Below are 57,671 nucleotides of genomic sequence, written 5' to 3' on the forward strand. Positions count from 1 at the left end.
TTTATTACGGGGTTTTTTTTTAAATCTTTGTAAAAGGAAGATTTATGGTACCTTAGCTCAGATGGTAGAGCAATGGACTGAAAATCCATGTGTCCCTGGTTCGATCCCTGGAGGTACCACATCATTGCTCGGATGGTGAAATTGGTAGACACGCTGGACTTAAAATCCAGTGAACAGCAATGTTCGTGCGGGTTCAAGTCCCGCTCTGAGTACTGAAACTCCAATTAGTTTAATACTAATTGGAGTTTTTTTGTTTTTAGATGTTTTCTGAATTTTAGTGCAATCCCAAAATTTTAAACTAAAACGTTTGTGTTTTTGTGCAGAATAAGTAATTGTTCTTATAAATCTGTTTTGTTTGGGTATTGACATGTCGAAAAAATGAGACATTGAGAGCATTTAGGGACTGGTCTGCAAATTTCTCTGCCTAAAAAAGAAAGAGCCATTCCAATATCATTCCAGATTTCTTTTGGTAAAATGGTCATCAGTTGTTTTTCTGCTTTTAAACCATCTTTTGTAGGCTTTATTAATCCTATTCTTGATGCTGTACGAAGTACATGTAAGTCTACTATTATTCCTTCAGGAGCAATATTTGCTTCTCTCATAATGACATTTGCAGATTTTCGTCCTATTCCTTTTAAAGAAGTTAATTCTTTCATTGTAAGGGGAATATTGTTGTCTTTTTTGAGTTTAGTTGCTATATTAATTATCCAATTTGCTTTGTTTTCGTAGAATTTAACTGTGTTGATTAAATGAATTATTTCATCGACGTTGGATTTTGTTAAACTTTCTAAATTGGGGAATTTACTAAAAAAATGAGGGGATATTTTATTTATATTTTCATCTGAATCTTGAGCAGATAAAATTACCATAATAAGAAGTTGATAGATGTTTTGAAATTGCAGAGGATGTTTTTTTGTTTTGTATTCCTCTAAAATTGGTAATAAATTTTCATTCCAATCAATAGTATTGCTAAATAAATCCATAGTTAAATTTAATAATTAATTGTTTTTAGGTAATTATTTTATGAGGCTTTGTTGTTAAATCATTATTATTTAAAAGTAATTGCTGCTTTTCGAATTGTAATTGTATAATTTTAAGCTATAAAATGTGAGAAAATAATGATTTGTAGATGTGATTTTTTTGAAATTATCAATTTAGAATCTTTTTGAATTATGAGTTGTTTTTATTGTTTTTATACCTGAAAAAAAAGTACTGAAAGGTCTAATATTTTTTGATTTTTACTTTAATTGTTTTCATTTTTTATTATATTTAGAAAAAGTTAAATAATAATATTTTTAGATAATTTAACTTTTTTATTGTGCTTTTTTTAACCGAAAATAAACTTAGATCAATAAATGGAAATATTTCACATTAGTGCGGAGTGCTATCCGGTAGCTAAAGTTGGTGGTTTGGCGGACGTAGTTGGAGCTTTGCCGAAATATCAAAGTAAAGCAGGGCATGAATTAAGAGTTGTAATGCCTTGCTATGAGACCAAATTTAGAAATGAGAATGACTTTGAATGTGTTCATTGGGGAACAGTCAAATTAGGAAGTTTTAATTTTCCATTTAGTGTGCTCAAAGAAACTACCGATAAACTTGGTTTTGAATTGTACTTGATTGAAATCCCGGAACTTTTTGACAGAAAAGATGTCTATGGGTATGAGGATGATATTGAGCGTTTTGTAGCTTTTCAAATAGCAACTTTGGATTGGATTATTGGAAGAGCATCAATGCCTGATGTAATCAATTGTCATGATCATCATACAGGTTTGATTCCTTTTATGATGCAGTATTGTCATAAATATCACAAATTGTTGAGTACGCCTTCAATGATTACTATTCATAATGGCTTGTATCAAGGACAATTTAATTTTGATAAATTACATTATTTACCAGAGTTTGATTTGACTCATGTTAAAATTTTAGAATGGAGTCATTGTATCAATTCATTGGCCGTTGGGGTAAAATGTGCTTCTGCAGTTACGACTGTTTCGCCAAGTTATTTGGATGAAATTAATCAATCAGCTAATGGTTTAGAATCATTGTTTAATTTGGTTAGATATAAATCTAAAGGAATTTTAAATGGAATTGATACTCAGGTTTGGGATCCAGCAAAGGATAAAATGCTTGAGAAAAATTATTCTATTCAAAATTTTGAAAAAGGTAAACAAGAAAATAAAGAAATCCTTTGTGGACTTTTTAATTTAGATCCTACAAAACCATTATTTAGTTTTATTGGCAGGTTATGGGATGAAAAAGGTGGGGATTTATTGCCGCAGGCATCGGCTTTAGCGCTTTCTGAGAATTATAAAAATATAAATATATTGATTTTAGGTTCCGGAAATGTAAATATTGAAAATCAATTAAATAGTCTTCTCGTTGATTACAAAGGGAATTACAATACTTTTATTGGTTATAATGAGGAATTGGCACATTTGATTTATGCAGGAGCTGATTTCTTATTAATGCCTTCCAGAGTAGAGCCATGTGGATTAAATCAAATGTATTCTTTGCGTTATGGAACAATACCTATTGTTAGACGTACAGGAGGATTACAAGATACAGTGGTTGATTTTGGTGATGATGGAAATGGAATTTGCCACAATCAGGCTTCGGTAGGAGATATATGTTATTCAATTCAAAGAGCTGTTAATTTGTACAAAGACAAAGAACATTTAAACAAGATAATAAAATTAGGAATGAGCATTGATCATTCCTGGGAGAAAGCCAGTCAGGAATATATAGATATGTACAACTTAATACTTAACAAAATATGAAGGCAAAAAGAAAAAATGTCATTGCTATTATCTTAGGAGGAGGGCAAGGATCAAGATTATATCCATTAACAGAAACCCGATCTAAGCCGGCTGTACCGGTAGGAGGAAAATACAGATTGGTTGATATTCCTATTTCAAATTGTATGAATTCAGATATTTACAGGATGTTTGTTTTGACACAATTTAATTCGGCTTCATTAAATGCCCATATAAAGAACACCTATGTTTTTAGTGCTTTTAGTCAGGCTTTTGTGGATATTTTAGCAGCCGAACAAACACCGGATAATCCAACCTGGTTTCAGGGAACGGCTGATGCAGTAAGACAATGTATGCCTCATTTTTTAAATCATGATTTTGACTATGCTTTAATCCTTTCGGGAGACCAGTTGTATCAAATGGACTTTAATGATATGATTGAAGAGCACATAAGAAAAGAAGCGGATATTACCATTGCAACTTTGCCTGTTAATGCTAAAGATGCTCCTGAATTTGGAATTCTAAAAACGAACAATGATAGTTGTATTGAGTCTTTTATCGAAAAACCTGCAAAAGAATTATTACCTGATTGGGAATCAAATGTAAGTGACCAAATGAAAGCTGAAGGTAAAAATTATTTAGCTTCAATGGGAATCTATATTTTTAATAAAAAGCTATTGGTAGATTTAATGGCTAACCCTGAAACGAAAGATTTTGGTAAAGAAATTATTCCGCATGCTGTTGGGAAACAAAAAATTCTAAGTTATCAATATGAAGGATACTGGACAGATATTGGAAATATTGATTCTTTCTTTGAAGCCAATATTGGTTTGACAGAAGATGTTCCTAAATTTAATTTGTTTGATAATGACAATAAAATTTTCACAAGACCTCGCTTGTTACCACCTTCAAAGTTTAAAAATACATTGGTCGATAAGTCATTAATTTCGGAAGGATGTATTATTAATGCTAAAGAGATTGTACATTCTGTAATTGGAATTCGTTCTAGAGTAGGTAAAGATTCTGTGATAAAAAATACTTATGTGATGGGTAATGATTTTTATCAAAGTATTGAGGACATGGAGGAAGATGTGAAGAATAATAAAATATTAGTTGGTATAGGTGAGGGCTGTTATATCAATAATGCTTTGGTGGATAAAAACTGCAGAATAGGAAATAATGTTCACATTAACGGGGGCAGTCATTTAGAAAACACAACTAATGCATTGTATGCTGTAAAAGAAGGAATTGTAGTAATTAAGAAAGGTGTGACTTTGCCTGATAATTTTAAAATTGGATAAATACCAAACTGTTTTTATATACTAATATTCTATTTTGTGAGATTTAGAATTATACAATAATACTATGAGTAAAGTTATTTCGCATTCCCTTTTTACTGATTTTGATATTAACTTATTCAAAGCTGGAAAACATTTTAGATTGTATGAAAAGTTAGGTGCACATTTAATAGAATTAAATGGTGTTCAAGGTGTTTATTTTGCTGTTTGGGCGCCTACAGCACATTCTGTTTCTGTTGTGGGGGATTTTAATTTCTGGACACAAGGAGAACATGAACTTTATGTACGTTGGGATTCTTCGGGAATCTGGGAAGGTTTTATTCCTGATATCAAAAAAGGGACAAATTATAAATATAAAATACTCTCTAACAACGGAGACATAGTTACTGAAAAAGCGGATCCATTTGCTTTTTATTGCGAAAAACCACCTCATACAGCATCTGTTGTTTGGGATCTTAATCATGATTGGAAAGATTCCAAATGGATGAAAACACGAAAAGAACATAATGATTTAGATAAACCTTATTCAGTTTACGAAGTCCATTTAGGTTCCTGGAAACGTGCTGAAGACAATCGGTTTCTAAGCTATTTGGAATTAGCCGAAGATTTAGTTGCTTATGTAAAGGAAATGGGATTTACTCATGTTGAGTTTATGCCGGTAATGGAATATCCTTATGATCCTTCCTGGGGATATCAGTTGGTGGGCTATTTCGCTCCAACTTCCCGTTTTGGAAATCCACAGGATTTCATGGTTTTGGTAGACAAATTACATCAGGCAGGAATAGGTGTAATTCTGGATTGGGTTCCTTCACATTTTCCTGACGATGCTCATGGCTTAGGTTTTTTTGATGGTTCAAATTTGTATGAACATCCTGATCGCAGAAAAGGTTATCATCCTGATTGGAAAAGTTTGGTTTTTAATTATGGAAGAAATGAAGTTCGTTCTTTTTTAATTAGTAATGCTTTGTTCTGGTTGCATCATTATCATGTAGATGGTTTAAGGGTTGATGCTGTTGCATCGATGCTTTATTTGGATTATTCCAGAAATGATGGCGAATGGGAACCAAATATTTTTGGTGGAAATGAAAATCTGGATACTATTAGTTTTTTGAAAGAATTCAATGAAGTAGTTTATTCTAACTATGAAGGTGTTCAGACTATTGCCGAAGAAAGCACTTCATTCCCGATGGTTTCTAGACCTACATCAGTAGGGGGACTCGGATTTGGGATGAAATGGATGATGGGCTGGATGCATGACACCTTAAAATATTTCCAAAAAGCAACAGTATATAGAAAATACCATCAAAATGATTTGACTTTTTCGATGACTTATGCTTTTACCGAAAACTTTATGTTGCCTTTGTCTCATGACGAAGTGGTGTATGGTAAAAAATCCATTGCCGACAGAATGCCGGGTGATGAATGGCAAAAATTTGCCAATTTACGTTTGCTTTACGGTTATATGTTTACACATCCGGGAGGTAATTTGCTTTTTATGGGAGGCGAATTTGGACAAATGAGCGAATGGAATTTTCAGGAAAGTTTAGATTGGCATTTGTTACAATATCCTGTTCATAGCGGAGCGCAGCAATTTGTTAAGGATTTAAATAAATTATACAAATCAGAACCTGCTTTATATCAAAAACAGTTTAGTCAGGAAGGTTTTGAATGGATTAATTATTCCGATCATCAAAATGCAGTTATTTCATATGTCAGAAAAGGAAATAATTCTAAAGATGATTTAATAGTGGTGTGTAATTTTACACAAATTGTTCGTAAAAATTATAGAATTGGCGTTCCAAGAAAAGGAAAACTTAAGGAGATTTTTAATAGTGATTTAGAAAAATACCAAGGAAGTAACGTATTGAATGCCTCTGATTTAAAAATAGAATCCTCACCATATGATGGAAGAGATTATTCAGTTGAATTGTTAATTCCGCCATTAAGTGTTACTGTTTATAAATTTTCATAAATTATTTTTTTAACCTTTAATAATAGGTTCATTAAATAGCTAAAATTTTTAATAAAGAAGTATTGATTTTTATATTAATACTTCTTTTTTTTGATAAATACTCAGCGATATCGTTTTCGTGAATAAAAATACTATTATTTATTTATAAAAAACTTTTTTTGTAAGTTTGAGAGTATGAGTATATTATTAATCAAAATCCTAAAATATGATTACAAATACCGAATTAGAATACAAAGGGGATTTATACCCTTCAAAAATAGTCTCTTATACTCATGATGTAGATTCGATCTATTTTTATACTGATAATAGTGTTATTTTAAAGCTTACTGTTTTAAGAGATAGTTTAATTCGTTTTCGTTTTACTACTAAAGGGTATTTTAGTAACGATTTCTCTTATGCAATTGACAGGAGTCATTCTCACGGATACAATCATTTAGAAGTTACTGAAGAGAAAACTTACTTCCAAATTACAACCAATAAAATTATTTGTAAAATTCAAAAGGTTGATTTAAGAGCTTCTATTTTTGACCTGAAAGGGAATATAATTTTAGAAGATGAATTAGGTTTTCATTGGGAAGAATGTTACGAATTTGGAGGAAATATTGTCAAGATGAGTAAAGCTTCCAGAGATGGAGAATGTTTTTATGGATTAGGAGACAAGGCTACACAATTGAACCTTAAAGGGAAGAGAGTGGAAAACTTCGCTACTGATCAATATGCATTTCAGAAAGAACAGGATCCATTATACAAGGTCGTTCCATTTTATATTGGATTGCATCATAAACAAGCTTACGGTATTTTCTTTGATAATACTTTTAGAACCTATTTCGATTTTTGTCATGAAAGAAGAAATGTAACCAGTTTTTGGGCTCATGGTGGAGAAATGAATTATTATTTCTTCTACGGTCCTAATATGCAGGATGTAGTAACTTCCTATACTGATTTAACCGGTAAACCCGAATTACCGCCATTATGGGCATTAGGTTATCATCAGTGTAAGTGGAGTTATTATCCGGAAAGTAATGTTAAAGAGGTTGCGGCCAAATTCAGAGAGCTGCAAATTCCTTGTGACGCTATTTATCTGGACATTGATTATATGGAAGGTTTTAGGTGTTTTACCTGGAACAAAGACTATTTTCCGGATCCTAAACGAATGGTTTCCGAATTAGCTCAGGATGGTTTTAAAACGATTGTTATCATTGATCCCGGAATTAAAATTGATAAAGAATATTGGGTTTATAAAGAAGCTTTGGCAAAAGATTATTTTTGTAAAAGAGCTGACGGACCGTATATGAAAGGGAAAGTTTGGCCGGGAGAATGTAATTTTCCGGATTTTACCAATCCCGAAGTAAGAGAATGGTGGGCTGGATTATTTAAAGAGTTAATTTCAGACGTAGGTGTAAAAGGAGTTTGGAACGATATGAATGAGCCTGCAGTTATGGAAGTGCCTAATAAAACATTCCCAAATGACGTTCGCCATGATTATGATGGAAATCCATGTAGTCATAGAAAAGCCCATAATATTTATGGTACTCAAATGGCAAGAGCCACTTATCACGGAGTAAAACGTTTTTCTTATCCAAAAAGGCCATTTATTATAACCAGATCAGCATATTCCGGAGCACAACGATATACTTCTTCCTGGACAGGAGATAATATTGCAACATGGGAACATCTTTGGATTGCTAATATTCAGGTGCAAAGAATGTCAATTTCAGGAATGGGATTCACCGGATCGGATATTGGTGGTTTTGCTGAACAACCTACAGGCGAATTATATGCCAGATGGATTCAGCTTGGAGTTTTTCACCCATTTTGCAGAACACATTCATCCGGAGATCATGGAGATCAGGAACCTTGGGCTTTTGATGAAGAAGTTATTGATATAACCAGAAAGTTTGTTAATCTGCGCTATCAGTTATTACCTTATTTATATACTATGTTCTGGCAATATATTGAAGAAGGTACCCCAATGTTAAAACCTTTGGTTTATTTTGATCAGGACGATATTCAAACCCATTACAGGAATGATGAATTTGTTTTTGGTAATCAAATATTAGTTTGCCCTATTTTAGAACCTAATGCTCAAGGACGAAGAATGTATATTCCTCGTGGAGAATGGTATAATTTCTGGACAAATTGTTTGGTCAAAGGAGGAAAGGAAATGTGGGTGGATACAAAATTTGATGAGATTCCTGTTTTTATCAAAGCGGGAGCAATTATTCCTAAGTATCCTGTACAACAATACGTTGGTGAAAAAGAGTTTGACGAATTGACTTTAGATATTTATTACAAAGAAGGAAAAGAAAAATCGGTGGTGTATGAAGATGGGCAGGATGGCTATGATTATAAAAAAGGAAGATTTAGCTTTTTATCATTTCAAATGACAGGAAAAGAGAAAGAAGTAAATATACAATTGCATAAAGAAGGGAAGTTTGATACTAATTACACTAAATTTAAAATAAATTTTATAGGATTACCGTTTGATATTAAAATGATAGAAATAGACAATGAAGAAATTGTTTTCGATGCAAAGAGTTATAAAGAAAACCAATATCTGATTGTGCCTAAGGATTTTAATGTTTTGCATATTATTGGATAATAATTGTATTTTTGTTAGTAAAATAAAATTATAATGAAAAAGAATTTAGTACTTACAGGAATTGCCTCTTTAGGGTTGATTTATTCTTGTGCAACGAATCCATTGACAGGAAAAAAAACCTTGAATTTTGTTTCTAATAGCGAATTATTTCCGTCTTCGTTTCAACAATACGGAACTTTTTTGAAAGAAAACAAAGTCATTTCAGGAACTGCTGATGCTAAGAAAGTAGAGTCAGTTGGAGTTAAAATTAAAGTTGCTGCTGAACGTTATTTGGCTTCTCTTGGACAAAATGATTATTTGAAAGATTACCAATGGGAATACAAGTTAGTAGATAGTAAGGAAGTAAATGCCTGGTGTATGCCGGGCGGTAAAATTGTAGTGTATTCAGGAATTTTACCAATAACAAAAAACGATGCTGGATTAGCAACTGTAATGGGGCACGAAGTTTCTCATGCATTAGCTAATCATGGAGCACAACGTATGAGCGCTTCTCAATTGCAAGCTTTAGGAGCTGCGGGTGTTGCTGCTGCAACGGGAAGTCAAAGTGCTGAAAAACAAAAAATGTGGCAACAATATTATGGAATTGGTTCTCAGGTAGGAGTGATGCTTCCTTTTAGCAGAAGCCATGAAACTGAAGCAGATAAAATTGGTTTAATATTAATGGCAATTGCGGGATATAATCCTGATGAAGCTATTAATTTTTGGACAAGAATGTCAGCGAATTCAGGAGGACAGGCTCCAGCTGAGTTTTTGAGTACTCACCCGTCTGATGCTACCAGAATTGCCAATTTAAAAGCAATGATTCCTGAAGCTAAAGCTGTTGCAGCTAAGTTTGGAGTTGTTTTTAAATAAAGAATATAAAATTAATCAGAAGCCAATTCAAATGAATTGGCTTTTTTTATGGTTTTAAAAAAATACTATTTTAGTAAATTAAAGGAAAAACTCCTTTAAAAATAATACATTCGTCCAAAATTTAAATAAACATGATTCATTTACAAAAAGGAGAAAAAAAATTATTGAATGCCTGGGCATTTTACGATTGGGCAAATTCAGTTTATCCATTAGTAATTACATCAGCTATTTTCCCTATATTTTATGAAGCCTTGTTTTCAAAAACAGGTCATTATATTGATATATTTGGTTTTAGTGTAAAAAATTCAGCACTTATTAGTTTTGTTACTGCTTTAGCTTTTTTAAAAGTAGCATTTTTGTCTCCATTATTGTCCGGGATTGCTGATTATGTTGGGAATAAGAAGTTTTTCATGAAATTTTTTTGTTACATGGGAGCTTTATCTTGTATGGGATTGTATTGGTTTGATTTAGATGCTATTTATTCCAGCTTATTGTTTTATTTATTGGGCTTAATAGGTTTTTGGGGAAGTTTGGTTTTTTATAATTCTTATTTGCCAGATATTGCTTTTGAAGAACAGCAGGATGCTGTTAGTGCTAAAGGATACTCTTTAGGATATTTTGGAAGCGTAATTCTGTTGATTATTAATCTTGCTATGGTGATGAAACCTGAATTGTTTAATATAACAGAAACAGCAGCTGAACCAGCAGCCATAAAAGCTATGCGTTATTCTTTTGTAATGGTGGGTGTCTGGTGGATTGTATTTAGTCAGTATACCTATTATTATTTGCCAAAAGGAAGTAAAGATACTCAGCAAAAAATCACTAAAGCAGTTGTTTTTAACGGATTTAATGAACTTAAAAAAGTTTGGTATTTACTTGATCACAACAAGCGTTTGAAAAGTTATCTAGCGAGTTTTTTTGTGTATAGTATGGCTGTTCAGACTGTTATGTTGATTGCTACTTATTTTGGAGCGCAGGAAATTGCATGGGAATCAAAAGAACAAAGTACAATAGGATTGATTATCTGTATTTTATTAATTCAGTTAGTGGCCATTATTGGTGCATATACTACATCAAAAGCTTCGGAAAAATTTGGAAACATACCTACATTGATATTTATAAATAGTATTTGGCTTGTTTTATGTATTGCTGCTTATTTTATAAAATTACCAATACATTTTTATATCATGGCCGCTTTGGTTGGCTTAGTCATGGGAGGAATTCAGTCTTTGTCCCGATCTACATATTCTAAATTATTGCCGGAAACTGAGGATACTGCTTCATTTTTTAGTTTTTACGATGTGGCTGAGAAAATTGGAATTGTTATCGGAATGTTGGTTTATGGAATTATAGATCAAATAACAGGCAGCCCTCGATTTGCAATTGTATTTTTGGCTGTTTTCTTTATTGTAGGGGTTATTTTGTTAAGAAAAGTTCCTAAAAAATAGTAAGAAAAATAAAATAAAAAATTATATTTGGAGATATAAAAAATCTCCAGATTATGAAAATATTAAAATATAAGCTACAATTTTTAGTTTTATTTTTATTAACACTTTTAACAGCCTGTGTCTATGAACCAATAGACGGAACGGTTGAACCTGATCCAGGCGGAACTACAAATTCAGGTAATTTTAAAGCCGATTTTAGTGGTAAAACTTGGACTGCAAAAGAAACTCAGGCAATAATTTCAGGGAATTTTATTGAAATTTCGGCAATTAATGCAAAAGGAGAAAGTTTTGGAATTATGATAGAGGGAGCTGCGGTTGGAACTTACGCTGCTAATATTAACATTCTGGCTTATACGCCTACTGGTTCAGAATATGGTTATTGGAGCATAAATGATGATAATCCATCCGAAGATACAGGTTCTGTTACCATTACAAGTATTAATACCGAAGCCAAAACAATATCTGGAACTTTTCATTTTAAAGGTTATTGGTCAGATGCAGATAATCCAAAAACACCTGTAACGTTTACCAATGGTGTTTTTAAAGATATCCCATATATTACTGAAGCAGAGACAGCTGATACTTTTTCAGCAAAAGTAGGAGGTGCAAATTTTATTGATACTGATATTTTAACTTCTTTAATAGGAAGCGGAACAACAGAATTTATAGCTATTGGTGCTGAAGATGCAAATTCAAATTCCATATCCGTTAATGTAAAAAGCAATTTAACAGCAGGAACTTATCAAATTACCGGGAATATTGCAACTGATGTTGTTCAGGCTTCCTATACAACATTAAGTGATATTAATTTCAAAGCTGTTTCTGGAACTGTTACTATAACTTCAATTACCGCCGAAAGAGTGAAAGGAACTTTTAATTTTACGACTAATGGAGCGACTCCATTTGTTATTACAGAAGGAGCTTTTGATGTAGAATATTAGATTAAAAAATATTTGCTCAATCAATTGCCCTCAGACAGATATGATTCTTTTGAGGGCAATTCTTTTATTGCTTTTATGGCATAAAGATTGACTTATATGTATTGCATAAAGTTTGTTTTTTTATTACTGTTTGATTTACAGTATTATAAAGCACATAAATACTAACTTTGTTATTAGATAGAAAAATATTTAATGACAAAAAGACTTAATTTACACTATGTCAAAACATAAAATACTTACTATTGACAATCTGTCACAACAAGAATTTGATTCTGAGGCTGAATTAATTCCCTTATTGACACCAGAAGATGAAGAAGAAATGAATAAAGAGCAGTTGCCTGATTCTTTGCCAATTCTTCCATTAAGAAACATGGTTTTGTTTCCTGGGGTTGTAATTCCTATTACGGCAGGCAGAGATAAATCGATAAAACTAATTGATGATGCTAATGCCGATGGGAAAATTATTGGGGTTGTAGCTCAAAAAAATGAAGATATCGAGGATCCGTCAAAAGATGATATCAACTCCATAGGTACCGTTGCAAGAATTTTACGTGTACTTAAAATGCCTGATGGCACTACAACAGTAATTTTACAGGGAAAAAAGCGTTTCGAAATAGAATCAATTACTGCTGAAGAACCTTATATTTCTGCTGTAATCAAAGATTTTTCTGAAGAAAGACCTGAGAGTGATGATTCAGAATTTTTAGCCATTTTAGATTCAATTAAAGAATTGGCTATTCAGATTATTAAAGTAAGTCCGAACATTCCTAGTGAAGCTACTTTTGCAATTAAAAATATTGAGAGTCAGTCATTTCTAATCAATTTTGTTACTTCTAACATGAATTTGTCTGTTAAAGAAAAACAAGATTTGTTAGCGATTAATAATTTAAAAGACAGAGCTTTAGAGACTTTGAAATATATGAATATCGAGTTGCAAAAACTTGAACTTAAAAATGATATTCAATCTAAAGTGCGTTTTGATTTAGATCAGCAGCAAAGGGAATATTTTCTTCATCAACAAATGAAAACCATTCAGGAAGAATTGGGTGGTGCTACTCAGGAAGAGGAAATGGATGAAATGTTGCTAAAATCTAAGGATAAAAAGTGGGATGAAAAGACGCAAAAGATTTTTGAAAAAGAATTAGCTAAAATGCGTCGTATGAATCCACAGGCTCCTGATTTTGGTATTCAGAGAAATTATCTTGAATTGTTATTGGATTTGCCTTGGAATATCTACTCAAAAGATAATTTTGATTTAAAAAATGCTCAAAAAATCCTTGACAGAGACCATTTTGGATTGGAAGAAGTAAAGAAAAGGATGATAGAGCATTTGGCTGTTTTAAAGCTAAGAAACGATATGAAATCGCCAATAATTTGTTTAACCGGACCTCCGGGAGTGGGAAAAACATCTATTGGTAAATCAGTTGCAGAGGCTTTGGGCAGAGAATATGTTCGTATTTCTTTAGGAGGATTGCGTGATGAAGCAGAAATTCGCGGACACAGAAAAACCTATATTGGCGCTATGCCGGGTAGAATCATTCAAAGTTTGAAAAAAGCAGGAACATCAAATCCTGTTTTTGTTCTGGATGAGATTGATAAATTGTCTAATAGTAATCACGGTGATCCGTCTTCGGCATTATTAGAAGTTTTAGATCCGGCTCAAAACAATGCTTTCTATGATAATTTTGTCGAATTAGGTTACGATTTGTCTAAGGTAATGTTTATTGCTACATCTAATAATATGGCTGCAATTCAACCGGCATTGAGAGATCGTATGGAGGTTATCAAAATGTCAGGTTATACCATTGAAGAAAAGGTAGAAATAGCAAAACAACATTTATTTCCACGTCAATTAAAAGAGCATGGATTAACTTCTAAAGATTTGACAATTGGAAAAAAACAATTGGAAAAAATTATAGAAGGTTATACCCGTGAATCTGGTGTTCGCGGACTGGAAGCTAAGATTGCTCAGGTAATTCGAAATGCAGCTAAATCGGTTGCAATGGAAGAAGAGTACAATAAAAAAGTAACAGATGAAGACATTGTAACTGTACTTGGAGTTCCCCGATTGGAACGTGATAAGTACGAAAGTAATGATGTAGCGGGAGTAGTTACAGGATTAGCGTGGACTAGTGTGGGTGGAGATATCTTATTTATTGAATCTTTACTTTCTCCCGGAAAAGGAAGTATGACTATTACAGGGAATTTAGGTACTGTGATGAAAGAATCGGCTACAATTGCTTTGGAATACATCAAAGCCAATGCGGAGCAATTAGGTTTGACTTCAGAGTTATTGTCAAAATACAACATCCATTTACACGTACCTGAAGGAGCAACGCCTAAAGATGGTCCAAGTGCCGGAATTGCCATGTTGACTTCGTTAGTCTCTTTGTTTACTCAAAAAAGAGTAAAAAAACATATTGCAATGACTGGTGAAATTACATTGAGAGGAAAGGTATTGCCAGTGGGCGGAATCAAAGAAAAGATTCTGGCTGCAAAAAGGGCTAATATCAAAGAAATCATTTTGTGTCATGAAAACAAAAGTGATGTTGATGAAATCAAACCAGAATATCTGACAGGTGTTACTTTTCATTATGTAAAAGAAATGAGTGAAGTACTGGCAATTGCAATTACTGATCAAAAAGTCAAAAACGCTAAGAAATTGTAGATCACAAATTTCAATAAGTGCTTAAATATAAAAAACCGCAAATTCGCAAATTTTAAATAATCTGCGAATTTGCGGTTTATTTTTCTAAAAACTTCTATTATTTCGGAATCAAATCGCAATACCAAAATCCGTAATCATAAGCCGTTGAATCATTAGTATCACAAGCAGTATTAGAAGAATCCTGTTTTGGTTTTTCATATTTTCGGTATACAACTTCGCCAATTTCAAAATCGATTGGTTTTTTAAAAATTGGTCCGTCAAAACTAAAAGTATGGAATTCTCCATTTTCTCCGCATACATCCACATTTTCCGGTAAATCATCTATGAATTGCTGATCGATTACACGACCAACAAAACTTTTGTCTAAATAGCGTTCGTTTACACAAACAACAATTGTTTTAAAGCCTAAGCTAATAAATTCCTGAATCAAATCCTGAGTTGGGATTTTCCAAATAGGAAAAACACCTTCAAATCCTAAAGTTGCCAATTTGTCTTCGCGGTATTTGCGTAAATCTTCCAGAAAAATATCTCCGAAAACAGAATGGGTGATTCCTTTCTTTTTTAGTTTTTCCAATGTTTGTTGCATCACGTTTTCGTAAACTTCCATTGTAGGCATTTCCGGAATTTGCATGATTTCTAATGGAATTCCAATACTTTGGGCTTGTTGTTCTAATAGTTCAACTCTGACACCGTGCATAGAAATTCGCTGAAATTGTTGATTGACACTGGTTAACAAACAATTGATTTCAAATTCAGGGTTTTGCAGTATTTTGTATAAGGCTAAAGCAGAATCTTTTCCGCTGCTCCAGTTAAAAAGGGCTTTTTTCAACTTAATTTTATTAAAAGTTTAAGAGGTAAACATACAAAATACTTCCAATAGTTTACTAAAGCTTTGTAACTTTGGTTTTCCGGCTCTAATACACTTTTAATGAAATACTTTTTTCTTTTTATTTCCTCTTTTCTTTTTGCCCAACAAGCAAAAGTTGTCGATTTTAAAGCGGCTTCTGCGCAGTTAAGCATTAATGCTAATGAAAAATCGATTACTGGGACAGTGAATTATTCTTTCGAAATTTTAAAACCTACAGATACTTTAAAAATCGATGCTCAAAATATGCAGTTTTCAAAAGTTGTATTAAATCAAAAAGAGGTTCAATATACAAATTCAGGCAAACAGCTGTTGATTATTCATCCTTTTCAAAAAGGAAAAAATGTACTTACTTTTAATTATAATGCAACTCCAAAACAGGCTTTGTATTTTGTAGGTTCAGAAACTGCCGGAGATTTGCAAATTTGGACTCAGGGACAGGGAAGGTATACAAGCAATTGGTTTCCGAGTTTTGATGATGTCAACGAGAAAGTGATTTTTAATCTTGAAATTAAATTTAATTCAGATTATCAGGTAGTTTCTAATGGTATTTTAAAGCAAAAAAAGAGTCAGAACAATGCTACTGTTTGGAGTTATCAAATGGAAAAACCCATGAGTTCTTATTTGTTGATGCTTGCCATTGGGAAATTTGAAAAACAAACCCAATTTTCTAAAAGTAAAATTCCTCTGGAATTGCATATCGAACCTAAAGACGCTTTAAAATTTGAACCTACTTATCGCTATTCCACCCGAATTTTTAATTTTTTAGAGAAAGAAATAGGAGTGAAATATCCCTGGAAAGTTTATAAACAGGCTCCTGTTCGGGATTTTTTATATGCGGGAATGGAAAATACATCGGCTACTTTATTTGCTACACGATATGTGGTGGATTCCATAGGTTTTGAAGATCGAAATTATACTAATGTGGAAGCGCATGAATTGGCGCATCAATGGTTTGGAGATTTGGTTACTGCCGCCAGTGGAAAACATCATTGGTTACAGGAGGGTTTTGCGACCTATTATGCCTTACTGGCTGAAAAAGCAATTTATGGAGAAGATTATTTTTATTCAAAAATGTATGAGTCTATTCAGCAAATTAAATACGCTTCAAGAACAGATACAAATCCTGTTTTGAGTGAAAAAGCCAGTTCGCTGTCTTATTATCAAAAAGGAGCTTGGGCTTTGTTTGCATTGCATCAGGAAATTGGAGATAAGAAATTCAGGAAAATCATTAAAAACTATTTAAAAAAATATGCTTTCAAGACTGTAACAACCGAAGATTTCTTTGCCGAAGTAAAAAAAGTAAGCCGTTTTGATACCGATACTTTTTCTAAAAAATGGCTGGAATCAACTGCTGTTAATACTCAAAAAGTCAATGCGTTATTGGTTAAAAATAAAATCATCAAGATAATGCTGGAACTGGATAAAATGAAGTCGAAAGCTTTAGCTGAAAAAGAAGGTTTTTTTAGACTAATCCTTATGTCAGATGCTCATTATGCTGCGAAAGCAATGGTTGTTGACCAACTCCAGAATGAAACTTTCGAAGCTAAAAAACCGTATTTAGAATTGGCTTTGGAAAGCAATAATCTTCAGGTTCGTCAGACAGTAGCTTATTCGTTACCTAAAATACCTGAAGATTTTAAAACTGATTACGAAAGTCTTTTAGATGATGCTTCTTATCAAACGCAGGAAATAGCCTTACTGTATTTGTGGAGAAACTTCCCTAAACAACGATTGGAATATTTGGAGAAATCAAAACAATGGATTGGTTTTAACGATTACAATTTGAGAACTTTATGGCTGTCATTAGCATTAATGACGCCGGAATATCCAAGTGATAAACAGTCATTAATTGATGAATTAATCAGTTATTCATCTGAAAGTTATGAAGCTACAACGAGACAAAATGCTTTGGAAAAATTGGTAGGTTTTCAGTTAATTAATGATATCGTGTTGATTAATTTAGTAAAAGCAACCACACATCATATGTGGCAATTTTCTAAATTTGGAAGAGATACAATCCGAACTTTATTAAAAAATCAGGTACATAGAGATTCTTTTGTTCGAATTTTAGCTAGTTTGAATGAAAAAGAGCAGTTTCAGTTGAATCGCTTATTAAATGAGAAAATATGAGAGCATTGGTAATTTCCGGAGGAGGAAGCAAAGGGGCATTTGCAGGTGGTGTTGCCCAGTATTTGTTAGAAAATAAAAAAATAAATTATGATTTATTTATTGGAACTTCTACCGGAAGTTTATTGATTCCTCATTTAGCATTGGGAAATATTCAAAAAATACATCGAATTTATACCAATGTAAATATGGGGAAAATTTTTGATGTTAATCCGTTTATTGTTAAGAAAAAGAAAGGAATCAATGTTGTAAGTATCAATCACTTTAATGTTATTCTACAGTTTTTAAGAGGTCGAAGAACATTTGGAGAAAGCAAAAAATTACGCTCTTACATTAAGAGAAATTTTCCTATTGAAGAATTCAATCAGTTGAAAGCTTTAGATAGGGATGTAGTTGTCACGGTTACTAATCTTACCAATAATCAGGCCGAATACAAATCGATTAAGGAATGTACTTATGATGAATTTTGTGATTGGACCTGGATTTCGAGCAATTATATTCCTTTTATGAGTTTAGTGACTAAAAAAGGAATTGATTATGCTGATGGTGGTTTTTCCAGTTTAGTACCTATTCAGGAAGCTATTAATCGTGGAGCTACCGAAATAGACGTTGTTATTTTAGAAACCGAAAAATCGACTCCCCGAGTTGCTATTGGTAAAAATCCTTTTTCTTTACTAATTGATTTGTTCCAAATTGAATTAGATCAAATTGAAAAGCATGATATTTTGTTAGGAAATTTATCTGCTTCGCATAATAATGTCAAACTCAATATGTACTATACCCCAATAGATTTGACAGATAACGCTTTAATCTTTAATAAAGAAAAAATGACCCAGTGGTGGGAACAGGGATTTCAATATGCGATGAAAAAGAGTGAATGCCCGGAGTTAGTAAAATAATTTACCATAACTCGGCTACTTCATTTTTTATAAAAGACAACGCTGTATTGCTGGGTGAATTTTTTTCTAATAATTCACTGATTATGAATGTTCTTAATTCATCTGCATTGTTGATTTTTTCGTTTTTGGCTGCTGTTCGGATTAGTTGTATAATAGCATTTTTCGCAGTTAAAATTACTGCCCAGCATTTATCTGAAACATAAATTTGTTGGGCAATATTATGTTCAAATTCCTGTTCGATGTGTGCAATTACATAATTTGAATAATCGTTTTTATCAGTTGAAACAGGATTAATTCTTACTATTAATTGAGAAGGGTTGATACGTTCCATAAATAAAGCCATTCTTTCGTAAGCTTGTAAACGCAAAGGCAAAGCTATTTTTTGATTGTCTTTTTGCAACAACCATTGTCTGGTATTTTGTTGGTCTTTAAAATGCGATTGGAATAAAAAATAAGCAACTCCTCCTGTAATTAATGATGGAATTGTATAGGCTGCTATTTCGATGATATTTATTGAGTTCATTTGGGTATAAATTTTGAAAGCAAAAATATACTTTTTGTGTATATGTAAAAATTATTACCGCAAAGATTCGCTAAGAAAAGACACAAAGCTTCGCAAAGAAATTTTAAAAAAGACCTTTGCGTTTCTCTGAGTTACTTTGAGAATCTCTGCGAAAAATTATCTCAAAGTCTCGCTAATAGAAGTTTGATTTTTAAGTTTAAAAAAACTTAGCATCTTAGAGCCTTAGCAACTTAGGAACTTTCTTTTTAAATACTTATTTTTGCATAAATTGAAAAAAATAATGCAACAATATATATCCCAACTCAACGAAGCGCAACGCGCACCAGTACTGCAAAAAGACGGTCCAATGATTATTATTGCTGGTGCCGGTTCTGGAAAAACCCGTGTGTTAACTATAAGAATTGCTTATTTGATGCATCAGGGAATTGATGCTTTTAATATTTTGTCGCTTACATTCACCAATAAGGCGGCTCGTGAGATGAAAAACCGTATTGCTGACATTGTAGGTGCCAGCGAAGCCAAAAATCTTTGGATGGGAACTTTTCACTCTATCTTTGCTAAGATTTTACGTTCGGAAGCGGATAAATTAGGTTATCCGTCTAATTTTACCATTTATGATTCCCAGGATTCGCTTCGGGCCATTTCGGGAATTATCAAAGAAATGCAACTGGACAGGGATATTTATAAACCAAAACAGGTTTTAAGCCGAATTTCGACTTTTAAAAATAGTTTGATTACTGTTAAAGCTTATTTTAATGATCCGGAATTACAAGAGGCTGATGCTATGTCCAAGAAACCCCGAATGGGAGAAATCTATCAGGCTTATGTAGACCGTTGTTTCAAGTCGGGGGCGATGGATTTTGATGATTTATTATTGAAAACTAATGAATTGCTAACCCGTTTTCCTGAGGTTTTAGCCAAATACCAAAACCGTTTCCGTTATATTTTGGTTGATGAGTACCAGGATACCAATCACTCGCAATATTTAATTGTTCGTGCCTTATCAGATAAATTCCAGAATATTTGCGTGGTGGGAGATGATGCCCAAAGTATTTATGCGTTTCGTGGGGCTAACATCAATAATATCCTGAATTTCCAAAAGGATTATCAGGGTGTAAATACCTATCGTTTGGAGCAAAATTACCGTTCGACCCGAAATATTGTTGAAGCCGCTAATACGGTAATGGAGCACAATAAAACCAAACTGGATAAGGTGGTTTGGACTGCCAATGAATTTGGTCCTAAGATAAAAATACACCGCAGTTTGACAGATGCCGAAGAAGGTCGTTTTGTAGCCAGTACCATTTTTGAACAAAAAATGCAAAACCAAATGACAAACGGACAATTTGCAATTTTGTATCGAACCAATGCACAATCGCGTGCGATGGAGGATGCTTTGCGAAAAAGAGATATTCCGTATCGAATTTATGGCGGATTGTCTTTTTACCAAAGAAAAGAAATCAAGGATGTATTATGCTATTTACGATTAGTTCTTAATCCTAAAGATGAAGAGGCTTTAATGCGTGTGATTAATTATCCGGCACGAGGAATTGGGGATACTACTATTGAAAAATTAACAGTTGCGGCTAATCATTACAAAAGATCCATATTTGAAGTAATGCAAAATATTGATCGCATCGATTTGAAATTGAATTCGGGAACCAAACAGAAATTACAGGATTTTGTAACGATGATTCAAAGTTTTCAGGTCATCAATGAAAATCAGGATGCTTTTTATATCACCGATCATGTTTCTAAAAAAACCGGATTAGTTCAGGAATTAAAGAAAGATGCCACTCCTGAAGGAATGGCAAGAATCCAAAATATCGAAGAGTTATTAAACGGTATTAAAGATTTTACCGAAGGACAAAAAGAAGTAGACGGTGCCCGTGGTTCGCTGGCTGAGTTTATGGAAGATGTGGCTTTGGCAACTGATTTAGATAAAGATACTACCGACGAAGATCGTGTGGCCTTGATGACCATTCACCTGGCAAAAGGATTAGAATTTCCTCATGTGTTTATAGTAGGGATGGAAGAAGATTTGTTCCCATCTGCTATGAGTATGAGTACCCGTTCTGAATTAGAGGAAGAGCGCAGATTGTTTTATGTTGCTTTGACCAGAGCAGAGCATCAGGCGTATTTGACTTATGCGCAGTCGCGTTACCGTTGGGGAAAATTAACCGATAGTGAACCATCTCGTTTTATTGAAGAAATTGACGGTCAATATTTAGAATACCTAACGCCAGCCGAAACCAATTATCGTTTTAAACCAATGATTGATAAAGATGTTTTTGGGGATGTGGATAAATCTAAATTGCGTTTGGCAAAACCTGTGAGTTCAACACCTCCAAAACACATAACGGACAACCAGCCTAAACCGGAAGCAGCAATCAGAAAGTTAAAACCGGTTTCGTCTAATGCGCCTTCAGGAGCAGCCAATTTATTCGATAATAATTTGACGGCAGGAAATATTGTCATGCACGAACGTTTTGGTCGTGGACAGGTTTTGAATCTGGAAGGTGTTGGAGCTGATAAAAAAGCAGAGATTAAATTTGAAGTAGGAGGTATCAAAAAGCTTTTGCTACGATTTGCGAAGTTGGATATTATTGGGTAGACTTGAGACTGAGGTAAACAGAATTTAGAAGGCAGAAAATACCTAATCGTTTACTAGATTTTCTTAACTTTAGTAATGTTTCTAAGAAATAAAAACACAAAATGGCAGAATTCATTAAAATATACGAAGACAAACCTTCTGAAGCAGCAATTGCTAAAGTGGTTAAGGTTCTAAAAGAAGGTGGTTTGGTTATCTATCCTACGGATACCGTCTATGGTTTGGGTTGTGATATTACTAATTCCAGAGCTTTAGAACGCATTGCAAAAATTAAGGGAGTAAAGTTGGAAAAAGCTAAATTTTCTTTTATTTGCCATGATTTGAGTAATCTTTCGGATTATGTGAAGCAAATTGATACTTCTACTTTTAAAATTTTAAAAAGAGCCTTACCCGGGCCTTATACTTTTATTTTACCTGGAAATAATAATTTGCCAAGAGAATTTAAAAAGAAAACTACTGTAGGTATTCGTGTGCCTGAAAATAATATTACGTTAGAAATTGTAAGGCAATTGGGAAATCCTATTGTGACCATGTCTATTCGAGACGAAGATGATGTGGTGGAATATACCACTGATCCGGAATTGATTTTTGAAAAATGGCAAAATTTAGTTGATATGGTCATTGATGGTGGCTATGGAGATAATGTGGCTTCAACAATTATCGATTTATCTGGGCATGAGCCGGAAGTAGTTCGTGAAGGAAAAGGAGATTTGGATATTTTATAAAGTTAGAAGTTAGTTGGAGGAAGAAGACTACTGATTTTAGAAATTACAGAAATTAAAAAGCATAAAAAAACGTCCTGATTACAGGACGTTTTTTTTATAATGAAATCTAAAACAGATTATTTTTGTTTTTTCATTTCTTTTTCAACCATATCATAGAATTGGTCAATTTTAGGTAAAACTAAGATACGAGTTCTTCTGTTTTTAGCTCTGTTTTCAGCAGAAGTGTTTGGTACTAAAGGAACATAAGAACTTCTACCTGCAGCTACTAATTGCTCTGGTTTAACTCCTAATTCGTTAGTTAATACACGGATAATAGAAGTAGAACGTTTCACACTTAAATCCCAGTTGTCTAGTAAAACACCGTTTCCAATGTAAGGAACATTGTCAGTATGACCTTCAACCATACATTCAAAATCAGGTTTGTCATTAACTACCTTAGCTACTTTAGCTAAAACGCTTTTTGCTCTGTCAGTTACGTTATAACTACCTGTTTTAAACAACATTTTATCAGAAATAGAGATAAATACTACTCCTTTTTCAACATTGATTTCGATATCTTCATCGTTTAATCCTACTACGCTTTTTAAACTTGTAACCACAGCAAGGGTAACGCTGTCTTTTTTGTTAAGAGCGTCTTGCATTCTTGTGATTTTTAAATCTTTTTCTTTGATAGATTCTAAAGCCTTTTCTATGTTTTCAGCCCCTTTTGTTGTTAAAATGGTCATCTCTTTAGAAGTGTTGATTAATGTTTGATTGTGTTCTTTCAAACCTTCAACTCTGGCAGCTAATCCAGCTTTCTCTTCAAGACATGAATTTAATTTAATGGTTGCAGTATTTAATAAATCCTGAGTTTCTTTGTTTTTGGCTTCTAATGCTGCATATTTCTTTTTAGATACACATGATGTCAAAAGACCAAGTACCGAAAGGGCGATAACAACTTTTTTCATAAATTTTATTAGTTTTTGAGTTTTTACAAATTTAGTTTTTAATGTTTGGAATGTAAATATAAATTATTGTTAAATTATTTCGCAAAGACCTTGCCATTATTTGCATAGTAACTAATAACGACGCTTTTAAGGCTATAGTATGATTTCGATTGAAAATCCCCTCTTTTTTTGTAAGTTTTTGAAAATAAGGAATAAAAAGAAGCATGAGCTTTTAAAATCGCTAAACAATGACTGAATTTTCCTTGTGTTATAAAATGAATTCCGGCTATTCCATCGAGTATCATTCGAATAAATAAAACCCAATATAAACTCTCTTTCGGTAAATTTTTAACCAACATTAATAATGAATTTCGGAAGTTTAAGAAAGTTTTTTTTGGATTTCCCTGTTTCAAAGTAGCTCCACCAACATGATATACTACAGAATTTGGATTGTATTTAATTTGGTAACCTTTATTTTTAGCTCTCCAACACAAATCAATTTCTTCCTGATGCGCAAAAAAATCAGCATCAAAACCTTTTAATTCATGGTAAACTTGGCTTCGGATAAAAAAACAAGCTCCAGAAGCCCAGCTTATTTCACAGGCATCATTGTATTGTCCGTTATCTTTTTCGATAGTTTCAAAAATGCGCCCACGACAATACGGATAACCATATTTATCAATAAAACCACCGGCAGCACCCGCATATTCAAAATAGGCTTTATTTTTAAAATCTAATAACTTAGGTTGGATTATTGCAGTGTTAGCTTCGTTTTCGAAATTTTCTAAAATAGGGTTAAGCCAGTTTTCAGTCACTTCAATATCTGAATTTACTAAAGCATAGATTTCGGCATCAATATGTTGTAAGGCTTCGTTGTAACCTTTGGCAAAACCATAATTTCCGTCATTTTTCACAATTTTCACAGTGGGAAAATGGGTTTCTACAAAGGAAATAGAATCGTCAGTGGAAGCATTATCGGCAACATAAATCTCAGCTTCAGGAGAATATTGAACGACAGAAGGTAAAAACTGTTCCAGTAATTGAACTCCATTCCAATTGAGGATAACAACGGCTATTTTTTTCAAAGTGTCTTTTTGTTTACTTAATTATAATCTGGAAGTGCAGCTAGAAATTGGTATTTTTCATTCTCATAATCCATTTGGCAAAAATAATGATTCAATCCATTGCTTACCATCAAAAAATTGGATTTCATTGTCATATTATAACGTGCAATTTGGTCAAAAGTTCCTTGTGTAATTTTGACTTCCGGAGCTTTACATTCTACTAAAATATTGATAGAACCATCAGTGTTAAATACCACAACATCGTATCTTTTTCTTAATCCGTTGACTAATAACACTTTTTCGACGTTGATTAAGGATTTAGGGTATTGTTTTTCTTCTAATAAAAAGCGAACTACATGTTGACGAACCCATTCTTCAGGTGTAAGAATGATGAATTTTTTCCTGATTTCATCAAAAATAGACACTTTATTTTCGCTATTTTTGAAACGAAAAGTATAAGAAGGGAAATTGAGATTTTGCATGATGCAAAAATATTAAATAAGTTTAAAGATTGCAGTTTTTCAAATCTGAAATCTGAAATCTAAAATCTGCATTCTAAAAAAATGGACGAAGTCATAAAAATTGTAAACGATATAAAAGCAGGGAATATCAAGCCTATTTATTTTTTGATGGGTGAAGAACCTTATTATATTGATAAATTATCGGATTATATTGAAGAAAATATTTTATCGGAAGACGAAAAAGGATTCAATCAAACGGTGATGTATGGCAGGGATGTTTCAGTTGAAGATATTGTTTCGACAGCTAAACGTTATCCAATGATGGCGGAGCGTCAGGTAGTGATTGTAAAAGAAGCGCAGGATTTAACCAAAACTATCGATAAATTGGAAACCTATGCCGAAAGTCCTATGCTTTCAACAGTTTTGGTACTTTGTTATAAATATAAAACATTAGATAAAAGAAAAAAAGTCACTAAGAATATTGCTAAATCCGGGATAATTTTTGAAAGTAAAAAACTGTATGAAAATCAGGTAGGTGATTGGATTAAACGTGTTTTGTCAGGAAAAAAATATACTATTGAACCTAAGGCTTCGGCCATGTTGGTTGAGTTTTTAGGAACGGATTTGAGTAAAATAAATAATGAGTTAGAAAAGTTACAGATTATTTTACCAAAAGGAAGTACTATTTCACCGAAAGACATTGAAGAAAACATCGGTTTTAGTAAGGATTTCAATGTTTTCGAATTACGAAAAGCTATTGGGGAACGCAATCAGTTAAAAGCTTACACTATTGCTGAGAATTTTGCCAGCAATCCAAAAGAAAATCCAATGGTGGTAACCACAAGTTTGGTTTTTGGTTTTTTCGTACAATTATTAAAATACCACGGCTTAAAGGATAAAAATCCTAAAAATGTAGCTACGGTTTTAGGCGTGAATCCTTTTTTCTTAAAAGAGTATGATTTAGCTTTAAAAAATTATCCTATGCGAAAAGTAAGTCAAATTGTGGCTGCTTTACGAGAGATTGATGTTAAAAGTAAAGGTGTAGGAGCTAATGCGTTGTCTAATGCTGATTTATTAAAAGAAATGCTGTATCATATTTTTAATTAGCATTATAAATTAACGATATTTGCAGTTCTAAAAACTAAACCAAAATACCACAACACTAATGGGAATGAATAAGAATACCATCTTAGGATGGGCTACATTTATAATGATTATAATGGGATTGATATTAATTGCTCTTGGCATCTTTAAATATCGCGATGTTTCGGGAATTGGATTTGCAGCTGTAGGAATTGGTTTTTTTGCTATAGCCTGGGTTTTTAGTTCGCTGAAAGGAAGGGTTTAAAAAAAAATAATTGCAATAGCAATGTCAATAATCAATTTCAATAGAAAATAGAATAAAAAAATAAACAACAAACTTTATATTATGTCAGACGATAAGAAAGTAATATTCTCAATGCAAAAATTGAGTAAAACCTATCAGGGAGCAGATAAACCTGTTCTTAAAAACATCTATTTGAGTTTCTTTTACGGAGCTAAAATTGGTATTTTGGGTTTGAATGGTTCGGGTAAATCTTCTCTTTTAAAAATTATTGCAGGAGTTGATAAAAACTATCAGGGAGATGTTGTTTTTCAACCGGGTTATACAGTTGGATATTTAGAGCAGGAACCTATTTTGGACGATTCTAAAACCGTTTTAGAAGTGGTTCAGGAAGGTGTTGCCGAAACAATGGCAGTATTGGAAGAATACAATAAAATCAATGATTTGTTTGGTCTTGAAGAAAATTATTCTGATCCGGATAAAATGGATAAGTTGATGGAGCGTCAGGCAGCTTTACAGGACAAAATTGATGCTTTAGGTGCCTGGGAAATCGATACCAAATTAGAAATTGCAATGGATGCGTTGCGTACGCCGGACGGAGATACGCCTATCAAGAACCTTTCGGGAGGAGAGCGCCGTCGTGTAGCTTTATGCCGTTTGTTGTTGAAACAACCTGATGTATTGTTATTGGATGAGCCTACCAACCACCTGGATGCTGAATCTGTACTTTGGTTGGAACAACATTTAGCACAATATTCAGGAACTGTAATTGCCGTTACGCACGATAGATATTTCCTGGATAATGTTGCGGGATGGATTTTGGAATTGGATAGAGGAGAAGGTATTCCTTGGAAAGGAAATTACTCTTCCTGGTTAGACCAAAAATCAAAACGTTTAGAGCAAGAAGAAAAAACAGCTTCTAAAAGAAGAAAAACTTTAGAGCGTGAGCTGGACTGGGTACGTCAGGGAGCTAAAGGTCGTCAGACAAAACAAAAAGCACGTTTGCAGAACTATGATAAACTATTGAACGAAGACCAAAAACAATTGGATGAAAAATTAGAAATTTATATTCCAAATGGACCTCGTTTAGGAACGAATGTAATCGAAGCTAAAAATGTAGCCAAAGCTTTTGGTGAAAAATTATTGTATGATAATTTGAATTTTACACTTCCTCAGGCTGGAATTGTTGGGGTTATTGGTCCGAATGGTGCTGGTAAATCGACTATTTTCAGAATGATTATGGGAGAGCAAGAAACTGACAGTGGAGAATTCTCAGTAGGTGAAACTGTAAAAATTGCTTATGTAGATCAGTCGCATTCGAATATTGATCCTAACAAATCTATTTGGGAAAACTTTGCCGATGGTCAGGAATTGATTATGATGGGAGGTCGTCAGGTGAATTCCCGTGCTTATCTAAGTCGTTTTAACTTTGGTGGAGGTGAACAAAATAAGAAAGTGTCTATGCTTTCTGGTGGAGAGCGTAACCGTTTACATCTGGCAATGACTTTGAAAGAAGAAGGAAACGTATTGTTACTGGATGAGCCAACAAATGATTTGGACGTAAATACGCTTCGTGCATTAGAAGAAGGTTTGGAAAATTTTGCAGGATGTGCTGTGGTAATTTCGCACGACAGATGGTTCTTAGACCGTATTTGTACGCATATCTTAGCTTTTGAAGGAGATTCTGAAGTATATTTCTTCGAAGGAAGTTTTACTGAATATGAAGAGAATAAAAAGAAACGTCTTGGTGGCGATTTGACTCCAAAACGTTTGAAATACAGAAAATTAATCAGAGGTTAATTCTTTGATTTATAAAAATGTAAAAAGGGATGAAACTTTAAGTTATCATCCCTTTTTTTATGATGTTTTCGGATTTGTTAGGAATTACTAAACTGTAAGTTGCTTAGGTTTTTATAAATTCCGTTTTCCATAGCTGTTAATTCCAGATGCGTTCCCTGCTCGCTAATCACTCCGTTGTCAATTACTAAAATCTGATCCGCATTTCTAATAGTCGATAATCGATGCGCAATGATAATGCTGGTTCTGCCTTCCATTAAAACTTCAAGAGCTTCCTGAACTAATTTTTCGCTTTCGCTGTCTAAAGAAGAAGTTGCCTCGTCCAAAATTAAAATACTTGGATTTTTTAGCAGGGCACGAGCAATAGCAATACGCTGACGCTGTCCTCCTGAAAGTTTAATTCCGCGTTCTCCCACTAAAGTTTCCATTCCTTCAGGAAAACTTTCAATAAAATTTAATGCATTAGCCTGTCGGGCTGCCTGCAAAATTTCTTCATTGCTGGCAGTAGGTTTTCCATAGGCAATGTTTTCACGAATAGTTCCGCCAAATAAAATAACATCCTGCGGAACAATACTCATATTTCCTCTTAAATTTTCAAGTTGGTAATCATAAATATTTTTTCCGTCAATTAAAATTTCTCCTTTGTTTAAATTATAAAAACGAAGTAGCAATGAAGCAATTGTTGATTTTCCGGCACCACTGGAACCAACCAAAGCAATTTTTTGTCCTTTTTTAGCTTCAAAATTCACATCTTTTAAAACTTCAATTTCGCTTCGGCTCGGATAGCTAAATCCCACATTTTTAAAAATGACGTTACCATCAATTTTTTCAAAAGTTGAAGCTGCATTCGAATTAATGTCTTCGGGAATTTCGTCTAATAGTTCAAAAACACGCTCGGTAGCTCCAACAGCTTTTTGGATCTGTGCATACATTTCGGCAATTCCTCCAAAAGAAGCCCCTATAAAAGTGGTGTAAAGAATAAAGGAAATTAAATCGCCTACGCCATCAACTTCTCCTTTGATGGTCAATGTAATTCCGTACCAAACTACTCCAACAATACATCCGAAAAGACATAAAATAATAAATGAAGCAAAATAACCACGATATTGCCCGCCTTTAATAGCTATTTTTACAATTTCCCTGATTTTGGTTTTATAACGACTGATTTCGTACCATTCGTTCGCAAATGCTTTTACATTGGTAATTCCCTGCAGGGTTTCTTCAACAATAACCTGACTTTCGGCAACTTTATCCTGTGTTTTTTTTCCGTATTTACGGATAAATCGTCCAAAAATAACCGCAGCTACAGCCACAACAGGAACAATCCCAAGCATCATAAAGGTTAACTTTGGACTGATTTGTGCCAAAATTACAAAACCACCAACAATTAAAATAAACTGACGTAAAAACTCGGCAATTGTAGTGGTAAAAGTATCCTGCAATTGCGAAATATCAGCACTAATACGGCTGTTAAGTTCACCTACCCGTTTTTGAGCATAAAAACTCATAGGTAATTTTACCAGGTTTTCATAAAGTGCAAAGCGAATATTAGAAAGCGAATTTTCGGTGAAATTGACAAATAATGAAATTCTGAAAAATGAAAAAATAGCCTGTAAACTTAAAATGAGCATCAGCATTAAAGCAATTTCGTTGGCCCGGTTTAAATCTTTTCCACTAACACAATCTACTAACATTCCCATTAGTTTAGGAAAGGCAAGGGCAGTAGCGCTGGTAAGTAATAAAAAAATAAGTCCAACAAAGAATTTCCATTTATGGTTTTTAGAATATTTAAAAATTCGAATTGCTTTTTGAAGAGAATTAGCGTCTAATTTAGCTTTCGGTAGGTCGTTTTCTTTAAATCGTGCCATTATTTTTTATTTGATATTGCAAATTTAGGCTTCATAAAGTTGTCGTACAACAGAAACTTTAAAATTTCTTATTTTGTAAATTGTTGATTATGAAATGTAAAAGAAAAAGTTTTTAAAAAAGGAAAAAATAATTAGAAAAAACACTTGTATATCCGGAATTCAACTGTATATTTGCACTCGCAATCAGCAATGATAGCACAACAAAATAGGGCGATTAGCTCAGCTGGTTCAGAGCACCTCGTTTACACCGAGGGGGTCGGGGGTTCGAACCCCTCATCGCCCACCAAAAAACTCCTTAAGCAATTAAGGAGTTTTTTTTGTTTTTAACTATCCGTTTAGAACGGGATATTTATCAATCTTAAAAGCATTATACCAATTTTATCTATTTGATATTAATTGGGTAAGTAGAAATTATTACCCTTGAGATGCTAAAAATCTAAAATGGCAAATCCCCTTATTCTATCTTATTAATTTTCTGATTTTTTATTCATCTGAAATAATTCAGATATTCAACAACTACTTTAAAATTTGATTGAATAATCAATCCAAATTTATATTTAAACTGGATCTACAAGCTGTAATAAAACTAATTCAATCGAATCTAAAAGGATTGCATGTGGGGGGTTATCAATAAAGGAAATTCTTCATATATTTGGAATAATAAATGATCAGTACTTCCTTAAATTTTGATAAAATAAAAGGAAAAACATGTGAAATATTAGTTTCTAATCGGTACATAGATAAAAATTACAAACTTTATGCTTTATAGTTTATTGTGTATAGACAGAACTAGAGAAAATTAATTAAAAATAAAGAAAAACTCTAACAAATATTTTTTTGACAAATGGTTCGCTTTACCACGAACCATTTGTTTTGTAGAGCCATAAGTACTAAATATTCATTCAGCAAAGAAAATACCTCAATGTAAAGAATGAAGGTTTAATATTTAAAATTATAAAGAACTTAAATTAAACAATGGAAATAAGCAGTATTAATAATAGTATAAAACAAACAAATTGGTATGTTATAACAGGAGGTCCAAGTTCCGGTAAAACCACAACTGTTAATTTACTTAGAGAAAAAGGGTATATAACAACGATGGAGCATGCCAGACATTTTATTGACACGCAGCGTTTAAAAGGAAAAACTATCGAAGAAGTTAGGAGTAATCAGCGTGAATTTCAGTTAGGAGTTTTAGAGATGCAGATTGAACAGGAAAATGAAATTTCACCCGAGGTTCTTGTCTTTCTCGACAGAGCTATTCCGGATGCTCTTGCTTATTACCGTTATTTAAATTTGGAAATTGATGCAAAACTTACCGAAGCACTAGGTAAAGTCTCTTATAAAAAAGTTTTTATTCTCGACTGTCTTCCAATGGTAAACGATTATGCAAGAATTGAAGATAGCATAGCTCAGAAAAAAATTCATACATTAATTACTGAGGTATATGAATCTCTGCCTTTTCCAATTGTACATGTTCCTGTTCTTCCACCGGAAGAAAGAGTACGTTTTATATTGGATAACCTTTAATATTCTAACAACTGATGGAAATTTTTAAAGAACCAGTCAATGTCGTTTTGCGACAATTTAATAGCAATATTGAAAATGGTCTTGATAAAAGTACTATTCTGTCAGCAAGGAAAAAGTATGGTAAAAATATACTTAAAATCACCAATTCCAGAAACTTTATAAATATACTTTTCAGTCAGTTTAAAAGTCCGTTAGTTATTATATTAATGATAGCTTCAATGATATCGTATTATTTAGGACAACCCAGAGATGGTTCTATTCTTTTAGTTATCGTGCTATTAAATGCACTAATTGGTTTTTATCAGGAATGGAAATCCGAAAATATTTTGGCTTCCCTAAATAAACTGATTGTCAATAAATGCACTGTAATTAGAGAAAAAAAAACAATTGAAATAATCACTGAAGATCTTGTTCCGGGTGATGTTGTAAAATTATATGAAGGTGATGGCGTTCCAGCCGATATTAGATTAATTCATACTAATGGTTTTTCTGTAAATGAATTTATTCTCACGGGTGAATCGTTACCGTCTGATAAAGATTATTTATTTGCTACAGATAAAACAATTCCTTTTGTGGAAATAAAAAACTGTGTTTACATGGGAACAACTGTTGCAAGAGGTCAGGCAACAGGAATTGTTTATGCAACAGGATTACAAACTGAAATAGGGAAAATAAGTACTTCATCACAAAAAATTAAAGTTCCTGATGCTCCTGTGCAAACAGAGATTGCCGATGTTGCAAAGAAATTAACCTACGCTATTTTACTAATTGGCGCTTGTCTTTTTGGGACTCGCTTGTTGCTGAATGATTCAATACCTGTGGCATTAGTGTTTGCAGTTAGTGTTGCCGCTGCTATGGTTCCGGAAGGTTTGCCTGCACAAATTTCAATGGCTTTGGCACTTGCAGTCGGAAGATTAGCAAAGAGAAATGCAATTGTCAAGAAAATTGCATCAGCGCAAACATTGGGTTCAGCAACGGTGATTGCTTCTGATAAAACAGGAACAATTACTAAAAATGAAATGACTATTACAGGTTGTTATTTCAATTCAGAATCTTTTTTAGTTTCCGGACTAGGATATGAACCACAAGGAAATATTTCTAATGAGAAAAATATTGTGATGAAAAAAGAGTCATTAGGTGATTTAAAGATCTTTTTTCTTTCAGGTTTTCTTTCGTCGACAGGGAAAATAAGTCCGCCAGACACTTTTCATTCTACCTGGCATGCCATTGGTGATCCTACAGAAGCTGCATTTGCTACATTGGCTATTAAAGCAGGATTTACTTTAGAAGAAATTGAAAAGGAGTATCCTATGATTAAAGTTTTTCCTTTTGATTCGGTTCGCAAAAGAGCTTCAATAATCCGAAGTCATAAAGAAAAAATAGTTTCTTCTGTAAAAGGTTCTATAGAGTCTGTTTTGGCGGTTTCTGCAAAAATAATTTCTAATGGAGCGGTAAGTGAACTTACGACTACCCAAAAAGAAGCAATCATGGCTAAGGCTACAGCTTTTTCAGAAAATGCGTTGCGCATTATAGCTATTGCCTACAAAGATTTAGAAATAAAAAAGGATTATACAATTGAAGAAGCAGAACAGGATTTAACCTTTGCTGGATTTGTAACGATGTTTGACCCGCCTCACTCACAAGTAAAAGCGGCTATTGAATTGGTTTTCAAAGCGCAGATGAAGGTTTTTATGATAACGGGGGATAATGAGGTTACCGCGAAGGCAATTGCCAAAAATATCGGATTAATGAATCCGAACAATACATTTCCGTTAGTAATTAATAATACTACTTTGCAAAATATGAATGATGAGGAACTCAAAAAGGTTTTTAGCAATCGAGCAATCATCTTTTCAAGAGTTTCCCCTGATGATAAGCTTCGCATAGTAGATTTGTTGATGCAGCAAGGAGAAATAGTAGCTGTGACTGGTGATGGTGTAAATGATACCTTGAGTTTAAAAAGAGCTGATATAGGAATTGCTATGGGAAGAAATGGTTCTAAAGTGGCTCAGGAAGCTGCTAATATGATTTTATTAGATGATGATTTTTCAACAATTGTTGTTGCAGTCAAAGAAGGAAGAATTATTTTTAGGAATTTGGAAAAAACAATAAAAACAAATCTTTCTTCTAATGTAGCAGAGCTTACTTGCGTACTTTTTGGTTTTGCAGGTTCTTTTTTGGGAATACCAACTCCCATATTAGCGGTACAGATTTTACTGATTGATATGATAGGTGAAATGTTTCCGCTGACAATGTTGACTTACGATCCTCCTGAAAAGAATATCATGGAGATTTCGCCCAGAAATCCTAAGGATAAAATATTAACAAAAGATACTATAAAAGGAATTGTGTTTTCAGGAACTATTATGGGACTTGTTTCTTTTAGTGCTTTTATAATTACTTACTTTGCTAATTTTGATAGAAGCAATCATTATGAAAAAGCCATTACGATCACTTTTATTTCCATTATTTTCAGTCAATATGCAAATCTTCTTTCCAGAAGAACTTATGGAGCTGCTTTAGGAAGCTATTTTTTATCAAATAAAAAACTATTATTGGCATTTCTGTTTTCTATTTCCTGTATATTTCTTATAGTATATGTTCCAATGTTTAATTACTATTTTCATACTTCTCCATTGCTTCTTAAAGATTGGCTTTATCCTATAACTGCCGGAAGTGTTTGTTTGATATTGTTTGAACTTAAAAAATATATTTTCCAAAAAAACAACTTATGATACATGCTTTTGGGATTTATGGAATCATACCAATAAAATATTTTGATTCTATTTAACTTTCTATTAGTATTTGTATCGATGAAAGCCATTTTTACAATGCTTATTTTTGTAATTCCAAATAAGATTTAATTATATGGCCGTAAAAACACTTTCTCAAATAAAAATTTCTGTTCTCGATTTAGCTATAGTCAGAGACGGAGGAAATGCAACCGATACTTTTAAAAACAGTTTGGATTTAGCACAAAAAGCAGAAAAATGGGGTTATAACCGATTTTGGTTGGCCGAACATCATAATATGCAAGGTGTTGCTAGTAGTGCTACGGTGGTCTTGATTGGTCATATTGCTGCCGGAACTTCAACTTTGAGAGTGGGTTCAGGAGGAATTATGTTGCCTAATCACGCTCCTTTAATTGTAGCAGAACAATTTGGTACGTTGGCAACTCTTTTTCCTCATCGGATTGATTTAGGTTTAGGACGTGCACCGGGAACAGATCAATTAACGGCCACAGCTTTAAAAAGAGACGATCAGGCCGCTATGGAATTTCCTGCCAATGTGGAAGAATTACAACGTTATTTATCGGAAGGAAATAAAAATGGGAGAGTGCGTGCTTTTCCAGGCGAAGGTTTGGATATTCCAATTTGGATTTTAGGTTCCAGTACCGAAAGTGCTTATTTAGCAGCTTCTTTGGGATTACCGTATGCTTTTGCAAGTCATTTTGCTCCTGCTCAGTTGTATAAAGCTTTAACTATTTACAGGAATAATTTCAGACCATCAGAACAATTAAAAGAGCCTTATACAATTGCCTGTGTGAACGTAATTGCGGCAGATACGGATTATGAAGCTCTCAAGTTAGCTACTTCTTTTAAGCGATTGTTTTGGAGTATTATTATTGGTCAAAGACAACAATTAAAGCCTCCCGTAAAACCGGAAGAAGATTTTAGAGATTCGATGGAAGAAGCGGCTTTACAGCAAATGACAAAATATACTTTTATTGGTAGTCCGGAAAAAATTGAAAAGGAATTGAATCAATTTATCGAAATCACACAAATAGACGAAATAATGGTAGCATCTGCAATATATCAACATCAGGCACGATTGCATTCTTATGAAATTCTGGGGGAATTAAATAAAAGAGGTTAATTTAATTCAGTGTCAGAGCTCCTAAAATTTCTTCGGACATAAAAGGACCACCGGGATATTTAGCAGTATAGTCTAAATTAAGCCAAACCTGATTACGTTCGTCAATATGATAATGCAATTGTTTTCCATAACTTTCTTTTACAAAGAGTTTGTTTTTAATTAAAAAATTGACTGTTTCCAAATCATTCATGCTTCCAATTAGTATTTCCGGGTAAATATGCCCTTTGGTATGGATTAGACGTGGTGTTCCTCCTATGGCCCGTACACAGGCTGCCATTAAAATGGAATGGTCGTCACAATCTCCTGATAAGTAATTCAAAGATTCACTGGCAGTAGCTATATAATCGCCGTCTTTAGGATCACTAACGTAATTCCATCGGCTATTGATTTCTTTGAAAACACCAAAACACTGGATGATATTTCGATAATCGGTAAAACCTTTGATGTTTTTAAAATTTTTATTGACAGCCATAACTGCAAAATTTCGAACCTTGGGGTTTTGGTATTCAATAGCATTGACTATCTGCGATTTATTAGGGAACGGCAATAATTTTGAAATAATAATATCCTGAGGAAACGGATTGTCGGACATAGTATAAACCATTGAATCATAGTCTTCATAAACACTTTGAAAACCATAATTTCCGGATAAAGTTCCGTATAACAGAATCAGGATATAAAAAACAATACAAATGATAATTATAGTTCTGAGTAAACGAAGAACTAATTGTATGCCTATTAAAATGAAAATAAATAATAGAAAACGGTCAAGATTAAAAGCCCAGTTTAATTCGATTAGATTTTGATGCGCAATGATAAAAGCCGGAATACTAATCAAAATATTCAGAACAAAAATAATCACTTCATCCCAAGGTTTTTTGACCTGAAGTTTTTGTTTTATATTTTGAAAAGTAAGATTTCTAAAGTGTATCATGCGAAGCAAAAAGTAAAACTATACGGTTTTAACTATTTCATCAAAAGTACCTATTTTATCAATAATTTTAAGTTCTAATAATTGATTTTGAATATTGTTTAACATTTCTTTTGATAATTGATTTTGCGACCAAACAGTAAGTGATAACCATTCCTGAATATCCTCAATTTTTTGATGGTATTTTTCGGCTAAAACGGCTTCGATGTCAGGAATAGATTTGAATGAAGCTGTTTTTTTATTGATAACATCTAAAATCTTACGGATAGTTTCCGGCTGCTGTTCTAGAATTTCTTCGCGTACCGCAATAACAAAACAAGGCCAGGGAGTAGGGCAGTCAGCTATTTTTCTAAAAATGCCGTTGTCTACAAGTGGTTTGGTCATAAAACGTTCCCACATAAAATAATCGGCAGTTCCGTTGCTTAGAGCTTCTACAGCACCATCTATGGTGTTTACAATTTCAAATTGAAGGTTATCTGTTTTCCAACCCTGATTATTTGCATTTACATAAGCCATTAACTGTGAACCCGAACCAAAACGCGAAATAGCGACTTTGGTATTTTCAATATCCACTAAACTTTTGTAATTGGATTTGGCCGCCACATGAATTCCCCAAATTAAAGGTGAATCAACATATACCTGAACAATCTTTGATGGATTTCCGGCTACAATATCTTTTACAATTCCTTCTGATAAAATTACAGCAATATCAGTTTCGCCATTTCGTAACATCTGACACATTTTTCCGGTTCCTTCAGGAACATCGGTCCATTGCAGGTTGATATTTTGACTTTCAAATTCTTTATTTTCAAGGCTTAGATGCCAAGGCAAATTAAAGTGTTCCGGTACACCTGCTATTCTGATTGTTTTCATGTTAGTGAGCCAATTTATCTAAAGTATAACGAATCAATTTATCAATAGCCAGATATGGATCTTTACTAAAAGTTCCATTAGCACGATTAGCAATAATAGCATTCAGCGAAATGGCCTGATGCCCTAAAAGAGCCGAAAGACCATAGATGGCGGCGGTTTCCATTTCGAGATTGGTAATTTGAATTCCATTATAATGAAACTGATCCATTTTTTTATTCAAATTAGCATCCTGAATATTCAATCGTAAAATTCTTCCCTGAGGTCCGTAAAAACCTCCTGCTGTTGCTGTAAATCCTTTTTGTATTTGAGTTGAGTAAAAACGATTGTTTAAAGTTTCACTTGAATTAACTACATAAGGTTTCCCTTTTTGAAGATCCCAATCGGTTTGTGTTATAAAAGCAGTTTCTATATCTGAATTTGAAACAGAATCGATACAGTAGGAGCGAAGCATATTGTCTAAACCAATGGCATATTGACTCATAACAAAACTATCAACCGGAATGTTGGCTTGCAACGAACCGGAAGTTCCTATCCTAATAATATTTAATGAAGTAAGCTCGTCTTTAACTTTTCTTGTTTCGAAATCAATATTAACTAAAGCATCCAATTCGTTCAAAACAATATCAATATTATCCGGACCTATTCCGGTAGAAATCACCGTAATTCTTTTGCCTTTGTAAGTTCCGGTTTGTGTTTTAAACTCTCTTTTTTGAGTAGAAAATTCAACTGTATCAAAATAAGCCGTCACTTTTTCAACCCGATCCTGATCACCTACAAAAATGATGTCCTGAGCAATATTTTCAGGTTTTAGATTTAGGTGGTAAATACTTCCATCCGGATTTAGAATTAATTCTGAGGCTGCTATCATTTTTTTTTAAGTTACTGAGATTGGAGTTGCTAAGGTTCTAAGTTTAAAATAATTCTAATTTCAAAGAAATCTAAAATCTGATATCTAAATTCTGCAATCTATAAAATTATTAACCGCCAACACGTTTGGTTTTAAAACCTTTGTCCTGTAAAATTTTCATGATCTTGTCACGATAATCGCCTTGGATAATAATGGCTCCGTCCTTAAAACTTCCACCTACACTTAATTTGGTTTTGATTTCTTTGGCGAGAATTTTAAAATCCTCTTCATCACCTTCATAACCTTCAATTATAGTGGTTGGTTTCCCTTTTCTTTTTTCGAATTTACAAATCATAGGTTCTTTTTGAACGAATAATTCGTGGGCAGTTTCTTCAATTTCTTCCGGTTCATTGCTAGGAACATGATCCGGGAATAAATTTTTTAATTGGTCTTGTAAGTCCATATTTTTTGTTTTTTTAGAACGCAGATTTAAGAAATTTTAAAAATTAATTAAATTGTTTTCTTTATTTTTTATTATGTTTTTTAAATTCATTCGTAAATATTTTTCGAATAAATTGAGGGTCTTTTCCAAAATTTAATAACAGACCTACTTCGCAATCTGTAGCTTTTAAGTAATTTAAAAGTTGGCATTCATGTGAGTCAATCATATATTCAACACATTTAAGCTCTATAATTACAGATTGATTTACAATGATATCGGGAATATATTCTCCAACAATTTCTGTTTTATAAAAAACATTTAATTTTTTTTGGTTTTCAACTTCAAAACCTCTTGATTTCAATTCTAACATCATTGCATTATGATATACTTTTTCTAAAAAGCCATATCCAAGTTCATTATAAACATCATAATAAATTCCAATTATAGTTTTTGTCAACTCTTGATGTGGAAATGTCTTCATGTAAAATTACTTTAAGTAGTTTTTGGAACACAGATTTTAGAAATAGAAGAAATCTAAAATAATTATGAAATTGCGAATTATTAAATCCTAAATTTTATAATATTTCTCTAATTTCTTCTATTTCTAAAATCTGTGTTTCTGAAAAACTATTTCTTAATCAACCCTAAATCCACTAATCTCTCATAAAGAAAATCTCCGGCGGTAATATCTTCAAATTGTTTTGGGTTTTCGCTATCGATACAATTTTCAAGGCAATTAAGTGGCATATCACTCACGGGATGCATAAAAAAGGGTACAGAGTAACGTGAAGTTCCCCATAATTCTCTGGGCGGATTAACTACCTGATGTATTGTCGATTTTAATCGATTATTAGTGTGTCTTGATAGCATATCACCCACATTAATCACTAGTTCATCATCCTGGGCTATAGCATCAATCCATTCGCCATCGTGATTTTGAACCTGAAGTCCTTTGCCCTGAGCGCCCATTAAAAGCGTAATTAAATTAATATCTCCATGAGCTGCGGCACGAATTGCATTTTCAGGCTCTACTGTTATTGGAGGGTAGTGTATCGGTCTTAGGATAGAATTTCCTTCATTGGCATATTTGTCAAAGTAAAATTCGTCAAGACCTAAATGCAAAGCTAATGCTCTCAAAACATAGATTCCTGTTTTTTCAAGCATTTGATAAGCTTCCTTGCCAACTGTATTAAAACCTGGTAATTCATTTACGAAAACATTTGCAGGGTATTCTGAAGCATATTTTGAATTTTGGTCTACATATTGACCAAAGTGCCAAAACTCTTTTAAATCGCCTTCTTTTCGTCCCTTAGCGTGTTCTTTACCAAAAGAAACATATCCTCTTTGTCCTCCAATCTCTGGAATCTCATAACTCTTTTTAGTTGCTAACGGTAAATTGAAAAAAGCTTTGATTTCGTTATATAGTTTTTCAACTAAATTTTGGTCTAAAAAATGTCCTTTTAAGGCAACGAAGCCTATATTTTCAAAAGCACTTCCAATTTCATTAACGAATTTTTCTTTTCGTATAGGATCGTTTGAAAGGAAATCGCTCAAATCAACACTTGGGATGTTTTGCATGGAGTAATTATTTTTTACAGATTTAAAACTGATTTTATCTTTGGTTTACAAATGTATTTAATAATTATTTTAATTAGAATTTTAAAAACTAAAATTGATAAAAGTATAGAGCAAAAAAAAACGTTTCAATTACTTGAAACGTTTTTGTGGGAAGAGCAGGATTCGAACCTGCGAAGGTTTCCCAACGGATTTACAGTCCGTCCTCGTTGGCCGCTTGAGTATCTTCCCATGCTTTAAAGCGGCGCCTTGCTGTTGCTTAGCGGTTGCAAATATAGGAACACTTTTGATGTTTGCAAACATTTTTTGCAGTTAATTTTAATCTTTTTTCAATCTTTTTTTTAAAGTGTTGGTCTTGAATAAAATAAAAAATCTCCACTAGGGAGATTTTTTATTTTTTGTATTTGAAAAGAGCTTATTTGGCTAAGAGTTCTTTGATTTTAGCTCTAAGTTCATCGCCTCTTAAATCTCTTGCTACTACTTTTCCGGAAGCGTCCAGAATAAAAGTGGCTGGAATAGCATCAACTTTATATTGTGCTGCTATTGGATCTTCCCATCCTTTTAAGTTGGAAACCTGAATCCAGCTTAGTTTGTCTTTTGCAATTGCTTCTTTCCATTTATTAGCGTCTTCATCTAAAGATACTCCTATTATGTTAAGTCCTTTAGAATGGAATTCTTTGTAAATAGCAACCACATTAGGGTTTTCTTTTCTACAAGGTCCACACCAAGAAGCCCAAAAGTCAACAATGGTTACTTTTCCCAGGTTTTCCTTAAGGGAAACTGTTTTACCTTCTGTATTTGGAGCAGAGAAATCTGTTCTTCATTTAGTTGCCGGAGCAGCTGGTGCGCCTGGAGCAGCTGGAGCAGCAGAATTAATAGCAGTAAGTCTTTCTTTGATTGCTTTACCTGGCTTAGTGTTTTTTAATTCATCTTCAAAGCTATTGTAGATTTTTTCTGCTTTTTTAATGTCGGCAGTTGGGTCTCCTAGCATACTTTGAAGGATTAAAGCACTGATTAGTGATTTTGGGTGAGTTTCAGAATAAGAAATATATTTTTCTTTAGACTTGTTACCAACTTCTTGTTGAAGTTTTTGATATTCACCCATCAAGTTATTGATTGTAGCAGTGTCTTTAGTTTGTTGTGCTTGGTTCATTTTTAGCGTATTCGCTTTTTGGAAATCAATTAATTTCTTTTGAACCACTTTCATTTCTTCGTTAAATTTCACATACTCGTCATTGTTGTAAGTACCTGAAACTTTAGTATTTTGGATGCTATCTTTATTAATCTCAATGTTGATTTCTCCTGATTCAAGGATAAATGGAATAGGTTGGTTAGCAGCTTCCAATTGAAGTACGTGGAATGAAGGCTCAGTAACTTTTCCTTTGATTTCGAATTTACCATTTTCAACTTTTACAGTATCGATATTAATTAATCCTCCCATTCCGCTAGGATCTTGTGTTTGAAGAATGATAGTTTTACCGTTTTCAATTCCTTTTGCAGTACCAGTGATAATGTACTCATCTTTTCCAACTTTGCTACAAGAAACTAGTACAGCAGAGGCAGAAAGAAATAAAAATAATTTTTTCATTATTAATTAGTTAAATTAGTTAAGTCTGCAAAAGTATTTAAATTTATAAAACAGCAACAATTTAAATCGCTAAATTTTTGTTATAATTGCTGTTATTGGGGTTAATTGTAAGTATTTAAAAAGTAGTAGTTTTAATGATTTTAGCACTTGGATAAGATTATTTGTTTTTATAAAAAGACCGTTTTATTTTTGAAAAGAAAAGAAGATTACTTCATGAGAGTATTAAAAGAAAAATTATTAATAAAAGATGCTACTATAAATAAAGTTCAATTTGACAAAGAATGGTTTTTTAAAATGGATGATATGGCTTTTTATTTAAAAGAAGATTTATCCGAAGTAGAATTTATTTATTTGCCGATGTGGATTGATGGAGTAGAAGAATTAGTAAAATGCTGTTCTTTTGAAGATATTATCAGGGGACGAAAAGAATTATTATAAAAAAGAGAGGATTATTTCCTCTCTTTTTTTATCTGTTATTCAATTTTGCTTTTTCTTTTATGATGTCGCTTATTTTACGATTTTCGATTTTACTTTCTAACCATGAAATAATGTCGAGATAAAGAAAAGCTCTTTTTTCGTAAGTGTTTTGTTCTAACTCAATAAAACGCTCTTTCATTTTAACAAACTCTTTTTTGATGTCACTTGGATAAATTGAGTTTAAGTTTTTTAAGAATCGAATGATTTCTTTTTGTACTTCATGTAAATCATTCATTTTAATTAAAAACTTATAGGTATTTTTTAATTGCGTTTCCAGATAATAATCTTTTCCTAGTTCGTAATGGGCAATTAGGCATAAAATACGGGCAAAGCACATTAAGTCTTCACGCATACTTAAATTCTTATTGTTAATGATTTTTTCTAAATAAAAAATCGATTCGTTGTATTTTTCAATACCAAAATAAATACTGGCAAATTTGTAGAAAAACAACATTTCGTGATGCTCGTCCAAATGCTCATTGTGAATTTTTAACTTATTAAGAATCTCAGGAATTAAATATTCGCTTTCCGCAAATGTGCCTTCCATGATATGGTAATTCAATTTGTTGTTGTAAACATACAAGAAAGATAAAGAGGCTATGTTGTCGTTTATTGGGAAACGGGGATCTTTTATGGTTTCTTCGAGAAGTTTTAAAGAGTTTTTGAATTTAGTCTGGTATTTTAGCATGTATAAGGATTCCAATAAATAATGATTTCCTTTTAAGAAGAAAACAGGATTTAAGAAAATCATATTAGGATTATCGTAGAAAAGAGTAACCCATTTTGAAGCAAACTTATAACTGGCTAAAAAATCCTGAACTAAGAAACTTCGCCATAAATTAGCGTTGTAAAACCAGTATTTTTCGCGAAAACCAAATTTGTTTTCGTCTAATTTTGCTGTGTGTTTGTTAAAGTAATCATCAATGTAAGTGTATTCTTCATCACTTTTGACATAGCCTGTTTTAAGCATAATGCCGTATAATTGTAGTGACAGATTAGAAAGTTTACTTGAAATTGTATTTTGATAATTGAGTTCTTTAGCCTGAATAACTAATTCATCAGCTCTTCCTTGGATACTTCTGGTGATGTATTGCGATTCGATTAGTTTTTCAAACTCAACAATTTCATAAGCCATTAGTTTTTCATCATTTTCTATGGCTTGTGTTTTGGTTTTGTCCAGTATTTTTAAACTTTGCTTGTATAAACCTTTATTGTAAAGGATTGTGGCAAAATCAATTTGTTCTCTTAGTTGGTAACGGATGTTTTGGCTTGGAATGTTTAGTCTGATGCTAACTAATATTTGTTTGTATAAATAAGATTTTAAATTAGATAATTGTACTTTTTTTATGATGCCGCTTTTAAGAATGAGTTTTTCATCATAATGGTCGGATTTGTCTAAAATATTAAATAATTCAATGAATTTTGTATTCGAACTTGTCTCTAATCGACTCGCAAATATTTTGAATTGTCGTTTTTCAGATTTGGATAGGGATTTTATCAGAACGAATAAAAAATCTTTTTGATGGTTAGCCATTGTAAAATAAATAGATTTAAATAATTGATTTTCAGTTATTTAACTTGTCTTTGTTGTGCTTATATACAGTATATTCAATTAAAATGAATTTTCAGTTCAAAGTAAAGAATATATTTTTGTTATCAAGATGTGAAATTACATTAAATTAATTAAAAATGAATAGAGACAAAGTCCAAATTTTTGATACCACTTTACGAGACGGGGAACAAGTTCCGGGATGTAAATTAGATACCAATCAAAAACTTGTTATTGCAGAACGCTTAGATAACATGGGGGTTGATATTATTGAAGCTGGTTTTCCGGTTTCTAGTCCTGGTGATTTTTTGTCTGTTACTGAAATTAGTAAAATCGTTAAAAACGCTACAGTTTGTGGGCTTACCAGAGCTGTAAAAAACGATATCGACGTAGCAGCTGCGGCCCTGAAACATGCTAAAAGACCACGTATTCATACTGGTATTGGGACATCAGAATCTCATATATTACATAAATTACAAACAACAAGAGAAGATATTATTGCCAGAGCTAAAGCTGCTGTTGCTCATGCAAAATCTTATGTTGAAGACGTAGAGTTCTATGCTGAAGATGCCGGAAGAACTGATAATGCTTTCTTGGCACAAGTGTGTGAAGAGGTAATTAAATCAGGAGCTACGGTACTTAATATACCGGACACTACAGGTTATTGTTTGCCTGAAGAATACGGAGCAAAAATTAAATACCTAAAAGAAAATGTAAAAGGTATTGAAAATGTTACTATTTCTTGTCATTGTCATAATGATTTAGGAATGGCGACTGCTAATTCAATCTCAGGAGCTATTAACGGTGCAAGACAAATTGAGTGTACTATTAATGGTATTGGGGAAAGAGCAGGTAATACTGCGCTTGAAGAAGTGGTTATGATTTTTAAACAACATCCGGATTTGAATTTGTATACCGATATTGACACCAAACAATTAAACGAAATGAGTCGTTTGGTTTCAGAAAGTATGGGGATGATGGTACAGCCTAATAAAGCTATTGTAGGAGCTAATGCTTTTGCACATAGTTCAGGTATTCATCAGGATGGAGTTATTAAAAACAGAGCTACTTACGAAATTATCGATCCATTAGATGTAGGGGTTAATGAGTCTTCAATTGTTCTTACTGCAAGAAGTGGTAGAGCGGCTTTGGCTTACCGTGCTAAAAAAGTAGGCTATGAGTTGACAAAAAACCAATTAGATGTTGTTTATGTTGAGTTTTTGAAATTCGCAGATGTCAAAAAAGAAATTTTAGATGATGATATTCATTTAATTATTGCAGCTTCTAAAATAGAAGGGGATTTAATTAAACGATAATTTAGAGATTAAACGTTTTTTAATTGGTAAAATTTACAGCTTTTTAATTTTAAATTAAATCTCCCATGAACTTAAAAATAGCTGTGTTATCTGGTGATGGAATAGGACCTGAAGTGATTTTACAGGCTAAAAAAGCTTTGTATGCTGTTGGGGTTGTCTATGAACATGATTTTATTTTTGAAGACGCACTTATAGGTGCTGTTGCTATTGATAAAACAGGCTCTCCTCTTCCTGAACAAACCTTAAATCTTTGTTTAAATACCGATGCTGTTTTGTTTGGAGCTATTGGAGATCCAAAATATGATTCGGATTCTAATGCTAAAATCAGGCCTGAACAGGGATTATTAAAGTTAAGAAAAGAATTAGGATTGTTTGCTAATATCAGACCTTTAAAGCCTTTCAAAGGTTTGCTAGATGTTTCTCCTTTAAAAAGAGAAATTGTCGAAGGAGTTGATTTTATAATTTACAGAGAGTTAACAGCAGGTATCTATTTTGGTGAGAAAAAGTTAAATGAGGCGGGCACTGTTGCTTCTGATTTATGTGAATATACCGAAGAAGAAATTTCAAGAATAGCACATTTAGCTTTTCAATCGGCACAAAAAAGAAGAAAGAAGCTAACGTTAGTTGATATGGCTAATGTACTTGAAACTTCTCGTTTATGGAGGAAAGTTGTTAAAAACATTAGTGCTTCTTATCCGGATGTAACTTTAGATTTCCTCTTTACTGATAATGCTGCGAAGCAAATTATAAGCAATCCGAAACAATTTGATGTTGTATTGACGGGTAATTTATTTGGAGATATTTTGTCTGATGAAGCTAGTGTAATTACAGGCTCTATAGGGGTTTTGGCATCAACTTCATTAGGGGAGAAAAATGTTTTATTTGAACCTGTTCATGGTTCTTATCCACATGCAAAGGGAAGAAATATTGCCAATCCGTTTGCCTCAATACTTTCGGCGGCTATGTTGTTAGAACATTTTGGTTTAAATGAAGAGGCTAAAAAAGTATATGAAGGAGTTGAAAAAGCAATAGAATATAATGTTGTTACTATAGATTTAAATCCGGATTCAAAATTTGGAACCAATGAAGTAGGGGAATTTGTTTCAAATTTTATTTTAAACAAAGATGATCTGATGTATTTTAATAATGATAATGTGCATTTAGGTCAGTCAACAATAGTATAATGTACTATTTTGATAAATAATTGAAATTAATGACAAGAAATTCATAAAATTTTATTTTTTATTTTTTTTAATATAAAGGTTTTTATACTTTTGTTGCATCAAAATAAGAAAATGAAAAATTCAATCGTAGTAGTTTCTGTCGTTAATGTCATTGTTGTATCAACAAATGCATAAGGGAAGCTATTAATATAATTGAAAAATAATATTATATGACTCCCAATAAAATGGGAGTTTTTTTTTGGATTTACATCAAAAATATAATACTAAGTTAAATGGAATTGAATAAATACAGCAAAACGATCACACAGGATCAAACTCAGCCAGCAGCGCAAGCTATGTTGTATGGAATTGGTTTGACTGAAGAAGATTTAAAAAAGGCTCAAGTAGGTATTGTAAGTATGGGTTACGAAGGTAACACCTGTAATATGCACTTGAATGATCTTGCTAAAGAAGTAAAACAAGGAGTTTGGGATGCTGATTTGGTTGGATTAATATTCAATACTATTGGCGTAAGTGATGGTATTTCTAATGGAACTGACGGAATGCGTTTTTCATTAGTATCTCGTGATGTTATTGCAGATTCTATAGAAACTGTAATGGGGGCACAATGGTACGACAGTATGATAGCAATTCCAGGATGTGATAAAAATATGCCCGGAGCAGTAATGGCAATGGGAAGAGTGAATCGTCCAGCTATTATGGTTTACGGAGGAACAATTCATTCCGGAAAATGGAAAGGGGAATCTTTAAATATTGTTTCTGCATTTGAAGCTTTAGGAAAAAAATTAAATAATAGAATTACCCCTGAAGATTTTAAAGGTGTAATTCAAAATTCCTGTCCGGGAGCCGGAGCTTGTGGGGGAATGTATACAGCTAATACCATGGCTTCAGCAATCGAAGCTCTAGGGATGAGTTTGCCTTACAGCTCTTCTAATCCAGCATTAAGTCCTGAAAAAAGACAGGAATGTGCTGAAGCCGGAAAAGCTATCCGAGTGCTTCTTGAAAAAGATATCAAGCCAAGAGACATTATGACCCGTAAGGCTTTTGAAAATGCTATTACGATAGTAGCTGTTTTAGGTGGTTCTACTAATGCGGTTATGCATTTAATTGCTATGGCTCATTCAGTAGATGTTGAAATTACTTTAGATGATTTCCAGGCTATCAATGACAAAACTCCGGTACTTGCAGATTTAAAACCTAGTGGTAAATACATGATGGAAGACCTGCACACTGTAGGTGGTGTTCCGGCTGTGATGAAATATTTATTAAAAGAAGGTTATCTTCATGGCGACTGTTTGACTGTTACAGGAAAAACATTAGCCGAAAATTTAGAATCGGTTCCTGATTTACAAGATGGACAGGAAGTGGTTCATGAAATTCATAAAGCTTTAAAACCAACAGGAAATATTCAGGTTTTATACGGAAATCTGGCTTCAGAAGGTTGTGTAGCAAAAATTAGTGGAAAAGAAGGAGAATTTTTCGAAGGAACAGCAGTAGTTTTTGAAAGCGAATTTGAAGTTATTCCTGGTATTGCAAAAGGAATGGTTAAACCCGGCAATGTAGTCGTCATCAGGTATTGTGGACCAAAAGGTGGTCCAGGGATGCCGGAAATGCTAAAACCAACCTCGGCTATTATTGGAGCCGGATTAGGAAATAGTGTTGCTTTGATTACAGATGGCAGATTCTCTGGAGGTTCACATGGCTTCGTGGTTGGTCACGTTACACCAGAGGCATATGATGGAGGGGCAATTGCCTTAGTTCAAAATGGAGATGTGATTACAATTGATGCAGTTAAAAACACTATCGATTTAAAAATATCTGAGGAAGAATTTGCCAAGAGAAAAGCAAATTGGGTTCAGCCGCCATTGAAAGCCTCAAAAGGAGTTTTGTTAAAATATGCTAAATCAGTTTCAAGCGCCTCTAAAGGTTGCGTAACAGATAAATAACAGACAATTTAGTTTTAAAAATTGTCAAAAATATAAATAAAAAAAGAATGAAAATATCAGGAGCAGAAGCAGTTATCAGATGCTTATTAGCCGAAGGCGTAGATTTGGTTTATGGTTATCCAGGTGGAGCTATTATGCCGGTTTACGATGAATTATATAAATTTCAAGATCAATTACACCACGTATTGGTGCGTCACGAACAGGGAGCTGCACACGCTGCTCAGGGGTTTGCAAGAGCTACCGGGAAAGTAGGGGTTGCTATCGCGACTTCAGGACCGGGTGCAACCAACTTAGTTACAGGTATTGCTGATGCTCAGATTGACTCTACACCAATGGTATGTATTACCGGACAGGTAGGGAAACATTTATTGGGTTCTGATGCTTTTCAGGAAACTGATATTATCGGAATTTCAACTCCGGTAACAAAATGGAATTATCAAATTACTGAGGCTGATGAAATTCCTGAAATTATGGCAAAAGCATTTTATATTGCACGTTCAGGACGTCCGGGACCAGTATTGGTAGATATTACTAAAAATGCTCAATTTGATACTTTAGATTTTAGTTACAAAAAATGTTCTGACATCAGAAGTTACCATCCGAAGCCTGTTCTGAAAATGGATAAGGTTAAAGAAGCGGCAGAATTAATGAATAAGGCTAAAAAACCAATGATTGTTTTTGGTCAGGGGGTTATTTTGAGTAAAGCTGAAGAAGAATTAAAAGCTTTAATTGAAAAATCAGGAATTCCTGCAGCATGGACTATTTTAGGTTTATCTGCTTTGCCAACAGATCATGAGTTGAATGTTGGAATGGTAGGGATGCACGGAAATTACGGTCCAAATATTTTAACTAACGAATGTGATGTTTTAATTGCATTAGGAATGCGTTTTGATGACCGTGTTACGGGTAATTTAGCAACTTATGCTAAACAAGCTAAAGTTGTTCATTTTGAAATTGATTCTGCTGAAATAGATAAAAACGTAAAAACAGATGTTGCTGTATTAGCGGATTTAAAAGAAGCATTAACAGCTTTATTGCCTTTAATTGAAAAGAATTCACATGAAGAATGGCATAATGAATTCAAAAAGAAATACGACATCGAATTAGAAGCCGTTATCAATGAAGAGTTAGCACCATCAGAAGGAAAAGGAATTTCTATGGGAGAAACTATTGAAATGATTAACAAGCATTCAAATGGAGATGCTATTATGGTTTCAGATGTAGGTCAACATCAAATGTTTACTTGTCGTTACGCAAAATTCAATCAGACAAAAAGCAATGTAACTTCCGGAGGATTAGGAACCATGGGATTTGCTTTACCGGCGGCTATTGGTGCTAAAATGGGAAGACCTGATCGTGAAGTGGTTGCTATTATTGGTGATGGTGGTTTCCAAATGAATATTCAGGAGTTAGGAACTATTCATCAAACTAAAGTTCCAGTTAAAATTGTGGTATTGAACAATGAATTTCTTGGAATGGTAAGACAATGGCAGGAATTATTTTTTGATTACCGTTACGCTTCAACTGTAATGATTAATCCAAATTTCTGTGCAATTGCTGAAGGATATTATATCAAGTCACGCAAAGTTACTAAGAGAGAGGAATTAGATGAAGCAATTGCTGAAATGTTAGCTTCTGAAGACTCTTATTTCCTTGAAGTTATGGTTGAGAAAGAAAACAATGTATTCCCAATGATTCCAACAGGAGCTTCGGTTTCTGACATTCGATTAAGTTAATATTATGGAAGAAAATAAAACATTTACTATTTCTGTTTATACAGAAAATAACGTTGGATTATTAAACAGAATATCTGTTATATTCTTAAAACGTCACATCAATATATTGAGTTTAAATGTATCCGAATCGGAAATTGAAAATGTTTCCAGATTTGTAATTGTAGTAGATACTACTGAAAAATGGGTACGCAATATTGTTGGACAAATTGAAAAACAAGTTGAAGTTATTAAAGCATTTTATCACGTAGATGAAGAAACTATCTTTTTAGAAAGTGCTTTATTTAAAATAGCTTCCAATTTATTGTTTGACGAAAGACAAATTCAAAATATCATCAAAGAAAGTCATTCGGAAATTGTTACCGTATCCAGAGACTTTTTTGTAATATCAAAAGTAGGAAGACGTTCTGAAATCGAAGAATTGTATGCTAAATTAAAACCGTTTGGTATCATGCAATTTGTACGTTCAGGAAGAATTTCTGTTTCTAAAGAAAAAATGGAAGTTACAAGTTTATTATTAGAAGAATTAAAATCATAAATTAAATATTAAAAAATGGCAAATTATTTCAATTCATTACCACTTAGATTACAATTAGAACAATTAGGCGTTTGCGAATTCATGGATCAATCAGAATTTGCTAACGGAATCGAAGCCTTAAAAGGTAAAAAAGTAGTTATCGTTGGTTGTGGTGCTCAAGGTTTGAACCAAGGTTTAAACATGAGAGATTCAGGTTTAGATATTTCTTATGCTTTACGTGCTGAAGCTATTGCTCAAAAAAGAGCTTCATTCATGAACGCTGCTGATAATGGTTTCAATGTGGGAACTTATGAAGAATTAATTCCAACTGCTGATTTAGTATGTAACCTTACTCCGGATAAACAACACACGGCTGTAGTTACTGCAATTATGCCATTAATGAAACAAGGAGCTACTTTAGCTTATTCTCATGGTTTTAATATTGTAGAAGAAGGAATGCAAATCCGTAAAGACTTAACAGTTATTATGTGTGCTCCTAAATGTCCGGGTTCTGAAGTACGTGAAGAGTACAAAAGAGGATTTGGTGTACCTACATTAATCGCTGTACACCCTGAAAACGATCCAAACGGTTTTGGTTTAGATCAGGCTAAAGCGTATGCTGTTGCTACAGGAGGTCACAGAGCAGGGGTTTTACGTTCTTCTTTCGTAGCTGAAGTAAAATCAGACTTAATGGGAGAGCAAACTATCCTTTGCGGTTTATTACAAACAGGTTCTATCTTATGTTTCGATAAAATGGTTGCTGAAGGTGTTGAGCCAGGATATGCTTCTAAATTAATCCAATACGGATGGGAAACTATCACTGAAGGATTGAAACACGGTGGTATCACTAACATGATGGATCGTTTATCTAATCCTGCTAAAATTGCTGCTTTCAACGCTGCTGAAGAATTAAAAGACATCATGCGTCCATTATTCCAAAAACATATGGATGATATTATCTCTGGTCACTTCTCTAAAACAATGATGGAAGACTGGGCTAATGATGATAAAAACTTATTGACTTGGAGAGCTGCTACAGCTGAAACTAATTTCGAGAAAACTCCAGCAGGAGATATGGAAATTTCTGAGCAAGAATACTACGATAATGGAACTTTAATGGTTGCTATGGTTAAAGCTGGTGTAGAGTTGGCTTTCGAAGCAATGACTGATTCAGGAATTATCGAAGAATCTGCTTACTATGAGTCATTACACGAAACTCCACTTATTGCTAACACAATTGCAAGAAAGAAATTGTTCGAAATGAACCGTGTAATCTCTGATACAGCTGAGTACGGATGTTATTTATTTGACCACGCTTGTAAACCATTAATCGCTGATTACGTTAAAAATGCACCATCTAACTTAGTAGGTCGTCCATTTAGTAACGGAAGCAACGGAGTGGATAACAAAGAATTAATCGATGTTAACTCAATCATCAGAAACCACCCGGTTGAAGAAGTTGGAGCTTGGTTAAGAGAGTCAATGACTGCAATGAAAAAAATTGTATAATTAGTTACAATTATAGTTAATTCAGGAAGGCGAAGTATTCAGTTACTTCGCCTTTTTTGTTTGTTTAAAACCTTTTTACTTTTGAAAACAAAGCATCGCGTTTGTAACGTGATTTATTACAAAGAGCTAATTGATGTTATTTCTCATTCCTCGGAATGACAAGTTTGTGAAAAATGTATCAATTTCAATAAATTTGTTTTAAATTAAAATCTAAGAAAATGGCAGAACATAATTTACTTAGAATGGATAATGTGGGGATTGTCGTTGAGTCATTGGATAATGCTGTTTCTTTTTTCCTCGAACTTGGTTTAAAATTAGAAGGAAGAGCCATGATTGAGGGCGAATGGGCAGGTCGTGTTACCGGCCTCGAAAATCAAGCCGTAGAAATTGCCATGATGATTACACCCGACGGACACAGCCGTTTAGAACTATCGAGATTTATTAATCCAAAAGCAATCGAAGATCATCGTACCGCTCCTGTAAATGCTTTAGGTTATTTACGCGTCATGTTTGCTGTCGCTAACATAGATGATACACTCGAAAGACTTTATAAGCACGGTGCACAACTAGTGGACGAAGTAGTCCGATATAAGGATGCTTATCGACTTTGTTACATTCGTGGACCTGAAGGAATTTTGATAGGAATTGCAGAGCAGCTCAAATAAGCCATCTATTCTAATATGACCTATTCATTTGTGTGGTTTGTACAATTATTTGTTTTACGAAAAATAGAAAGAATTAGGCTGTTAAGAAATAAATAAAGACAAAAATCTAAAGTTTTGTGTTTGAGCAAAAAAAGGTTTTATTTTGTACTTTTTTCAATAATTTGCATTTATATTAATATTGTATTTCATTATTTTGATTAAATTGCACTGATTTATGATTTATTTTTTTTCAGGAATAGGTTGAGATTTAATATATTTATAAAAAATATAAAAAGGGATGAGTTACTATAAAGTTGATAATTTAGAGCAATATTTTAAGCATTACAATAAGTCTATTCGTGAACCCAGAAAATTTTGGGGAAAAATAGCCGAAGAAAATTTTACATGGTACCAGCCATGGGATAAAGTAGTAGAATTTGATATGGCAGAAGCTGAAGTTCAGTGGTTTGCAGGTGCCAAATTAAATATTACAAAAAACTGTATTGACAGACATCTTAATAAAAGAGGGGAGAAAACAGCTATTATTTTTGAACCTAACAATCCTGAAGAAGAAGCCTTACATATAACTTACAATGAATTACACCAAAGAGTGTGTAAAATGGCAAATGTATTGCGTGAGCAAGGCATTAAAAAAGGAGATCGTGTTTGTATTTATTTGCCAATGATTCCAGAACTGGCTGTAGCTATTTTAGCTTGTGCCAGAATAGGTGCAATACATTCTGTAGTTTTTGCAGGATTTTCATCTAAAGCTTTAGCTACCAGAATTATCGATAGCGAAAGTAAAATGGTGATTACTTCAGACGGTGGTTATCGTGGAAACAAAACCATTGAATTAAAAGAAATTGTTGATGAATCCTTACAACAATGCCCGTCGGTAAGTAAAGTAATGGTGGTAAAAAGAACTAACAGTGCTGTGAATATGAAAGAAGGCCGAGATATCTGGTTACAACCGTTACTGGATGAAGCTTCTGATAACTGTGTAGCCGAGATTATGGATGCCGAAGATCCTTTGTTTATTTTGTATACATCCGGTTCAACGGGGAATCCAAAAGGGATGGTACATACAACAGCCGGTTATATGGTATTTACAGCTTATACTTTTAAAAATGTATTTAGTTACGAAGAAAATGATATACATTGGTGTACCGCTGATATTGGCTGGATAACAGGGCATTCATACATTTTGTATGGTCCATTATTGAATGGCGCTACCACTGTAATCTTTGAAGGCGTACCTTCTTATCCGGATTTCAGTCGCTTTTGGGAAGTAATCGAAAAACACCGTGTGAGTCAGTTCTATACAGCTCCAACAGCTATTAGAGCATTAGCAAAGGAAAAATTGGAATATGTTCAAAAATTCCCTTTCAAAAGTTTAAAAGTTATAGGTTCTGTAGGAGAACCTATTAATGAGGAGGCCTGGCACTGGTTTAACGATCATGTAGGAGGTAAAAGATGTCCTGTGGTAGATACCTGGTGGCAAACAGAGACAGGAGGAATCATGATTTCGCCATTAGCGTTTATTACACCAACTAAACCAACTTATGCTACTTTTCCATTGCCTGGAATTCAAGCTGTTTTAATGGATGAAAAAAGAAATGAAATCGAGGGCAATCAGGTAGTGGGTAGTTTGTGTATTAAATTTCCATGGCCGGGAATGGCTAGAACTATTTGGAATGATCACCAACGCTATAAAGACACTTATTTTTCAAAATATCCGGGAAAATATTTCACAGGAGATGGTGCTTTACGTGACGAAGTAGGTTACTATAGAATTACAGGTAGAGTAGATGATGTGATTATTGTTTCGGGACATAATTTAGGTACTGCTCCAATTGAAGATGCTATTAATGAGCATCCGGCGGTTGCAGAAAGTGCTGTTGTAGGTTTTCCTCATGATGTAAAAGGAAATGCTTTGTATGGCTATGTTATTTTGAAAGAAACAGGTGAAGTTAGAAATAAAGAAAATTTATTTATTGAAATAAATCAACATATAACAGATCACGTAGGTCCAATTGCTAAACTGGATAAAATTCAGTTTGTTTCAGGTTTGCCAAAAACCCGCTCAGGGAAAATAATGCGTCGTATTCTTAGAAAAATCGCCGAGGGGGATTTTTCTGACTATGGAGATACAACAACTTTATTGAATCCTGAAATTATTGAAGAGATTCAAAGTGAAAGAAAATAGAAAATAAAAAAACTGCTTCAATATTTGAAGCAGTTTTTTTATTTTAAACCTAATTTGTGTTTTAGTTTTAAAAAGAGTAAGGCTATTTTATAAGCTTCTTCAGTTGCCGAATCGCCTTCTGTTTTTTGTATCTTATAAAAATCCGAAAGTTCATCGAGTGAAAATTCCCTGTCTTCGGTGATTTCGTGTAATTTTCGATGCATGATATCAATATCTAAAGCTTCATTGCGCAATTTACCACAATCCATACGTTCCAAAGTAGCATTTATCATAGCAACATCTTTTTCAATCTGATGTCCAACGATAATACCATTTCCTAAATATTCTATAAAAGATTTTAAGGCCTCAGGTTCTGATAATTTCATTAATCGACTTTCAATAATGTATTCGTTTGAAAGATGATTGTCATGTAAAAAACGATATTGCAATAAAATAGTTTCAAAACTATCCTTAATCATAATAGTATCATTTTCCACTGCAAATGCACTAATGAAAGTAATTACATCTTTTTCAAGAGAATCACCTGTAGCTTTAGTGGATAGTATGACATAGCGTTTTGACTTCTTTGAGAATTTAGTTAAATATTCTTTCCAGAATTCAGGGTGTTCTTTATTAATATGTTTTAACCAGTCTAACATAAGTTATGAGAATTGAGTCAGTTGAAACTTGTCTTTAATTAATTCTTCTAATTCTTTCATTGGAATTAGCGCATTTTTAAGTTTTTCTCTATCAATTTTCGATAGTTCTTCCAGATTAATATATTGTCCGGAATTTTCATTTTTCAAACCTTCTAAAGTTCTTATTTTAGTTAAAAACAAATAAGCTTCAGCACAGTTTAAATAAATTTCAGAATGTTTAGGGTCGGCAATAGCTAATTGTTTGAATCGCGTATAGGTGTTGTTAATTCCTTTGATATCGTAACTCAAAATTAAAAGTCGTGCTCCGTCAATAAGCGGCATTAATGCACGGGTTTTAATGTCAAATTTATCTTTATGAATTCCTTCTTCTTCAACAATGAATTTTTTGAAAAAGCTCAAAGCTGAATTTTTTCTCAATGCCTCATTTCCCAGAAAATCAAAGAACAAAGCGTTATTGTTTGCATTTTCAAAAATGATATTATTGATAGCTGTTTCTATTTTTTGTTCTCCGATAACCAACTCATAATCAAAGAAAATACTGCTCAAATTATCTGTATTTTCTCTTGTAGCATTCATCCAATTGTTGTACTGTTTTATCCAGTCACTCAGTGATTTACACCACATCATATTACTACCCATGTGTCCGTATGGACATAATTCATATCCAATTTTTTCTAAGGTAGCAGTAGTCTTTTTTCCTAATTTTAGAAAGTAATCTTTTACCTCAATGTATTTGTTTTGCGGAACGTCTTCAAAAACTAAAAAACTATCCTGATCAGTTAATAATAACTGTTCTTTACGTCCCTGACTACCAATGCTTATCCATGCATAACGAGCAGGAGGTGAGCCTAAATCCAAAATGGATAATTCTACAGCACGTTTTAAAATAGCAAAATTAATTTCACTGGCAATATTCGTAATATGTGTTAACGGGATGTTTTTTTGAATCGAAGACTGAATCAAATTTGTTAAACGTTTACGAATTTCTTTGAGTTCATTAGATGACAATGAACGCTTAATTTCTTTAATTAAAACACCAGGATTACTGGCTTGAGCAGCAATTAAATCGTGTTCAGAAATAACTCCTTTTATGGTAGATTTATCTGTTCCGTCAATAGTTACACAAAGATGTGTAACATTGTTTTTTAACATTAATAATTGCGCTTCTGCTAATGAAACATTTTCCAAAACTGTAACTACAGGTGAGGACATAATATTGCTCACTGGTATATTAATAGGATAACGTCCTGTTGCTATTTTTGAAGCCAAATCCGCATGAGTAACGATACCAATTGGACCATTTTTTTCAAAAATAATCACATTATTTTTTAAAGATTCTGCCATCATTTGAGCTACCTCCTGAGCGGTATTATCAGATGTTGCTAAGAGAGGAGTGGTGTTATAGGCTAAAGTTTGAAAAAATTGTGCTTCGGATTGTTTTTCAGAATAAAATCCGCTATCAGAAACTAAATTACCTTTAGAAGAACGGTCTTCCGGTAAATTACTGGCAAAGTTTTCTAAAAGAAAATTCAAAACCTCTGCATTATTTGCTAATAAAGGTTTGAAAACAGAAATTGGAATGGCATAAACCAAACTGTCTTCCCGGGCTTTAGCAGTTACTTTATAATTGTTTTTTGCAAAAAACGGACGTAAACCAAAAATACTTCCTTCATGGCATTTATCTATAATATTTTCCTCGGCATCAACAATTACAGAAATATTGACAACTCCGGAAGCAACGACATAAAAGGAATCATGCAAAGCATCGTTGATTTTAAATAAAGTTTGTTTTTTTTCTAAATTGACTACGCGAATATTGCTGGCTATTTCAGCTAATTCTTCGGAAGTAAGCTGATTAAAAGGAGCATGATTTTTTAAAAATTCAGCAATTTGTTCTGCAATTATATTCATTGGATATAGATAAAATAGACTACAAAATTAGTAAATAAACTATCATAATTAGTGTCTTGACAAATTAAATCTTATGATTATTTTGTTATTATTTTTTAGTTTCAAAAATAAAAAAGGAGCCCTTTTTCAAGCACTCCCGGTTTATATTGTTTGTAACTATTTGTATTTAAAATTCAAACTGATAATGTTAGCATTTAAACCTGTTGACCTGGTATAATGTCCATATCGTATTTCAAGAGTGTTAAACTCTTTAATGCCAAAAACACCATTGATTGGAGTCAGTTTCATTCCCAGTCCTAAAAAATGACTATCAAATTTAGACAGATCGTAATTACTGGTATAGTAAGTATCGGCTGCGGTATGTTCTCTGTATGGTTTGAAATATTTAGCTGCACTTTGTGAATAATACCTGTAAAAAGGACTCAATGAGAAAAAAGGTGAAATTTTTACCGGTATTTCAAGATCAGCAGTATTTGAATTGATGTTCCAATCATCAGTATAATAGCGATAATAAGCTCTGATAATAAAAGTATCTCCAAGGAAATAACTACCTCTGATGGCTAATGGAATTTTTAAACGATTATCGGGTAAATTTTCCTGATGCACCGAATTATCCGAAAAATAAACACGATGAAAAGGAAGACTTAAATAG

General features: G+C 33.2%; 45 protein-coding genes, 4 tRNA genes and 1 pseudogene (1 of these 50 running past the window's edge). 30 read left to right on the forward strand and 20 right to left on the reverse strand.

The features are described from left to right. The first annotated feature begins 46 nt into the window (after window positions 1–46). Both BLR17_RS13555 and BLR17_RS13560 read left to right on the forward strand, forming a co-directional pair. A tRNA-Phe gene (locus BLR17_RS13555) sits at window positions 47–119 on the forward strand. 7 nt (window positions 120–126) lie between these two features. Then, window positions 127–212 (forward strand) — tRNA-Leu (locus tag BLR17_RS13560). A gap of 126 nt (window positions 213–338) precedes the next feature. Here BLR17_RS13560 and BLR17_RS13565 read toward each other — a convergent pair. Continuing rightward, complete coding sequence (locus BLR17_RS13565; RefSeq protein WP_066325924.1) at window positions 339–983, reverse strand: endonuclease III domain-containing protein; 645 nt, start codon at window positions 981–983, stop codon at window positions 339–341. 372 nt (window positions 984–1,355) lie between these two features. Here BLR17_RS13565 and BLR17_RS13570 point away from each other — a divergent pair, with 372 nt between their 5' ends. The 8 genes from BLR17_RS13570 (at window position 1,356) to lon (ending at window position 14,534) form a co-directional block, all read left to right on the forward strand. After that, window positions 1,356–2,777, forward strand: coding sequence for a glycogen synthase (locus BLR17_RS13570; RefSeq protein WP_066325922.1), 1,422 nt, complete (start codon window positions 1,356–1,358; stop codon window positions 2,775–2,777). Next, window positions 2,774–4,054 carry a glucose-1-phosphate adenylyltransferase gene (locus tag BLR17_RS13575; RefSeq protein ID WP_066325920.1) on the forward strand — a complete coding sequence of 427 codons (1,281 nt, stop codon included), beginning with the start codon at window positions 2,774–2,776 and terminating at the stop codon, window positions 4,052–4,054. The genes BLR17_RS13570 and BLR17_RS13575 overlap by 4 nt, the downstream gene beginning before the upstream one ends. 64 nt (window positions 4,055–4,118) lie before the next feature. Continuing rightward, a complete protein-coding gene (gene glgB / locus BLR17_RS13580) occupies window positions 4,119–6,023 on the forward strand; it encodes a 1,4-alpha-glucan branching protein GlgB (protein ID WP_066325919.1) in 1,905 nt (634 codons plus the stop codon). 205 nt (window positions 6,024–6,228) lie between these two features. Further along, window positions 6,229–8,625 carry a glycoside hydrolase family 31 protein gene (locus BLR17_RS13585; protein WP_066325917.1) on the forward strand — a complete coding sequence of 799 codons (2,397 nt, stop codon included), beginning with the start codon at window positions 6,229–6,231 and terminating at the stop codon, window positions 8,623–8,625. A gap of 33 nt (window positions 8,626–8,658) precedes the next feature. Beyond that, window positions 8,659–9,477 (forward strand): M48 family metallopeptidase, encoded by an 819-nt coding sequence (locus tag BLR17_RS13590; protein ID WP_066325916.1) that lies wholly within the window; start codon window positions 8,659–8,661, stop codon window positions 9,475–9,477. A gap of 131 nt (window positions 9,478–9,608) precedes the next feature. Next, window positions 9,609–10,925 carry an MFS transporter gene (locus BLR17_RS13595; protein ID WP_066325915.1) on the forward strand — a complete coding sequence of 439 codons (1,317 nt, stop codon included), beginning with the start codon at window positions 9,609–9,611 and terminating at the stop codon, window positions 10,923–10,925. Between the two features lie 53 nt (window positions 10,926–10,978). Beyond that, a complete protein-coding gene (locus BLR17_RS13600) occupies window positions 10,979–11,866 on the forward strand; it encodes a DUF6252 domain-containing protein (RefSeq protein WP_066325914.1) in 888 nt (295 codons plus the stop codon). A gap of 217 nt (window positions 11,867–12,083) precedes the next feature. Beyond that, entirely contained in the window at window positions 12,084–14,534 is a 2,451-nt protein-coding gene (gene lon, locus BLR17_RS13605) for an endopeptidase La (RefSeq protein ID WP_066325912.1), read from the forward strand. 97 nt (window positions 14,535–14,631) lie between these two features. Here lon and BLR17_RS13610 read toward each other — a convergent pair whose 3' ends face one another. Next, entirely contained in the window at window positions 14,632–15,363 is a 732-nt protein-coding gene (locus BLR17_RS13610; RefSeq protein ID WP_066325909.1) for a Dph6-related ATP pyrophosphatase, read from the reverse strand. 99 nt (window positions 15,364–15,462) lie between these two features. Between BLR17_RS13610 and BLR17_RS13615 the strand changes: the two genes are divergently transcribed. Both BLR17_RS13615 and BLR17_RS13620 read left to right on the forward strand, forming a co-directional pair. Next, on the forward strand, window positions 15,463–17,532 hold the full coding sequence (locus BLR17_RS13615) for a M1 family metallopeptidase (RefSeq protein WP_066325907.1): 2,070 nt from the start codon (window positions 15,463–15,465) through the stop codon (window positions 17,530–17,532). Further along, window positions 17,529–18,428, forward strand: coding sequence for a patatin-like phospholipase family protein (locus BLR17_RS13620; protein ID WP_066325901.1), 900 nt, complete (start codon window positions 17,529–17,531; stop codon window positions 18,426–18,428). Before BLR17_RS13615 ends, BLR17_RS13620 begins: the two co-directional genes overlap by 4 nt. A gap of 1 nt (window position 18,429) precedes the next feature. Here BLR17_RS13620 and BLR17_RS13625 read toward each other — a convergent pair whose 3' ends face one another. Continuing rightward, on the reverse strand, window positions 18,430–18,951 hold the full coding sequence (locus BLR17_RS13625; protein ID WP_066325899.1) for a DUF7935 family protein: 522 nt from the start codon (window positions 18,949–18,951) through the stop codon (window positions 18,430–18,432). A 280-nt stretch (window positions 18,952–19,231) separates the two neighbouring features. Between BLR17_RS13625 and BLR17_RS13630 the strand changes: the two genes are divergently transcribed. Together BLR17_RS13630 and BLR17_RS13635 are read left to right on the forward strand one after the other, a co-directional pair. After that, a complete protein-coding gene (locus BLR17_RS13630; protein ID WP_066325897.1) occupies window positions 19,232–21,565 on the forward strand; it encodes an ATP-dependent helicase in 2,334 nt (777 codons plus the stop codon). Window positions 21,566–21,666: 101 nt separating this feature from the next. Beyond that, window positions 21,667–22,287: an L-threonylcarbamoyladenylate synthase gene (locus BLR17_RS13635; protein ID WP_066325896.1), complete on the forward strand. Its 621-nt coding sequence runs from the start codon at window positions 21,667–21,669 to the stop codon at window positions 22,285–22,287. A 116-nt stretch (window positions 22,288–22,403) separates the two neighbouring features. Here the strand turns inward: BLR17_RS13635 and BLR17_RS13640 are convergent, their stop codons facing one another. The 3 genes from BLR17_RS13640 to BLR17_RS13650 all read right to left on the reverse strand — a co-directional run bounded on the left by BLR17_RS13640 (window position 22,404) and on the right by BLR17_RS13650 (window position 24,759). Then, window positions 22,404–23,234 carry an OmpA/MotB family protein gene (locus BLR17_RS13640; protein ID WP_066325894.1) on the reverse strand — a complete coding sequence of 277 codons (831 nt, stop codon included), beginning with the start codon at window positions 23,232–23,234 and terminating at the stop codon, window positions 22,404–22,406. A gap of 74 nt (window positions 23,235–23,308) precedes the next feature. Beyond that, the gene (locus tag BLR17_RS13645) at window positions 23,309–24,298 is read right to left on the reverse strand and encodes a glycosyltransferase family 2 protein (RefSeq protein ID WP_066325892.1); all 990 of its coding nucleotides are present in this window, start codon (window positions 24,296–24,298) and stop codon (window positions 23,309–23,311) included. A gap of 17 nt (window positions 24,299–24,315) precedes the next feature. Continuing rightward, complete coding sequence (locus tag BLR17_RS13650; RefSeq protein WP_066325891.1) at window positions 24,316–24,759, reverse strand: type I restriction enzyme HsdR N-terminal domain-containing protein; 444 nt, start codon at window positions 24,757–24,759, stop codon at window positions 24,316–24,318. Between the two features lie 81 nt (window positions 24,760–24,840). Here BLR17_RS13650 and holA point away from each other — a divergent pair, with 81 nt between their 5' ends. The 3 genes from holA (at window position 24,841) to ettA (ending at window position 27,862) form a co-directional block, all read left to right on the forward strand. After that, window positions 24,841–25,845, forward strand: coding sequence for a DNA polymerase III subunit delta (gene holA, locus BLR17_RS13655; RefSeq protein ID WP_066325889.1), 1,005 nt, complete (start codon window positions 24,841–24,843; stop codon window positions 25,843–25,845). Window positions 25,846–25,903: 58 nt separating this feature from the next. Continuing rightward, window positions 25,904–26,086, forward strand: a complete 183-nt coding sequence (locus tag BLR17_RS13660) for a CAL67264 family membrane protein (protein WP_066325887.1) — start codon at window positions 25,904–25,906, stop codon at window positions 26,084–26,086. 81 nt (window positions 26,087–26,167) lie between these two features. After that, window positions 26,168–27,862 carry an energy-dependent translational throttle protein EttA gene (ettA, locus tag BLR17_RS13665; protein ID WP_066325881.1) on the forward strand — a complete coding sequence of 565 codons (1,695 nt, stop codon included), beginning with the start codon at window positions 26,168–26,170 and terminating at the stop codon, window positions 27,860–27,862. A gap of 77 nt (window positions 27,863–27,939) precedes the next feature. Here the strand turns inward: ettA and BLR17_RS13670 are convergent, their stop codons facing one another. Next, on the reverse strand, window positions 27,940–29,727 hold the full coding sequence (locus BLR17_RS13670) for an ABC transporter ATP-binding protein (protein WP_066325879.1): 1,788 nt from the start codon (window positions 29,725–29,727) through the stop codon (window positions 27,940–27,942). Window positions 29,728–29,935: 208 nt separating this feature from the next. Here BLR17_RS13670 and BLR17_RS13675 point away from each other — a divergent pair. The 4 genes from BLR17_RS13675 (at window position 29,936) to BLR17_RS13690 (ending at window position 35,133) form a co-directional block, all read left to right on the forward strand. After that, window positions 29,936–30,013 (forward strand) — tRNA-Val (locus BLR17_RS13675). 689 nt (window positions 30,014–30,702) lie between these two features. Further along, window positions 30,703–31,257 (forward strand): AAA family ATPase, encoded by a 555-nt coding sequence (locus tag BLR17_RS13680; RefSeq protein WP_066325877.1) that lies wholly within the window; start codon window positions 30,703–30,705, stop codon window positions 31,255–31,257. A 14-nt stretch (window positions 31,258–31,271) separates the two neighbouring features. Next, a complete protein-coding gene (locus tag BLR17_RS13685; protein ID WP_066325875.1) occupies window positions 31,272–33,992 on the forward strand; it encodes a cation-translocating P-type ATPase in 2,721 nt (906 codons plus the stop codon). A gap of 133 nt (window positions 33,993–34,125) precedes the next feature. After that, window positions 34,126–35,133, forward strand: coding sequence for an LLM class flavin-dependent oxidoreductase (locus BLR17_RS13690; protein WP_066325871.1), 1,008 nt, complete (start codon window positions 34,126–34,128; stop codon window positions 35,131–35,133). Between the two features lies 1 nt (window position 35,134). Here the strand turns inward: BLR17_RS13690 and BLR17_RS13695 are convergent, their stop codons facing one another. From BLR17_RS13695 to BLR17_RS13730, 9 genes and pseudogenes are all read right to left on the reverse strand, one after another. After that, a complete protein-coding gene (locus BLR17_RS13695) occupies window positions 35,135–36,067 on the reverse strand; it encodes a transglutaminase-like domain-containing protein (RefSeq protein ID WP_066325870.1) in 933 nt (310 codons plus the stop codon). An 18-nt stretch (window positions 36,068–36,085) separates the two neighbouring features. Then, window positions 36,086–36,937: a substrate-binding domain-containing protein gene (locus tag BLR17_RS13700; RefSeq protein WP_066325869.1), complete on the reverse strand. Its 852-nt coding sequence runs from the start codon at window positions 36,935–36,937 to the stop codon at window positions 36,086–36,088. A 1-nt stretch (window position 36,938) separates the two neighbouring features. Beyond that, window positions 36,939–37,805 carry a nucleoside phosphorylase gene (locus BLR17_RS13705; protein ID WP_066325868.1) on the reverse strand — a complete coding sequence of 289 codons (867 nt, stop codon included), beginning with the start codon at window positions 37,803–37,805 and terminating at the stop codon, window positions 36,939–36,941. Window positions 37,806–37,914: 109 nt separating this feature from the next. Further along, window positions 37,915–38,247 (reverse strand): translation initiation factor, encoded by a 333-nt coding sequence (locus tag BLR17_RS13710; protein ID WP_066325866.1) that lies wholly within the window; start codon window positions 38,245–38,247, stop codon window positions 37,915–37,917. 61 nt (window positions 38,248–38,308) lie between these two features. Beyond that, window positions 38,309–38,707, reverse strand: a complete 399-nt coding sequence (locus BLR17_RS13715) for a GxxExxY protein (RefSeq protein WP_066325864.1) — start codon at window positions 38,705–38,707, stop codon at window positions 38,309–38,311. A gap of 146 nt (window positions 38,708–38,853) precedes the next feature. After that, window positions 38,854–39,804 (reverse strand): isopenicillin N synthase family dioxygenase, encoded by a 951-nt coding sequence (locus BLR17_RS13720; protein ID WP_066325966.1) that lies wholly within the window; start codon window positions 39,802–39,804, stop codon window positions 38,854–38,856. Window positions 39,805–39,951: 147 nt separating this feature from the next. Further along, window positions 39,952–40,032: transfer RNA gene (locus tag BLR17_RS13725), tRNA-Tyr, on the reverse strand. Window positions 40,033–40,216: 184 nt separating this feature from the next. Beyond that, a pseudogene (locus BLR17_RS16375) lies at window positions 40,217–40,603 on the reverse strand (TlpA family protein disulfide reductase); the annotation flags it as partial. 18 nt (window positions 40,604–40,621) lie between these two features. Further along, complete coding sequence (locus tag BLR17_RS13730; protein ID WP_066325970.1) at window positions 40,622–41,389, reverse strand: DUF4369 domain-containing protein; 768 nt, start codon at window positions 41,387–41,389, stop codon at window positions 40,622–40,624. A 213-nt stretch (window positions 41,390–41,602) separates the two neighbouring features. On the opposite strand from BLR17_RS13730, the gene BLR17_RS13735 reads away from it, so the two are divergent. Then, entirely contained in the window at window positions 41,603–41,827 is a 225-nt protein-coding gene (locus BLR17_RS13735; protein ID WP_066325972.1) for a hypothetical protein, read from the forward strand. Window positions 41,828–41,855: 28 nt separating this feature from the next. On the opposite strand, the gene BLR17_RS13740 is transcribed toward BLR17_RS13735, so the two are convergent. After that, window positions 41,856–43,400 (reverse strand): hypothetical protein, encoded by a 1,545-nt coding sequence (locus BLR17_RS13740; protein ID WP_066325974.1) that lies wholly within the window; start codon window positions 43,398–43,400, stop codon window positions 41,856–41,858. 155 nt (window positions 43,401–43,555) lie between these two features. Between BLR17_RS13740 and BLR17_RS13745 the strand changes: the two genes are divergently transcribed. From BLR17_RS13745 to acs, 8 genes are all read left to right on the forward strand, one after another. Further along, window positions 43,556–44,731 carry a 2-isopropylmalate synthase gene (locus tag BLR17_RS13745; RefSeq protein ID WP_066325976.1) on the forward strand — a complete coding sequence of 392 codons (1,176 nt, stop codon included), beginning with the start codon at window positions 43,556–43,558 and terminating at the stop codon, window positions 44,729–44,731. A gap of 65 nt (window positions 44,732–44,796) precedes the next feature. Continuing rightward, window positions 44,797–45,915 (forward strand): 3-isopropylmalate dehydrogenase, encoded by a 1,119-nt coding sequence (gene leuB, locus BLR17_RS13750; protein ID WP_066325981.1) that lies wholly within the window; start codon window positions 44,797–44,799, stop codon window positions 45,913–45,915. Between the two features lie 272 nt (window positions 45,916–46,187). After that, window positions 46,188–47,861 carry a dihydroxy-acid dehydratase gene (ilvD, locus tag BLR17_RS13755; protein ID WP_066325983.1) on the forward strand — a complete coding sequence of 558 codons (1,674 nt, stop codon included), beginning with the start codon at window positions 46,188–46,190 and terminating at the stop codon, window positions 47,859–47,861. Between the two features lie 47 nt (window positions 47,862–47,908). Next, window positions 47,909–49,597, forward strand: coding sequence for a biosynthetic-type acetolactate synthase large subunit (gene ilvB / locus BLR17_RS13760; protein ID WP_066325985.1), 1,689 nt, complete (start codon window positions 47,909–47,911; stop codon window positions 49,595–49,597). A 4-nt stretch (window positions 49,598–49,601) separates the two neighbouring features. Continuing rightward, window positions 49,602–50,132, forward strand: a complete 531-nt coding sequence (ilvN, locus tag BLR17_RS13765) for an acetolactate synthase small subunit (protein ID WP_055093224.1) — start codon at window positions 49,602–49,604, stop codon at window positions 50,130–50,132. A 15-nt stretch (window positions 50,133–50,147) separates the two neighbouring features. Continuing rightward, window positions 50,148–51,620 (forward strand): ketol-acid reductoisomerase, encoded by a 1,473-nt coding sequence (gene ilvC, locus BLR17_RS13770; RefSeq protein WP_066325987.1) that lies wholly within the window; start codon window positions 50,148–50,150, stop codon window positions 51,618–51,620. A gap of 251 nt (window positions 51,621–51,871) precedes the next feature. Then, window positions 51,872–52,285: a VOC family protein gene (locus tag BLR17_RS13775; protein ID WP_217635909.1), complete on the forward strand. Its 414-nt coding sequence runs from the start codon at window positions 51,872–51,874 to the stop codon at window positions 52,283–52,285. Between the two features lie 277 nt (window positions 52,286–52,562). Continuing rightward, window positions 52,563–54,470: an acetate--CoA ligase gene (gene acs, locus BLR17_RS13780; protein ID WP_066325990.1), complete on the forward strand. Its 1,908-nt coding sequence runs from the start codon at window positions 52,563–52,565 to the stop codon at window positions 54,468–54,470. A gap of 38 nt (window positions 54,471–54,508) precedes the next feature. Here the strand turns inward: acs and BLR17_RS13785 are convergent, their stop codons facing one another. From BLR17_RS13785 to BLR17_RS13795, 3 genes are all read right to left on the reverse strand, one after another. Then, window positions 54,509–55,108: a 3'-5' exonuclease gene (locus tag BLR17_RS13785; RefSeq protein ID WP_066325992.1), complete on the reverse strand. Its 600-nt coding sequence runs from the start codon at window positions 55,106–55,108 to the stop codon at window positions 54,509–54,511. 3 nt (window positions 55,109–55,111) lie between these two features. Further along, window positions 55,112–57,019 (reverse strand): DUF294 nucleotidyltransferase-like domain-containing protein, encoded by a 1,908-nt coding sequence (locus BLR17_RS13790; protein ID WP_066325994.1) that lies wholly within the window; start codon window positions 57,017–57,019, stop codon window positions 55,112–55,114. A gap of 156 nt (window positions 57,020–57,175) precedes the next feature. Then, window positions 57,176–57,671, reverse strand: partial view of a DUF3570 domain-containing protein gene (locus tag BLR17_RS13795; RefSeq protein ID WP_066325997.1) — the end only. The gene runs 698 nt beyond the window's last position; 496 of the gene's 1,194 nt are visible here — the last part of the coding sequence; the start codon falls outside the window, past its right edge — the gene reads right to left on this strand; its stop codon occupies window positions 57,176–57,178.

This window comes from Flavobacterium glycines (assembly GCF_900100165.1).
Lineage (GTDB): Bacteria > Bacteroidota > Bacteroidia > Flavobacteriales > Flavobacteriaceae > Flavobacterium > Flavobacterium glycines.

Bases quoted from the DNA above. Each gene is read 5' to 3' on its own strand.
- BLR17_RS13660 (WP_066325887.1), top strand. From the start codon at position 25,904: ATGGGAATGAATAAGAATACCATCTTAGGATGGGCTACATTTATAATG.
- BLR17_RS13585 (WP_066325917.1), top strand. From the start codon at position 6,229: ATGATTACAAATACCGAATTAGAATACAAAGGGGATTTATACCCTTCA.
- BLR17_RS13685 (WP_066325875.1), top strand. From the start codon at position 31,272: ATGGAAATTTTTAAAGAACCAGTCAATGTCGTTTTGCGACAATTTAAT.
- leuB (WP_066325981.1), top strand. From the start codon at position 44,797: ATGAACTTAAAAATAGCTGTGTTATCTGGTGATGGAATAGGACCTGAA.
- BLR17_RS13690 (WP_066325871.1), top strand. From the start codon at position 34,126: ATGGCCGTAAAAACACTTTCTCAAATAAAAATTTCTGTTCTCGATTTA.
- BLR17_RS13630 (WP_066325897.1), top strand. From the start codon at position 19,232: ATGCAACAATATATATCCCAACTCAACGAAGCGCAACGCGCACCAGTA.
- BLR17_RS13565 (WP_066325924.1), bottom strand. From the start codon at position 983: ATGGATTTATTTAGCAATACTATTGATTGGAATGAAAATTTATTACCA.
- BLR17_RS13710 (WP_066325866.1), bottom strand. From the start codon at position 38,247: ATGGACTTACAAGACCAATTAAAAAATTTATTCCCGGATCATGTTCCT.
- BLR17_RS13790 (WP_066325994.1), bottom strand. From the start codon at position 57,019: ATGAATATAATTGCAGAACAAATTGCTGAATTTTTAAAAAATCATGCT.
- BLR17_RS13650 (WP_066325891.1), bottom strand. From the start codon at position 24,759: ATGCAAAATCTCAATTTCCCTTCTTATACTTTTCGTTTCAAAAATAGC.
- BLR17_RS13590 (WP_066325916.1), top strand. From the start codon at position 8,659: ATGAAAAAGAATTTAGTACTTACAGGAATTGCCTCTTTAGGGTTGATT.
- BLR17_RS13705 (WP_066325868.1), bottom strand. From the start codon at position 37,805: ATGATAGCAGCCTCAGAATTAATTCTAAATCCGGATGGAAGTATTTAC.
- BLR17_RS13570 (WP_066325922.1), top strand. From the start codon at position 1,356: ATGGAAATATTTCACATTAGTGCGGAGTGCTATCCGGTAGCTAAAGTT.
- BLR17_RS13600 (WP_066325914.1), top strand. From the start codon at position 10,979: ATGAAAATATTAAAATATAAGCTACAATTTTTAGTTTTATTTTTATTA.
- lon (WP_066325912.1), top strand. From the start codon at position 12,084: ATGTCAAAACATAAAATACTTACTATTGACAATCTGTCACAACAAGAA.
- BLR17_RS13695 (WP_066325870.1), bottom strand. From the start codon at position 36,067: ATGATACACTTTAGAAATCTTACTTTTCAAAATATAAAACAAAAACTT.
- BLR17_RS13715 (WP_066325864.1), bottom strand. From the start codon at position 38,707: ATGAAGACATTTCCACATCAAGAGTTGACAAAAACTATAATTGGAATT.
- glgB (WP_066325919.1), top strand. From the start codon at position 4,119: ATGAGTAAAGTTATTTCGCATTCCCTTTTTACTGATTTTGATATTAAC.
- BLR17_RS13745 (WP_066325976.1), top strand. From the start codon at position 43,556: ATGAATAGAGACAAAGTCCAAATTTTTGATACCACTTTACGAGACGGG.
- BLR17_RS13700 (WP_066325869.1), bottom strand. From the start codon at position 36,937: ATGAAAACAATCAGAATAGCAGGTGTACCGGAACACTTTAATTTGCCT.
- BLR17_RS13615 (WP_066325907.1), top strand. From the start codon at position 15,463: ATGAAATACTTTTTTCTTTTTATTTCCTCTTTTCTTTTTGCCCAACAA.
- BLR17_RS13620 (WP_066325901.1), top strand. From the start codon at position 17,529: ATGAGAGCATTGGTAATTTCCGGAGGAGGAAGCAAAGGGGCATTTGCA.
- BLR17_RS13575 (WP_066325920.1), top strand. From the start codon at position 2,774: ATGAAGGCAAAAAGAAAAAATGTCATTGCTATTATCTTAGGAGGAGGG.
- ilvB (WP_066325985.1), top strand. From the start codon at position 47,909: ATGAAAATATCAGGAGCAGAAGCAGTTATCAGATGCTTATTAGCCGAA.
- BLR17_RS13740 (WP_066325974.1), bottom strand. From the start codon at position 43,400: ATGGCTAACCATCAAAAAGATTTTTTATTCGTTCTGATAAAATCCCTA.
- BLR17_RS13595 (WP_066325915.1), top strand. From the start codon at position 9,609: ATGATTCATTTACAAAAAGGAGAAAAAAAATTATTGAATGCCTGGGCA.
- BLR17_RS13640 (WP_066325894.1), bottom strand. From the start codon at position 23,234: ATGAAAAAAGTTGTTATCGCCCTTTCGGTACTTGGTCTTTTGACATCA.
- ilvD (WP_066325983.1), top strand. From the start codon at position 46,188: ATGGAATTGAATAAATACAGCAAAACGATCACACAGGATCAAACTCAG.
- ettA (WP_066325881.1), top strand. From the start codon at position 26,168: ATGTCAGACGATAAGAAAGTAATATTCTCAATGCAAAAATTGAGTAAA.
- acs (WP_066325990.1), top strand. From the start codon at position 52,563: ATGAGTTACTATAAAGTTGATAATTTAGAGCAATATTTTAAGCATTAC.
- BLR17_RS13730 (WP_066325970.1), bottom strand. From the start codon at position 41,389: ATGAAAAAATTATTTTTATTTCTTTCTGCCTCTGCTGTACTAGTTTCT.
- BLR17_RS13720 (WP_066325966.1), bottom strand. From the start codon at position 39,804: ATGCAAAACATCCCAAGTGTTGATTTGAGCGATTTCCTTTCAAACGAT.
- BLR17_RS13735 (WP_066325972.1), top strand. From the start codon at position 41,603: ATGAGAGTATTAAAAGAAAAATTATTAATAAAAGATGCTACTATAAAT.
- ilvC (WP_066325987.1), top strand. From the start codon at position 50,148: ATGGCAAATTATTTCAATTCATTACCACTTAGATTACAATTAGAACAA.
- BLR17_RS13625 (WP_066325899.1), bottom strand. From the start codon at position 18,951: ATGAACTCAATAAATATCATCGAAATAGCAGCCTATACAATTCCATCA.
- ilvN (WP_055093224.1), top strand. From the start codon at position 49,602: ATGGAAGAAAATAAAACATTTACTATTTCTGTTTATACAGAAAATAAC.
- BLR17_RS13635 (WP_066325896.1), top strand. From the start codon at position 21,667: ATGGCAGAATTCATTAAAATATACGAAGACAAACCTTCTGAAGCAGCA.
- holA (WP_066325889.1), top strand. From the start codon at position 24,841: ATGGACGAAGTCATAAAAATTGTAAACGATATAAAAGCAGGGAATATC.
- BLR17_RS13670 (WP_066325879.1), bottom strand. From the start codon at position 29,727: ATGGCACGATTTAAAGAAAACGACCTACCGAAAGCTAAATTAGACGCT.
- BLR17_RS13680 (WP_066325877.1), top strand. From the start codon at position 30,703: ATGGAAATAAGCAGTATTAATAATAGTATAAAACAAACAAATTGGTAT.
- BLR17_RS13785 (WP_066325992.1), bottom strand. From the start codon at position 55,108: ATGTTAGACTGGTTAAAACATATTAATAAAGAACACCCTGAATTCTGG.